This is a genomic window from Citrobacter sp. Cpo040 (assembly GCF_030332915.1).
Classification (GTDB): domain Bacteria; phylum Pseudomonadota; class Gammaproteobacteria; order Enterobacterales; family Enterobacteriaceae; genus Citrobacter; species Citrobacter portucalensis.
The window spans coordinates 1-57671 of record NZ_JAOWGX010000025.1 but is presented as its reverse complement, the minus strand read 5'-3'; the positions used below and the strand labels follow the sequence as shown (position 1 = coordinate 57671).

49 protein-coding genes and 1 pseudogene (1 of these 50 running past the window's edge) are annotated in these 57671 nt (G+C 53.2%); 35 read left to right on the top strand and 15 right to left on the bottom strand.

Annotated elements, in window-relative coordinates; genetic code table 11:
* From OGX86_RS00575 to ubiA, 4 genes are all read left to right on the top strand, one after another.
* Positions 1 to 204: the end of a maltoporin gene (locus OGX86_RS00575; RefSeq protein ID WP_038636248.1), read on the top strand. 1152 nt of this gene lie to the left of the window's left edge; only the last 204 of its 1356 coding nucleotides appear in the window; the start codon falls outside the window, past its left edge; the stop codon is at positions 202 to 204.
* Between the two features lie 113 nt (positions 205 to 317).
* Positions 318 to 1265, top strand: a complete 948-nt coding sequence (gene malM / locus OGX86_RS00570) for a maltose operon protein MalM (protein ID WP_008786918.1) — start codon at positions 318 to 320, stop codon at positions 1263 to 1265.
* Positions 1266 to 1445: 180 nt separating this feature from the next.
* Positions 1446 to 1943 carry a chorismate lyase gene (ubiC, locus tag OGX86_RS00565; protein WP_032942095.1) on the top strand — a complete coding sequence of 166 codons (498 nt, stop codon included), beginning with the start codon at positions 1446 to 1448 and terminating at the stop codon, positions 1941 to 1943.
* 13 nt (positions 1944 to 1956) lie between these two features.
* On the top strand, positions 1957 to 2829 hold the full coding sequence (gene ubiA, locus OGX86_RS00560) for a 4-hydroxybenzoate octaprenyltransferase (protein WP_048227490.1): 873 nt from the start codon (positions 1957 to 1959) through the stop codon (positions 2827 to 2829).
* 60 nt (positions 2830 to 2889) lie between these two features.
* On the opposite strand, the gene plsB is transcribed toward ubiA, so the two are convergent.
* Entirely contained in the window at positions 2890 to 5310 is a 2421-nt protein-coding gene (gene plsB, locus OGX86_RS00555; protein ID WP_003826592.1) for a glycerol-3-phosphate 1-O-acyltransferase PlsB, read from the bottom strand.
* A gap of 170 nt (positions 5311 to 5480) precedes the next feature.
* Here plsB and OGX86_RS00550 point away from each other — a divergent pair, with 170 nt between their 5' ends.
* From OGX86_RS00550 to OGX86_RS00535, 4 genes are all read left to right on the top strand, one after another.
* Positions 5481 to 5849, top strand: coding sequence for a diacylglycerol kinase (locus tag OGX86_RS00550; RefSeq protein ID WP_003826594.1), 369 nt, complete (start codon positions 5481 to 5483; stop codon positions 5847 to 5849).
* A gap of 109 nt (positions 5850 to 5958) precedes the next feature.
* Entirely contained in the window at positions 5959 to 6567 is a 609-nt protein-coding gene (lexA, locus tag OGX86_RS00545; RefSeq protein ID WP_003826596.1) for a transcriptional repressor LexA, read from the top strand.
* Between the two features lie 131 nt (positions 6568 to 6698).
* On the top strand, positions 6699 to 8018 hold the full coding sequence (gene dinF / locus OGX86_RS00540) for an MATE family efflux transporter DinF (protein ID WP_079935026.1): 1320 nt from the start codon (positions 6699 to 6701) through the stop codon (positions 8016 to 8018).
* Positions 8019 to 8154: 136 nt separating this feature from the next.
* Positions 8155 to 8364: a CsbD family protein gene (locus tag OGX86_RS00535; RefSeq protein WP_003031706.1), complete on the top strand. Its 210-nt coding sequence runs from the start codon at positions 8155 to 8157 to the stop codon at positions 8362 to 8364.
* A gap of 48 nt (positions 8365 to 8412) precedes the next feature.
* Here OGX86_RS00535 and zur read toward each other — a convergent pair whose 3' ends face one another.
* A complete protein-coding gene (gene zur / locus OGX86_RS00530; protein WP_003031709.1) occupies positions 8413 to 8931 on the bottom strand; it encodes a zinc uptake transcriptional repressor Zur in 519 nt (172 codons plus the stop codon).
* A gap of 115 nt (positions 8932 to 9046) precedes the next feature.
* Here zur and OGX86_RS00525 point away from each other — a divergent pair, with 115 nt between their 5' ends.
* From OGX86_RS00525 to pspG, 3 genes are all read left to right on the top strand, one after another.
* Entirely contained in the window at positions 9047 to 9535 is a 489-nt protein-coding gene (locus tag OGX86_RS00525; protein ID WP_003031710.1) for a cupin domain-containing protein, read from the top strand.
* 107 nt (positions 9536 to 9642) lie between these two features.
* The gene (gene dusA, locus OGX86_RS00520) at positions 9643 to 10641 is read left to right on the top strand and encodes a tRNA dihydrouridine(20/20a) synthase DusA (protein ID WP_048227488.1); all 999 of its coding nucleotides are present in this window, start codon (positions 9643 to 9645) and stop codon (positions 10639 to 10641) included.
* A gap of 133 nt (positions 10642 to 10774) precedes the next feature.
* On the top strand, positions 10775 to 11017 hold the full coding sequence (pspG, locus tag OGX86_RS00515) for an envelope stress response protein PspG (protein ID WP_048227487.1): 243 nt from the start codon (positions 10775 to 10777) through the stop codon (positions 11015 to 11017).
* A 179-nt stretch (positions 11018 to 11196) separates the two neighbouring features.
* Here pspG and OGX86_RS00510 read toward each other — a convergent pair whose 3' ends face one another.
* A complete protein-coding gene (locus OGX86_RS00510) occupies positions 11197 to 12180 on the bottom strand; it encodes a quinone oxidoreductase (protein WP_008786924.1) in 984 nt (327 codons plus the stop codon).
* A gap of 64 nt (positions 12181 to 12244) precedes the next feature.
* On the opposite strand from OGX86_RS00510, the gene dnaB reads away from it, so the two are divergent.
* The 5 genes from dnaB to OGX86_RS00485 all read left to right on the top strand — a co-directional run bounded on the left by dnaB (position 12245) and on the right by OGX86_RS00485 (position 17658).
* On the top strand, positions 12245 to 13660 hold the full coding sequence (gene dnaB / locus OGX86_RS00505) for a replicative DNA helicase (protein ID WP_003826610.1): 1416 nt from the start codon (positions 12245 to 12247) through the stop codon (positions 13658 to 13660).
* Positions 13661 to 13874: 214 nt separating this feature from the next.
* On the top strand, positions 13875 to 14954 hold the full coding sequence (gene alr / locus OGX86_RS00500) for an alanine racemase (RefSeq protein ID WP_003826612.1): 1080 nt from the start codon (positions 13875 to 13877) through the stop codon (positions 14952 to 14954).
* Positions 14955 to 15082: 128 nt separating this feature from the next.
* A complete protein-coding gene (gene tyrB / locus OGX86_RS00495; RefSeq protein ID WP_048227486.1) occupies positions 15083 to 16276 on the top strand; it encodes an aromatic amino acid transaminase in 1194 nt (397 codons plus the stop codon).
* A gap of 184 nt (positions 16277 to 16460) precedes the next feature.
* The gene (gene aphA, locus OGX86_RS00490; protein ID WP_003826615.1) at positions 16461 to 17174 is read left to right on the top strand and encodes an acid phosphatase AphA; all 714 of its coding nucleotides are present in this window, start codon (positions 16461 to 16463) and stop codon (positions 17172 to 17174) included.
* 127 nt (positions 17175 to 17301) lie between these two features.
* Positions 17302 to 17658, top strand: a complete 357-nt coding sequence (locus OGX86_RS00485; protein ID WP_008786927.1) for an MmcQ/YjbR family DNA-binding protein — start codon at positions 17302 to 17304, stop codon at positions 17656 to 17658.
* Between the two features lie 974 nt (positions 17659 to 18632).
* Here the strand turns inward: OGX86_RS00485 and uvrA are convergent.
* Positions 18633 to 21455 (bottom strand): excinuclease ABC subunit UvrA, encoded by a 2823-nt coding sequence (gene uvrA, locus OGX86_RS00480; protein ID WP_284106386.1) that lies wholly within the window; start codon positions 21453 to 21455, stop codon positions 18633 to 18635.
* Positions 21456 to 21706: 251 nt separating this feature from the next.
* Here uvrA and ssb1 point away from each other — a divergent pair, with 251 nt between their 5' ends.
* Positions 21707 to 22231 (top strand): single-stranded DNA-binding protein SSB1, encoded by a 525-nt coding sequence (gene ssb1, locus OGX86_RS00475; protein WP_003826621.1) that lies wholly within the window; start codon positions 21707 to 21709, stop codon positions 22229 to 22231.
* 66 nt (positions 22232 to 22297) lie between these two features.
* Here ssb1 and OGX86_RS00470 read toward each other — a convergent pair whose 3' ends face one another.
* Entirely contained in the window at positions 22298 to 22579 is a 282-nt protein-coding gene (locus OGX86_RS00470; RefSeq protein ID WP_003826625.1) for a YjcB family protein, read from the bottom strand.
* A gap of 552 nt (positions 22580 to 23131) precedes the next feature.
* Here OGX86_RS00470 and pdeC point away from each other — a divergent pair.
* On the top strand, positions 23132 to 24718 hold the full coding sequence (gene pdeC / locus OGX86_RS00465; protein ID WP_048215121.1) for a cyclic di-3',5'-guanosine monophosphate phosphodiesterase PdeC: 1587 nt from the start codon (positions 23132 to 23134) through the stop codon (positions 24716 to 24718).
* A 2-nt stretch (positions 24719 to 24720) separates the two neighbouring features.
* On the opposite strand, the gene soxS is transcribed toward pdeC, so the two are convergent.
* On the bottom strand, positions 24721 to 25044 hold the full coding sequence (gene soxS, locus OGX86_RS00460) for a superoxide response transcriptional regulator SoxS (RefSeq protein WP_003031731.1): 324 nt from the start codon (positions 25042 to 25044) through the stop codon (positions 24721 to 24723).
* Between the two features lie 86 nt (positions 25045 to 25130).
* On the opposite strand from soxS, the gene soxR reads away from it, so the two are divergent.
* The 4 genes from soxR to OGX86_RS00440 all read left to right on the top strand — a co-directional run bounded on the left by soxR (position 25131) and on the right by OGX86_RS00440 (position 30331).
* A complete protein-coding gene (soxR, locus tag OGX86_RS00455) occupies positions 25131 to 25589 on the top strand; it encodes a redox-sensitive transcriptional activator SoxR (protein ID WP_003826630.1) in 459 nt (152 codons plus the stop codon).
* A 608-nt stretch (positions 25590 to 26197) separates the two neighbouring features.
* Positions 26198 to 27547 (top strand): guanine/hypoxanthine transporter GhxP, encoded by a 1350-nt coding sequence (gene ghxP, locus OGX86_RS00450; RefSeq protein ID WP_003826632.1) that lies wholly within the window; start codon positions 26198 to 26200, stop codon positions 27545 to 27547.
* 157 nt (positions 27548 to 27704) lie between these two features.
* Positions 27705 to 29351, top strand: a complete 1647-nt coding sequence (locus OGX86_RS00445) for a Na+/H+ antiporter (protein ID WP_003826634.1) — start codon at positions 27705 to 27707, stop codon at positions 29349 to 29351.
* Positions 29352 to 29839: 488 nt separating this feature from the next.
* The gene (locus OGX86_RS00440; protein WP_149607435.1) at positions 29840 to 30331 is read left to right on the top strand and encodes an REP-associated tyrosine transposase; all 492 of its coding nucleotides are present in this window, start codon (positions 29840 to 29842) and stop codon (positions 30329 to 30331) included.
* Positions 30332 to 30406: 75 nt separating this feature from the next.
* Here OGX86_RS00440 and OGX86_RS00435 read toward each other — a convergent pair whose 3' ends face one another.
* Positions 30407 to 31297 carry a LysR family transcriptional regulator gene (locus OGX86_RS00435; protein WP_032942105.1) on the bottom strand — a complete coding sequence of 297 codons (891 nt, stop codon included), beginning with the start codon at positions 31295 to 31297 and terminating at the stop codon, positions 30407 to 30409.
* A gap of 101 nt (positions 31298 to 31398) precedes the next feature.
* On the opposite strand from OGX86_RS00435, the gene OGX86_RS00430 reads away from it, so the two are divergent.
* Entirely contained in the window at positions 31399 to 31809 is a 411-nt protein-coding gene (locus tag OGX86_RS00430; RefSeq protein ID WP_003826638.1) for a CidA/LrgA family protein, read from the top strand.
* Complete coding sequence (locus tag OGX86_RS00425; protein WP_003031745.1) at positions 31802 to 32491, top strand: LrgB family protein; 690 nt, start codon at positions 31802 to 31804, stop codon at positions 32489 to 32491. Before OGX86_RS00430 ends, OGX86_RS00425 begins: the two co-directional genes overlap by 8 nt.
* 45 nt (positions 32492 to 32536) lie before the next feature.
* Here the strand turns inward: OGX86_RS00425 and actP are convergent, their stop codons facing one another.
* From actP to acs, 3 genes are all read right to left on the bottom strand, one after another.
* Entirely contained in the window at positions 32537 to 34186 is a 1650-nt protein-coding gene (gene actP / locus OGX86_RS00420) for a cation/acetate symporter ActP (protein WP_008786931.1), read from the bottom strand.
* A complete protein-coding gene (locus OGX86_RS00415) occupies positions 34183 to 34497 on the bottom strand; it encodes a DUF485 domain-containing protein (protein WP_003031750.1) in 315 nt (104 codons plus the stop codon). Before OGX86_RS00415 ends, actP begins: the two co-directional genes overlap by 4 nt.
* A gap of 242 nt (positions 34498 to 34739) precedes the next feature.
* On the bottom strand, positions 34740 to 36698 hold the full coding sequence (gene acs / locus OGX86_RS00410) for an acetate--CoA ligase (protein ID WP_003826645.1): 1959 nt from the start codon (positions 36696 to 36698) through the stop codon (positions 34740 to 34742).
* A 434-nt stretch (positions 36699 to 37132) separates the two neighbouring features.
* Here acs and nrfA point away from each other — a divergent pair, with 434 nt between their 5' ends.
* The 7 genes and pseudogenes from nrfA (at position 37133) to gltP (ending at position 45302) form a co-directional block, all read left to right on the top strand.
* A complete protein-coding gene (gene nrfA / locus OGX86_RS00405; RefSeq protein WP_128316992.1) occupies positions 37133 to 38569 on the top strand; it encodes an ammonia-forming nitrite reductase cytochrome c552 subunit in 1437 nt (478 codons plus the stop codon).
* Positions 38570 to 38613: 44 nt separating this feature from the next.
* Positions 38614 to 39180 (top strand): cytochrome c nitrite reductase pentaheme subunit, encoded by a 567-nt coding sequence (nrfB, locus tag OGX86_RS00400; RefSeq protein WP_003826649.1) that lies wholly within the window; start codon positions 38614 to 38616, stop codon positions 39178 to 39180.
* Entirely contained in the window at positions 39177 to 39848 is a 672-nt protein-coding gene (nrfC, locus tag OGX86_RS00395) for a cytochrome c nitrite reductase Fe-S protein (RefSeq protein ID WP_003031761.1), read from the top strand. The genes nrfB and nrfC overlap by 4 nt, the downstream gene beginning before the upstream one ends.
* On the top strand, positions 39845 to 40801 hold the full coding sequence (gene nrfD, locus OGX86_RS00390) for a cytochrome c nitrite reductase subunit NrfD (RefSeq protein ID WP_032942109.1): 957 nt from the start codon (positions 39845 to 39847) through the stop codon (positions 40799 to 40801). Before nrfC ends, nrfD begins: the two co-directional genes overlap by 4 nt.
* An 8-nt stretch (positions 40802 to 40809) precedes the next feature.
* Positions 40810 to 43039, top strand: a pseudogene (gene nrfF / locus OGX86_RS00385) (heme lyase NrfEFG subunit NrfF).
* Positions 43036 to 43647, top strand: coding sequence for a heme lyase NrfEFG subunit NrfG (gene nrfG, locus OGX86_RS00380; RefSeq protein WP_286639016.1), 612 nt, complete (start codon positions 43036 to 43038; stop codon positions 43645 to 43647). Before nrfF ends, nrfG begins: the two are co-directional and overlap by 4 nt.
* 344 nt (positions 43648 to 43991) lie before the next feature.
* Positions 43992 to 45302, top strand: coding sequence for a glutamate/aspartate:proton symporter GltP (gltP, locus tag OGX86_RS00375; protein ID WP_020996087.1), 1311 nt, complete (start codon positions 43992 to 43994; stop codon positions 45300 to 45302).
* A gap of 78 nt (positions 45303 to 45380) precedes the next feature.
* On the opposite strand, the gene yjcO is transcribed toward gltP, so the two are convergent.
* A complete protein-coding gene (gene yjcO / locus OGX86_RS00370) occupies positions 45381 to 46064 on the bottom strand; it encodes a Sel1 family TPR-like repeat protein YjcO (protein WP_048215118.1) in 684 nt (227 codons plus the stop codon).
* A gap of 91 nt (positions 46065 to 46155) precedes the next feature.
* Positions 46156 to 48303, bottom strand: coding sequence for a formate dehydrogenase subunit alpha (gene fdhF, locus OGX86_RS00365; protein ID WP_286639011.1), 2148 nt, complete (start codon positions 48301 to 48303; stop codon positions 46156 to 46158).
* A 288-nt stretch (positions 48304 to 48591) separates the two neighbouring features.
* Between fdhF and OGX86_RS00360 the strand changes: the two genes are divergently transcribed.
* Complete coding sequence (locus tag OGX86_RS00360) at positions 48592 to 49323, top strand: response regulator transcription factor (protein ID WP_032942111.1); 732 nt, start codon at positions 48592 to 48594, stop codon at positions 49321 to 49323.
* A gap of 87 nt (positions 49324 to 49410) precedes the next feature.
* Here OGX86_RS00360 and OGX86_RS00355 read toward each other — a convergent pair whose 3' ends face one another.
* From OGX86_RS00355 to OGX86_RS00345, 3 genes are read right to left on the bottom strand one after another with little or no spacing between them, the layout of a single operon-like run.
* Entirely contained in the window at positions 49411 to 50415 is a 1005-nt protein-coding gene (locus OGX86_RS00355; protein WP_100247236.1) for a carbohydrate kinase family protein, read from the bottom strand.
* On the bottom strand, positions 50412 to 51272 hold the full coding sequence (locus OGX86_RS00350; RefSeq protein ID WP_008786944.1) for a ketose 1,6-bisphosphate aldolase: 861 nt from the start codon (positions 51270 to 51272) through the stop codon (positions 50412 to 50414). The genes OGX86_RS00355 and OGX86_RS00350 overlap by 4 nt, the downstream gene beginning before the upstream one ends.
* A 14-nt stretch (positions 51273 to 51286) precedes the next feature.
* Positions 51287 to 51970 (bottom strand): D-lyxose/D-mannose isomerase, encoded by a 684-nt coding sequence (locus OGX86_RS00345; protein ID WP_032942114.1) that lies wholly within the window; start codon positions 51968 to 51970, stop codon positions 51287 to 51289.
* A 550-nt stretch (positions 51971 to 52520) separates the two neighbouring features.
* Between OGX86_RS00345 and OGX86_RS00340 the strand changes: the two genes are divergently transcribed.
* The 3 genes from OGX86_RS00340 to OGX86_RS00330 all read left to right on the top strand — a co-directional run.
* Positions 52521 to 55061 (top strand): type VI secretion system Vgr family protein, encoded by a 2541-nt coding sequence (locus OGX86_RS00340; protein WP_149607431.1) that lies wholly within the window; start codon positions 52521 to 52523, stop codon positions 55059 to 55061.
* Positions 55054 to 57150: a T6SS effector phospholipase Tle3 domain-containing protein gene (locus OGX86_RS00335; RefSeq protein ID WP_353655311.1), complete on the top strand. Its 2097-nt coding sequence runs from the start codon at positions 55054 to 55056 to the stop codon at positions 57148 to 57150. Before OGX86_RS00340 ends, OGX86_RS00335 begins: the two co-directional genes overlap by 8 nt.
* A 9-nt stretch (positions 57151 to 57159) precedes the next feature.
* On the top strand, positions 57160 to 57671 hold a 512-nt coding region (locus OGX86_RS00330), incomplete at its 3' end, for a T6SS immunity protein Tli3 family protein (protein WP_286639007.1).

The window sequence follows — 57671 nt, the reverse complement described above, 5'->3', positions numbered from 1 at the left end:
TGGCAGGCTGGCGACAGCATCTGGTCCCGCCCGGCAATTCGTGTCTTCGCAACCTATGCCAAGTGGGATGAGGAGTGGGGCTACGTCAAAAATGGTAACGACGTAACCAAATATGCAGCTGCAACGAACTCTGGTATCAGCACCACCAGCCGTGGTGACAGCGATGAGTGGTCCTTCGGTGCTCAGATGGAAATCTGGTGGTAATTCAGCACTAACCTGACGTAAAGACCGAAAGAGGGGCGTAAGCCCCTCTTGATTACGGTTTAGCGCGCTATTGCCTGGCCACCGCTGAACCCATGCTATCTGAGGTGATAACAATGAAAATGAAGAAAAGTCTCGTTGCCCTTTGTTTATCTGCAGGGTTATTTGCCAGCGCGCCTGGCATCAGCCTGGCCGATGTAAATATTGTTCCGCAGAACACTACCGCGGCCCCAACCATTCCCACTGCGGCGCTGCAACAGTTAACCTGGACGCCAGTTGATCAATCCAAAACTCAGTCCACACAACTTGCCAATGCAGGTCAGCGTTTAGATGTTGCTGGTATTACTGGCCCGGTCGCGGCCTATAGCGTACCGGCGAACATTGGCGAACTGACCCTGACGCTGTCCAGTGAAGTCAACAAACAAACCAGCGTATTTGCGCCAAACGTCTTAATTCTTGACCAAAACATGACGCCATCTGCGTTCTTTCCCAGCAGCTATTTCACCTACCAGGAGCCCGGCGTGATGAGTGCCGATCGTCTGGAAGGCGTAATGCGTCTGACGCCAGCGCTGGGCCAGCAAAAACTGTATGTTCTGGTCTTTACCACAGATAAAGATCTCCAGCAGACCACGACCCTGCTCGACCCGGCGAAAGCTTATGCCAAGGGCGTCGGTAACGCTGTTCCCGATATTCCGGACCCGATCGCCCGCCACACCACCGATGGTCTGCTGAAACTGAAAGTCAAAACCAGCTCCTCCTCCAGCGTGCTGGTCGGGCCGCTGTTCGGTTCTTCCGGCCCTGGCCCTGTCACTGTCGGCAATACCGCAGCGCCTGCAGTGGCCTACGCGGCTCCGGCAGCAGCCGTTGCCGCTCCAGCGCCGCAGCCGGTGAAGAAAAGTGAGCCGATGCTGAACGACACGGAAAGCTATTTTAATCAGGCGATTAAGGATGCAGTTGCAAAAGGCGATGTTGATAAAGCGCTGAAGCTGCTTGATGAAGCGGAACGTCTGGGATCCAAATCTGCCCGATCCACCTTTATCAGCAGTGTAAAAGGCAAGGGGTAAACATCTCCCCACATTGTTGATTTTGCAACAACTGGTGCGTCTCCTGGCGCACCTTTTTTTATCCTTCGGTGCGAATTGTTACACTTATGTTGCCCTACCGATCACTTAATCGTGTTTGCTCACCCCGTAATGCCTTTTCTGCGATACAATGCCTTTAGGTTATAAATCGGAGAGTAAGGCATGCCACACCCTGCGTTAACGCAACTGCGTGCGCTGCGTTATTTTGATGCGATCCCGGCGCTGGACGCCCAACTGCTCGACTGGTTGTTACTGGAAGATTCCATGACCAAACGTTTTGAGCAGCAGGGCAAAGAAGTCACCGTCACGTTGATTCGCGAAGCGTTCGTTGGGCAAAATGAGGTGGCTGAAGAACTGACTCTGCTGCCCAAAGAGTCCCGCTATTGGTTACGCGAAATCCTGTTATGCGCGGATGGTGAACCCTGGCTTGCCGGGCGTACCGTGGTGCCTGAATCAACCTTGTGCGGCCCTGAACTGGCCTTACAGAACCTGGGGAAAACCCCGCTCGGACGCTACCTGTTTACGTCATCGACATTGACCCGAGATTTTATTGAGATTGGCCGCGATGCAGCGCTGTGGGGGCGTCGTTCCCGCCTGCGGCTGAGCGGTAAGCCACTGATGCTTACCGAGCTTTTTCTGCCTGCGTCGCCGTTGTACTGAGAGGAAGATAAAGATGGAGTGGAGTCTGACGCAGAATAAGCTGCTGGCGTTTCACCGCTTGATGCGTACGGATAAGCCAATCGGCGCCTTACTGCTGCTCTGGCCTACGCTGTGGGCTCTGTGGGTGGCGACCCCAGGCATGCCGCAACTGTGGATCCTAGCAGTTTTTGTCGCTGGCGTTTGGTTAATGCGCGCCGCCGGATGCGTGGTGAATGATTATGCCGACAGGAAATTTGACGGGCACGTCAAACGCACCGCGAATCGACCGCTGCCGAGTGGGGCTGTCACCGAGAAAGAAGCCCGAACGCTGTTTGTGGTACTGGTGCTGCTGGCCTTCCTGCTGGTTTTGACCCTCAACACGATGACCATTTTGTTGTCCGTTGCGGCATTAGCATTAGCGTGGGTTTACCCGTTTATGAAGCGCTATACGCATCTGCCGCAGGTGGTGCTGGGGGCGGCGTTTGGCTGGTCGATCCCGATGGCGTTCGCCGCCGTGAGTGAATCCGTACCGCTGAGTTGCTGGCTGATGTTCCTTGCGAATATTCTCTGGGCGGTGGCCTATGATACGCAGTACGCCATGGTTGACCGGGATGATGACCTGAAGATCGGCATTAAATCGACCGCGATCCTGTTTGGTAAGAACGACAAGCTGATTATCGGTGTTTTGCAGGTTGGCGTGCTGGTGTTGATGGCGCTGGTGGGTTGGCTAAACGGGTTAGGGCTGGGTTATTACTGGTCTCTGCTGGTGGCGGGCGCGCTGTTTGTCTATCAGCAGAAACTGATCGTCAATCGCGAACGTGATGCCTGTTTTAAAGCGTTTATGAATAATAATTACGTCGGTCTGGTGTTGTTCTTAGGACTGGCGATGAGCTACTGGCATTTTTGAGTTTGGTCTAGTCTGCAAAATAAAAAACCGGTCAGTTCATTCCGACCGGTTTTTTTATGCTTACTCGCCTTGTGTAGCGCTCTCGATGGTCAGACGCACATCTGACGTGACCAGTTCGGCCAGCATCTGATAGATCTTCATCGTCTCTTCCGGTTCGGCATCTCCGGTATCGCTGATGAATCCCTCGTCACGCAGCGTCAGCACCAGAGAGCTGAACACGGCTTTATCGAAGAATTCCGGCGCGTTAATGCCGTGCAGCACTGAGAGGCGTTGCGCCACGGTGCGGCTTTCTTTCTCCAGCGTGCCACGGTTGATCGACGGATTGGCGCTCAGCAACCAGAAGGTAATGGCGTAGCGTTGCAACGTCTCGCGAGCGCCTGCCGCCAGCAGCTGTAGCGTACGGGAGCGGGCCGGATTGATATGCAGTTCGTCATCGGTCAGGGTGATAAGTCCCTGGCGCTGCATTTCGCTGGCCAGTTCGTCAATCACTCCGGCAAGTTCATCACGCTCCCAGCGTAAGAACAGCTCCGCTTTCAGCATCGGATACAGCGCATCAATATGCTGCTGTAGCGCGGCGCGTGAAATACGACGATGCTGAGTCACGATGGCTGCCATCAACGAAGGCAGAACCAGCATATGCGCAATGTTGTTGCGGTAGTAGGTCATCAATACCGCCTGCTCGCGCGGCAAAATGATGATGTCGCCGATGGTGTCTTTCTCGACCTCAAACTTGTTCATCTGCAAGGCGTGATCGATCAATTCACTGGCGCTCTGCGCGGGGACTGTAGCATCTGCCGCGTACGGCACATTGCGTAGCAGGCTGAGATAGCAGTCAAGCTGCTCGGTCAGCTGTTCACGGGTCAGAGAGCGCTGGCGGGAAGCCAGTAACGCAGTACAGCACAGGTTCATGGCGTTGGCCGCGCCTGCGTTGTTAATGCGCACCATCAAATCGGCGGCAATGTTATTCACCGTCGGCGTCAGCCAGGCCGGGCGGATAGACTCGATAGGGTCGATAGATTCACGCCACTCCGGCACATGCTGGTTGAGGTAAGTCATCAATGGCATTGGTTCACCAAAGTTGACGTAGCCCTGACCCAGGTTACGCAGCTTGCTTAAGCCACGCAGCATTTGCGGCAGGCTTTCTTTCTCTTTCGTCGCGCCACGCAGCTCTTTTGCGTAGGTGCCCACTTCCATTACGTGCTCATAGCCGATGTAAATAGGAACGAGGGTAATCGGACGTGTACCGCCGCGCAGCATCGCCTGAATAGTCATCGACAGCGTGCCGGTTTTCGGGTCGAGCAGACGACCGGTACGTGAACGGCCCCCTTCGACAAAGTACTCAACCGAGTAACCGCGGCTGAACAGCTCGCCCAGGTATTCACGGAATACGGTGGAATAGAGCTTGTTGCCCTTGAAGGTACGACGAATAAAGAACGCGCCCAGACGGCGGAAAATCGGACCCGCTGGCCAGAAGTTCAGGTTGATACCGGCTGCGATGTGCGGCGGCACCAGACCCTGGTGGTACAGAACGTACGACAGCAGCATATAGTCCATATGGCTGCGGTGGCACGGAACGTACACGATTTCATGCCCATCGTGCGCCAACTGGCGTACACGTTCAGCATTGTGAACGTTAATCCCCTGATACAGACGGTTCCAGGTAAAGCCCAGAATACGGTCCGTCAGACGGATCATCTCGTAGGAGAAGTTGGCGGCAATCTCTTCCATCAGCGCAATGGCATTTTGCTGCGCTTTTTCGTGGGAGATTTTTTTACTGCGCGCTTCATCTTCTACCGCACGAGCGATCGCTTTTGAGGCCAGCAGCTTATTAAACAGGTCCTGGCGGGCAGGGAGGCGCGGGCCGACAGCGGCCAGGCGCTGGCGAGCAAAGTGCATACGCGCCACGCGTGCCAGCTTCTGAGCGATGATCTTATCCGTACCGTGTTCATCCGCCATACGGCGCAGAGAGACCGACGGGGAGAAGCGGACAAAACTGTCGCGACCCAGCCAGGACACCGCAAAGAATTTCTGTACACCGTTCAGCATGCGCAGCGGCGGATTGACTTCGCCTTTTTCACGCCCCGGCGCACGGCCAAACATCACCGAAACCGGCACCATCTGCACATCCAGATCTGGATTGCTGCGATGCAAGTCGAGATAGTTGTGGAACAGCTTGATGGACTCTTCTTTCGGCGTGTAATAGGTGAATACACGCGGACCGCCGTGAATAAACACGTAGCGCGGTAACAGCGTTCCGTCTATCTCTAGTGGTTCCAGGGGATCGGGGAGGTCGTGCACCAGACATTGGGCACGCAGCGTCAGCAAGTCAGCTTTCGAATTGTACGGTAGGACGTACATAATGGGACGCGAAGTATCGAGTCCCAATTCCGGAGCAGGTTCTGCTGGAATAGACTTGCTTTTTACCAGGACGCTTAATGGTAAATTCAGTAATTTGTAGTAAATTCGTGGCCAGCCGGACATAAACGATGTAAAGCCTCTGGTTAATAATGCAAATGCGCTGCAAGGATATCAGAAAGTTTAGTGAATTTCTGTGGTATCCGGTCATACTTCGCGCTGCTTTGCCACACCCTGAACAAACGGGGTAACGTTACAATGACATTGACGCTAATAATGTAAAAAGGTTCTTTTTGATGGCCAATAATACCACTGGATTCACCCGAATTATCAAAGCTGCAGGTTATTCCTGGAAAGGTTTTCGCGCCGCATGGATTAATGAGGCGGCATTCCGTCAGGAAAGTGTTGCTGTCCTGCTGGGCGTCGCCATCGCCTGCTGGCTGGATGTTGATGCAATTACCCGCGTGTTGTTGATTGGTTCTGTGATGCTGGTGATGATCGTTGAAATCCTCAACAGTGCGATTGAAGCGGTGGTTGATCGTATTGGTTCTGAGTACCACGAACTTTCCGGTCGGGCGAAAGATATGGGGTCGGCTGCGGTATTGCTGTCTATTTTTGTCGCTCTAATCACCTGGGGCATCCTGTTGTGGTCGCATTTGCGATAAGGCTTCCACAACTGCATAAATCTCCTGTTTTTTGTGCAGTTTGCGGTTCCAAAATCGCCTTTAGCTGTATATACTCACAGCATAACTGTATATACACCCAGGGGGCGGAATGAAAGCGTTAACGGCCAGGCAACAAGAGGTGTTTGATCTCATTAGAGATCACATCAGCCAGACAGGTATGCCACCGACGCGTGCGGAGATCGCGCAGCGTTTGGGGTTCCGTTCCCCAAACGCAGCTGAAGAACACCTGAAAGCGCTGGCGCGTAAAGGTGTGCTGGAAATTGTATCCGGCGCATCGCGCGGTATTCGACTGTTGCAGGAAGAAGAAGAAGGGTTACCGCTTGTGGGGCGCGTGGCAGCCGGTGAGCCACTTCTGGCGCAGCAGCACATCGAAGGCCACTATCAAGTCGATCCTTCACTGTTCAAACCGAACGCCGATTTTCTTCTGCGCGTTAGCGGTATGTCGATGAAAGATATCGGGATTATGGACGGTGATTTACTCGCTGTGCATAAAACCCAGGACGTGCGTAACGGCCAGGTTGTTGTTGCCCGTATTGATGACGAAGTTACGGTTAAGCGCCTGAAAAAGCAGGGAAACAAGGTTGAACTCCTGCCAGAAAACAGCGAATTCAAACCTATCGTTGTCGACCTGCGCGAACAAAACTTCACTATTGAAGGGCTGGCAGTAGGCGTCATCCGTAACGGTGAATGGCTGTAATTTTCTGTTGAATCCCTGTAGGCCGGATAAGACGATGACGTCGCCATCCGGCAACGTGCCCGGTAGCGCTGCGCTTGCCGGGCCTGCATCACATTATCCAGTACGTCTAACTTCTTCTCAGGCCCTCCTGTATGCCTTTCTTTACCTCTTCTGATAAAGCACTCTGGCACCTCGCCTTACCCATGATCTTTTCCAATATCACCGTTCCCCTGCTGGGACTGGTGGATACCGCGGTGATTGGTCATCTGGATAGTCCGGTCTATCTTGGCGGTGTTGCGGTTGGTGCTACGGCAACCAGTTTTCTTTTTATGCTGCTGCTTTTTTTGCGCATGAGCACCACCGGTCTTACCGCCCAGGCATTTGGTGCGAAAAATCCGCAGGCGCTGGCGCGCGCACTGGTGCAGCCGCTCATGCTGGCGCTGGGAGCAGGGTTGCTTATCGCACTTTTTCGTACGCCGATTATCGATCTGGCTCTGCACATTGTTGGCGGAAGTGAAGCGGTACTGGAGCAGGCCCGACGTTTCCTCGAAATTCGCTGGTTAAGCGCACCCGCCTCGCTGGCGAATCTGGTGCTGCTCGGCTGGCTGCTTGGCGTTCAGTATGCGCGTGCGCCGGTTATCTTGTTGATTGTCGGTAATATTCTCAACATTGTGCTCGATATATGGCTGGTGATGGGCCTGCATATGAACGTGCAAGGTGCGGCACTGGCAACGGTGATTGCTGAATATGCCACCTTGCTGATCGGCCTGATGATGGTGCGCAAAGTCCTGCATATGCGCGGAATTTCGCTGGCAATGCTGAAGCAGGCGTGGCGTGGCAACTTCCGCCGTTTGCTGGCGCTTAACCGTGACATCATGTTGCGCTCGCTACTGCTGCAGCTCTGTTTTGGCGCAATCACGGTGCTGGGTGCGCGTCTGGGAGGCGATATCATTGCGGTTAATGCCGTTCTGATGACCCTGTTAACCTTTACCGCCTACGCGCTGGATGGATTTGCCTATGCCGTGGAAGCGCATTCGGGCCAGGCCTATGGGGCGCGAGACGGTAGCCAGTTGCTGGACGTCTGGCGGGCGGCCTGCCGACAGTCCGGTATTGTGGCTATTTTGTTTTCGCTGGTTTATGCCCTGTTTGGCGAGCAGATTGTTGCGCTGCTGACCTCGCTGCCGCAGATCCAACAGCTGGCCGATCGCTATCTTTTCTGGCAGGTGGTGTTACCGCTGGTGGGTGTCTGGTGTTATCTGCTCGACGGAATGTTTATTGGCGCGACGCGCGCGGCAGAAATGCGCAACAGTATGGCCGTTGCTGCCACAGGATTCGCATTAACGCTGCTGACTTTGCCGTGGCTGGGAAACCATGGCTTGTGGTTGGCGTTAACCGTTTTCCTGGCGTTGCGCGGGCTTTCACTGGCCTTTATCTGGCGACGTCACTGGCGTAATGGAACCTGGTTTGCCTGAGCGGGATGGTTAAAAATTCCGAATAGTAAATAAAACCCAGAATCACTGACTACACTTATTCTCACGTCCAGCAAAAACAGCATGTGTCTGGACATGGCACTCTCGCTATTCACAACCTAACGATGAGGACTTGATGATGAATAAAGACGAAGTCGGCGGCAACTGGAAGCAGTTTAAAGGTAAAGTGAAAGAGCAATGGGGCAAACTGACCGATGATGATATGACGGTCATTGAAGGTAAACGTGACCAACTGGTCGGTAAAGTCCAGGAGCGTTACGGTTACGCGAAAGATCAGGCGGAGAAAGAAGTTAACGATTGGGAAAAACGTAATGATTACCGCTGGTAATTAACCCTTCCCTCCTGAGAGTACAAGGATGTACGCTCTCCCGCTTACCTAGCGCCCAACTTTCTTCTTCACCTGAATCGTATGGTCATGCTGGCACTCGCCAGGATGGCGGCAAGATTCAACTTCCACACAGGCCGGACACAGCCCGTGGGCTTCAATAACGTTATGCCGCAGTGCAAAGCCCATTTTTGCCGCCAGCGTATGCATAATGTCTTCCACGCCTTCCGCACACTCTTCTTTTACCACTCCACAGCGGTCGCAAATGAACATTGCGGAACTGTGGGTTGGCTGATCGAACAGATGACAAAGCACATAGCTGTTGGTGGATTCCACCTTGTGCACGAAACCTTGTTCCAGCAGAAAATCGAGCGCACGATATACGGTAGGTGGTTTAGCCTGTGGCTCAGTTTCCCGCAACAGGTCGAGCAGGTCATAGGCGCTGATCGCACCTTCCTGCAGGCTCATCAGGCGCAGTACTTCGAGGCGTTGTGGCGTAAGCCGCACGTTGCGTTGCGCGCAGAGTTTTTCAGCTTGAGCCAATAACTCTTGCGTAGTGGTTTTGTCCATTTGGCGCCTCGATTTGCGTGGAAGGTTAATCCCTTACTTTAACATGTTCTGCTTAAAACGCCGAGATCCACCGTGGTGTGCTATACCTGACGCATCGCAATACTGGAAAATAACCATGAAAAGACCCGATTGTATTCGCCACTGGCGTGAGGTTGAGGGGGCTGATGACTCCACTTATCCTGACAGCGATGAGCTATTTGCTATTGGCGCGCCGCTTGCCCGCAAGTTGGGGTTAGGACGACTCGGCATTCATCATGAACGCCTGCCGCCGGGTCGGCGCACGTCGTACCCGCACGCTGAAAGCGATGAAGAAGAATTTATCTACGTGCTGGAAGGTTATCCTGAGGCCTGGATTAACGGGTATTTATGGAAGCTGGAACCGGGCGACAGCGTCGGTTTCCCGGCAGGTACAGGCGTGTGCCATACCTTTATCAATAACACCAGTGAAGAGGTGCGCCTGTTAGTCGTGGGTGAGGCGAACAAAAAATACAACCGCATTTATTATCCGCTTAACCCGGTCTACGCCGCTACACGTGAGGATCGCTGGGTCGACCATCCGCCACAGTTTTTTGGATCTCACGACGGAAAACCGGGGCGTAAATAGCTTTTGTTTAGGGTCAGGGGGAGTGAGCCGCGAGGATGTGGCTCACTATCGTAACGGTCTATGCTATAGTAGCGCCCCTTTTTTAACCGGATGCTTGAATATTCGCCATGCTGCCTGAATCTCAGTCTACCGCTTTTCCCGCTCATCGTTTTTCTATCGCGCCGATGCTCGACTGGACGGACAGACACTGCCGCTACTTTTTGCGCTTACTGTCCAGCCAGACGCTGCTCTATACGGAGATGGTAACCACTGGGGCAATCATTCATGGTAAAGGCGATTATCTGGCGTATAGCGAAGAAGAACATCCGGTCGCATTGCAACTGGGCGGGAGCGATCCTGCGGCGCTGGCGCAGTGTGCTAAGCTCGCTGAACAGCGGGGCTACGACGAAATTAACCTCAACGTGGGTTGTCCTTCCGACCGCGTACAGAATGGTATGTTTGGTGCCTGCCTGATGGGGAATGCGCAACTGGTCGCCGATTGTGTCAAAGCGATGCGCGACGTGGTGTCGATTCCGGTTACGGTGAAAACTCGTATCGGCATTGATGACCAGGACAGCTACGAATTCCTCTGCGATTTCATCAACACGGTATCTGGCAAAGGCGAATGTGAGATGTTTATCATTCACGCCCGCAAGGCCTGGCTGTCAGGGTTAAGCCCGAAAGAAAACCGCGAAATTCCACCGCTGGATTATGACCGTGTTTATCAGTTAAAGCGCGATTTTCCGCATCTGACGATGTCGATCAACGGCGGCATTAAATCGTTGGAAGAAGCGAAAATTCATCTGCAACATATGGATGGCGTGATGGTGGGGCGTGAGGCGTATCAAAACCCAGGCATTCTGGCGTCCGTTGACCGCGAGATTTTTGCAGCTACCACCAAAGATTCCGATCCAGTCGCCGTGGTGCGTGCCATGTACCCGTATATTGAGCGTGAACTGAGTAAGGGAACCTATTTGGGACATGTGACACGCCATATGTTGGGGCTGTTTCAGGGTATTCCCGGTGCGCGCCAGTGGCGTCGTTACCTGAGCGAGAATGCACATAAAGCCGGGGCAGATATTAACGTTCTGGAACATGCGCTGAAGCTGGTGGCAGACAAGGGTTAAGTTTTCACCAAAAGTTAGTTAATTTCACCACGCCCTGCGCTTTGTCGCGGGGCGTTTTCTTTATAAATCAACGCATTATTTTTGGCATGTTTCTTGTAAAGCAATGGAGAGAATTTCATTTCGGGAGAGAGCCATGCTGGAACTACTTTTTGTGATTGGATTTTTTATCATGCTGATGGTCACCGGCGTATCTTTGCTGGGCGTTCTGGCCGCATTGGTCGTAGCCACCGCCGTGATGTTTCTGGGCGGACTATTTGCCTTGATGATTAAACTGTTGCCCTGGCTGCTACTGGCTGTTGCCGTGGTGTGGGTGATCAAGACGATAAAAGCGCCAAAAGTCCCACAGTATCAGCGCAATAACCGCCGGTTTTACTAAGGTATTGAGCGGTACGTCACAACCTGCAACATTGCCTTTAGAACCAAATAGGAATTGATTATCAAATCTGTCACTATTGCTAGGTTAACGAATTCATCGAGCTGTACCCTACATACAGCCGAACTAAAAAAAGAAAGGGCTTCCTGCGGGAAGCCCTAATTCTTTCTTTCCCCGTCATCTTAAGGAATTAGCAAACTCGATCCCTGCGTGGCACGGCTTTCCAGTACTTCATGAGCACGCTGTGCATCGTGCAGTGCGAACGTTTGACCAGGCGCGACATCCACTTTGATCACTCCGCTGGCAATCAGCGAGAAAAGCTCATTGCTGGCTTCGGTTAATTCGCGGTGGTTGGTGATGTAACCCTGTAGAGAAGGACGGGTCACGTAGAGCGAACCTTTCTGGTTCAGAATGCCTAAGTTCACGCCAGTAACCGGCCCGGAAGCATTACCAAAGCTGACCATTAGTCCCCGGCGCTGCAAACAATCCAGCGAGGCTTCCCATGTATCTTTCCCCACCGAGTCATACACCACCCGCACTTTTTTACCGCCAGTTACCTCTTTCACTCGCTCAACAATGCTCTCTTCACGATAGTTGATGACCTGCCATGCGCCAGCCTGCAGCGCAATTTGCGCTTTTTGCGCACTGCCGACGGTACCAATCAGCTTCGCACCCAATGCTTTTGCCCACTGGCAGGCAATCATACCGACGCCCCCCGCAGCCGCATGGAACAAAAACGGCTCATCAGGTTGAATTTCATAGGTTTTACGTAACAGATAAAAAACGGTTAGCCCTTTAAGAAACGAGGCGGCAGCTTGTTCAAACGAGATAGCGTTAGGCAGGATGGCGGCTTTATCGGCCGGAACGTTATGCACTGAACTGTAAGCGCCAAGAGCAGACTGGGCGTACACCACGCGATCGCCAGCTTTAATGTGTGTTACTTTGCTGCCAACTTTGCTGACTACGCCGGCGGCTTCGGTACCCAGCCCGCTGGGCAGAGATGGCGGCGGATAAAGACCACTGCGGATGTAGGTGTCGATATAGTTGATCCCAATCGCTTTGTTCTCGACCTGGATTTCGTTTTCCGCCGGGTCTACGGGCGTAAACTCCACCGCCTTGAGTACATCAGGGCCACCATGCTTGTGAAATTCAATACGTGTTGCCATGCTTCCTCCAAAAGAAATGTGGTAATCTTTCGACCCAATCATTATCTCGGTAACTCCATTCACTATGGCAGGAAATAAACCCTTCAACAAACAACAGACTGATGCTCGTGAGCGCGATCCCCAGGTCGCCGGGCTGAAAGTACCGCCGCACTCGATTGAAGCGGAACAGTCGGTGTTGGGCGGTTTAATGCTGGATAACGAACGCTGGGACGATGTCGCCGAGCGTGTGGTGGCGGAAGATTTTTATACCCGTCCGCACCGGCATATCTTCACGGAAATGCATCGCCTGCAGGAGATGGGAAAACCCATCGATCTGATCACGCTGGCAGAGTCGCTGGAAGTTCAGGGACAACTGGACAGCGTCGGCGGTTTTGCTTACCTGGCTGAGTTGTCTAAAAACACGCCAAGTGCGGCGAACATTAGCGCTTATGCGGATATCGTCCGCGAACGCGCCGTTGTTCGTGACATGATTTCAGTTGCGAACGAAATCGCGGAAGCCGGATTCGATCCGCAAGGACGTTCCAGTGAAGACCTGCTGGATCTCGCGGAGTCTCGCGTCTTTAAAATCGCTGAAAGCCGCGCCAACAAAGACGAAGGCCCGAAAAACATTACCGATGTGCTCGACGCCACCGTCGCGCGTATCGAGCAGCTGTTCCAGCAACCGCACGACGGCGTCACCGGGGTGAACACCGGTTATGACGACCTCAATAAAAAGACTGCTGGTTTGCAGCCGTCAGACTTAATTATTGTCGCCGCGCGTCCGTCGATGGGTAAAACGACATTTGCAATGAACCTCGTCGAAAATGCGGCGATGCTGCAGGATAAGCCGGTTCTTATCTTTAGTCTTGAAATGCCCTCAGAACAGATCATGATGCGTTCCCTGGCCTCGCTCTCACGCGTAGACCAAACTAAAATCCGTACCGGTCAACTGGATGATGAGGACTGGGCGCGAATTTCCGGAACAATGGGTATTTTGCTGGAGAAACGAAACATCTATATTGATGACTCTTCCGGCCTGACGCCAACGGAAGTGCGTTCGCGTGCCCGTCGTATCGCCCGTGAACACGGCGGTATCGGACTTATCATGATCGACTACCTGCAGCTGATGCGCGTGCCGTCGCTTTCCGACAACCGTACGCTGGAAATTGCTGAAATTTCCCGCTCGCTGAAAGCGTTAGCGAAAGAACTGCATGTACCGGTGGTGGCGCTGTCGCAGCTTAACCGCTCTCTGGAACAACGTGCCGACAAGCGTCCGGTCAACTCGGATCTGCGTGAGTCTGGCTCCATCGAGCAGGATGCCGACTTAATCATGTTTATCTATCGTGATGAGGTTTATCACGAAAACAGCGACCTGAAAGGGATCGCAGAAATCATTATTGGTAAGCAACGTAACGGCCCGATCGGTACGGTGCGCCTGACGTTTAACGGTCAGTGGTCGCGCTTCGATAACTATGCGGGCCCACAATACGACGACGAATAAATCTCCGTCATCCTTCATGCTGCAGATGCGTTGACTACGCCCGTTCACCCCAGTCACTTAGTTTACTAAGCTCCCGGGGATTCTCTGGCTTGTCGCGTGACTTGGACTGCGTCCTCGCCCCTTCGGGGCCAGCGCAGGCGCTGTTCAAAAACGCCAAAGCGTTTTTGTCCTGCAACACGAATGATTTAGGAAATTCTTTTATTAAGGAATACAAATGCAAGCGGCAACTGTAGTCATTAACCGCCGCGCTCTGCGACACAACCTGCAACGTCTGCGTGAACTGGCTCCAGCCAGCAAACTGGTTGCGGTCGTGAAAGCGAACGCCTACGGCCATGGTCTGTTAGAGACCGCGCGAACGCTCCCCGATGCGGACGCTTTTGGTGTCGCTCGTCTTGAAGAAGCCCTGCGCTTGCGAGCGGGAGGGATCACGCAGCCCATCCTGCTGCTGGAGGGATTTTTTGATGCCTCCGATCTGCCGACTATTTCCGCGCAGCGCCTGCATACTGCCGTCCACAACCAGGAGCAGCTCGAAGCTCTGGAAGCCGCTAAACTGGCTGAACCCGTTACCGTCTGGATGAAGCTCGATACCGGTATGCATCGCCTGGGCGTACGCCCTGAGCAGGCCGAGGCGTTTTATCAGCGCTTAACACAGTGTGAAAACGTGCGCCAGCCGGTCAATATCGTCAGCCACTTTGCTCGTGCGGATGAGCCTGAGTGTGGCGCGACCGAAAAACAACTCGATATCTTCAACAGTTTTTGTGAAGGCAAACCGGGGCAGCGTTCGATTGCCGCGTCGGGTGGTATTTTGCTGTGGCCGCAGTCTCACTTCGACTGGGCGCGTCCGGGGCTGATTCTGTATGGCGTATCGCCACTGGAAAATCACTCCATCGGCGCTGATTTTGGCTGCCAGCCGGTAATGTCGCTGACCTCAAGTCTGATTGCGGTGCGTGAGCACAAAGCGGGCGAGCCGGTTGGTTATGGAGGAACCTGGCTGAGCGAGCGCGACACGCGTCTTGGCGTGGTAGCGATGGGCTATGGCGATGGTTATCCGCGCGCAGCGCCTTCGGGGACGCCGGTACTGGTCAACGGCCGTGAAGTGCCGATCGTCGGTCGCGTCGCGATGGATATGATTTGCGTCGATTTAGGCCCCGAAGCGCAGGATAAAGCCGGCGATTCGGTGATTCTGTGGGGCGAGGGCTTGCCCGTTGAACGCATTGCTGAAATGACGAAAGTAAGTGCTTACGAACTTATTACGCGCCTGACCTCAAGGGTAGCGATGAAGTATATCGATTAGCAGCATGATGTGCCGGACAGGTGGTTACGCCGCCTTCCGGCAATATTCCTCTCAACATCCTCTCGATCTTCTCCCACTTCCGGTTTATTGTGTTCTTAACCCCTGCCTGTAAACCCGGAGAACCACACGTGTTTCAAAAAGTTGACGCCTACGCCGGCGACCCGATTTTATCGCTCATGGAGCGCTTCAAAGAAGATTCACGTAGCGACAAAGTGAATCTTAGCATCGGCCTGTATTACAACGAAGACGGCATTATTCCTCAGCTTAAAGCTGTGGCGGAAGCGGAAGCCCGCCTCAATGCCAAACCGCATGGCGCTTCGCTGTATCTGCCGATGGAAGGTCTGAACACGTATCGCCATACTATTGCGCCGCTGCTGTTTGGCGCAGAACATCCGGTTCTCCAGCAGCAGCGCGTCGCAACCATTCAGACGCTGGGCGGCTCCGGTGCGTTAAAGGTTGGCGCAGACTTCCTGAAACGTTATTTCCCTGATTCTGGCGTGTGGGTCAGCGATCCGACCTGGGAAAACCATATCGCGATTTTTGAAGGTGCCGGATTCGAAGTAAGCACTTACCCATGGTATGACGACACGACCAACGGCGTGCGTTTCAACGACCTGCTGGCAACGCTGAATACCCTACCGGCGCGCAGCATCGTGCTGCTACATCCGTGCTGCCATAACCCGACAGGGGCGGATTTAAGGCCTACGCAGTGGGATAGCGTTATTGAGATCCTGAAAGCACGCGATCTGATCCCGTTCCTGGATATTGCTTACCAGGGCTTTGGTGGTGGAATGGAAGACGACGCCTATGCGATTCGCGCCATTGCCAGCGCCGGATTGCCCGCTCTTGTCAGCAACTCATTCTCGAAGATTTTCTCCTTGTACGGCGAGCGTGTCGGCGGACTGTCAGTGGTATGTGAAGACGCTGATACCGCCAGCCGCGTGCTGGGGCAGCTAAAAGCGACGGTGCGTCGAAACTACTCCAGCCCGCCAAACTTTGGTGCGCAGGTAGTTGCCGCGGTACTGGGTGATGACGCGCTGAAAGCCAATTGGCTGGCGGAAGTTGAAGAGATGCGTACCCGCATTCTGGCGATGCGCCAGGAGTTGGTTAACGTATTGAATACGGAGATCCCAGGCCGTAACTTTGACTACCTGCTGCAACAGCGCGGGATGTTCAGCTATACCGGGCTTAGCGCAGCCCAGGTTGATCGTCTGCGCGATGAGTTCGGTGTATACCTGATCGCCAGCGGTCGCATGTGCGTGGCCGGGTTGAATCACGGTAACGTGCAGCGCGTGGCGAAGGCATTTGCCGCCGTCATGTAACCGACTTTGCAGGCCTGATAAGCGTCGCGCCATCAGGCCTGTTTTCCAATGTGATCGTGCTCCTTTTCCAGGACAAAACCAGAGAAAATCCTTCCTTTCCCTCCCCCTAAGGGGTAAGGTCAGATAGTTTTTTGACCAGTTGTTAATAAAAAAATGATAACTAACTGACTACTTAGGGAAAAATATGCGCAAGTTTACGTTGGCACTGAGTGCCGTTTGTTTATTGTTCACGCTAAATCAGCCAGCCCAGGCACTCGTTTCTTCTCCCTCTCAGCTCAATCCAGGCACTAACGTTGCAAAGCTCGCTGAGCAGGCTCCCATTCACTGGGTCTCCGTGGCACAAATTGAAAACAGCCTGACCGGACGTCCGCCGATGGCCGTCGGGTTTGATATCGATGACACTGTCCTCTTTTCCAGCCCAGGCTTCTGGCGCGGTAAAAAAACGTATTCTCCGGACAGTGAGGATTACCTGAAGAATCCGGCCTTCTGGGAAAAAATGAACAATGGCTGGGACGAGTTCAGTATTCCAAAAGAAGTCGCGCGCCAACTGATTGATATGCACGTGCGTCGCGGTGACAGCATCTTTTTCGTGACCGGGCGTAGCCAGACGAAGACTGAAACGGTGTCGAAAACGTTGTCTGATAACTTTCACATCCCAGCTGGAAATATGAATCCGGTCATTTTTGCCGGCGACAAGCCGGGTCAGAACACCAAAACGCAGTGGCTGCAGGATAAAAATATCCGCATGTTCTACGGTGACTCCGATAATGACATCACTGCCGCTCGCGACGTGGGTATTCGCGGTATTCGCATTTTGCGCGCCTCTAACTCCACTTATAAGCCGCTGCCACAGGCCGGTGCGTTTGGTGAAGAGGTGATCGTCAACTCGGAATATTGAGGACGCTGGCTGCGGATTGCTGTTTTTTTAAACAAATTTACATTGCTGGCTTTTACCTTTTGCGGACTTGCTGCACACTGAATAAAAGATGTTCTCATGAGGCAATATGCTGGTAAGGGGAATAAAGATGACGAATTCGGAGTTGCTGCAATACTGCATGGCAAAAACGGGCGCGGAGCAGAGCGTTCACAGTGACTGGAAGGCCACGCAAATCAAAGTCGAAGATGTGCTTTTTGCCATGGTAAAAGAGGTGGAAGAACGCCCGGCGGTGTCTCTGAAAACCAGCCCTGAACTGGCAGAACTGTTGCGCCAGCAGCATAGCGATGTTCGGCCAAGCAGGCATCTCAATAAGGCGCACTGGAGTACGGTGTATCTGGACGGCTCGCTGCCGGATTCACAGATTTATTATCTGGTCGACGCCTCTTATCAGCAGGCTGTGAACACGTTGCCGGAAGATAAACGCCGGATACTGACGCAGCCCTGATCCGTTTCGCCGGATGCGGCGCAAGCGCCTTATCCGGCCTACAGGCTTTATGCCCGGTCTGTAGTTTCGTAGGCCTGATAAGCGCAGCGCCATCAGGCACAACCGTAGCCGGATGCGGTGTAAGCGCCTTATCCGGCCTACAAGCTTTATACCTGGTCTGTAGTTTCGTAGGCCTGATAAGCGCAGCGCCATCAGGCACAACCGTAGCCGGATGCGGTGTAAGCGCCTTATCCGGCCTACAGGCTTTATGCGTATTCTGTAGTTTCGTAGGCCTGATAAGCGCAGCGCCATCAGGCACAACCGTAGCCGGATGCGGTGTAAGCGCCTTATCCGGCCTACAAGCTTTAAACTGGTCTGTAGTTTCGTAGGCCTGATAAGCGCAGCGCCATCAGGCATAACCGTTGCCGGATGCGGCGCAAGCGCCTTATCCGGCCTACAGGCTTTATACCTGGTCTGTAGTTTCGTAGGCCTGATAAGCGCAGCGCCATCAGGCACAACGGTTGCCGGATGCGGCGCAAGCGCCTTATCCGGCCTACAGGTTTTATGCATATTCTGTAGTTTCGTAGGCCTGAAAAGCGCAGCGCCATCAGGCACAACCGTAGCCGGATGCGGCGCAAGCGCCTTATCCGGCCTACGGGCTTTATGCATATTCTGTAGTTTCGTAGGCCTGATAAGCGTAGCGCCATCAGGCATAACCGTTGCCGGATGCGGCGCAAGCGCCTTATCCGGCCTACAAGTTTTATGCCTGGTCTGTAGTTTCGTAGGCCAGATAAGCGCAGCGCCATCAGGCACAACGGTTGCCGGATGCGGCGCAAGCGCCTTATCCGGCCTACAGGCTTTATGCCCGGTCTGTAGTTTCGTAGGCCTGATAAGCGTCGCGCCATCAGGCACAACCGTAGCCGGATGCGGCGCAAGCGCCTTATCCGGCCTACAAGCTTTATGCATATTCTGTAGGCCAGACAAGTGTTGCGTAATTACAACAGCGGTTTGAGGAAGCGGGCCGTGTGTGAGGCTTCACACTCAGCGACCGTTTCTGGTGTGCCGGAGACAAGGATTTCGCCGCCGCCGCTGCCGCCTTCCGGACCGAGATCGACAATCCAGTCTGCGGTCTTAATCACGTCCAGATTGTGCTCAATCACTACGATGGTGTTGCCCTGATCCCGGAGTTGATGCAGCACGTCCAACAGTTGCTGAATATCCGCAAAATGCAGACCGGTGGTCGGCTCATCGAGAATATACAGCGTTTGCCCGGTACCGCGTTTGGACAGTTCGCGCGCCAGCTTCACGCGCTGTGCTTCACCGCCCGAGAGCGTGGTAGCGGACTGGCCCAGTCGAATGTACGTCAGGCCAACGTCCATCAGCGTTTGCAGCTTACGCGCCAGCGCCGGAACGGCATCGAAGAACTCACGTGCTTCTTCAATCGTCATATCCAGCACTTCGTGGATAGTCTTGCCTTTGTACTTAATTTCTAACGTTTCGCGGTTATAGCGCTTGCCTTTGCACTGATCGCACGGCACGTAGATATCCGGCAGGAAGTGCATTTCGACTTTGATCACGCCGTCGCCCTGACAGGCTTCACAGCGTCCGCCACGGACGTTAAAGCTGAAACGCCCCGGCGTGTAACCGCGTGCGCGTGACTCCGGTACACCGGCAAACAGTTCGCGCACTGGCGTAAATACGCCGGTGTAGGTTGCCGGGTTAGAGCGCGGCGTACGGCCAATCGGGCTTTGGTCAATGTCGATCACTTTGTCGAAATGCTCCAGGCCCTGAACGTCGCGATACGGCGCAGGTTCAGCCAGCGTCGCACCGTTCAGCGCCGTCTGTGCAATCGGGAACAGTGTGTCGTTAATCAGTGTCGATTTACCCGAACCGGAAACACCGGTAATGCAGGTAAATAAACCTACCGGCAGCGTCAGGGTGACATCTTTCAGGTTGTTACCGCGTGCGCCGGTGAGCTTCAGCACTTTCTCTGGGTCAGCCGCAACGCGCTGTTTAGGCACTTCAATCTTGCGTTTACCGCTCATGTACTGGCCGGTCAGCGACTCAGGCACTGCCATGATGTCGTCGAGTCTCCCTTCGGCAACGACCTGACCGCCGTGAACACCCGCGCCCGGGCCGATATCGATAACGTGGTCAGCGGCGCGAATCGCGTCTTCATCGTGCTCGACCACAATAACGGTATTACCCAGATTACGCAGGTGGATAAGCGTACCCAGCAGACGTTCGTTATCGCGCTGGTGCAGGCCAATAGACGGCTCATCCAGTACGTACATTACACCGACCAGACCCGCGCCGATCTGGCTTGCCAGGCGAATACGCTGGGCCTCACCGCCGGAGAGTGTTTCCGCCGACCGCGATAGCGTCAGGTAGTTGAGGCCGACGTTGACCAGGAACTTCAGACGATCGCCAATCTCTTTAAGAATTTTCTCGGCAATCTTCGCCCGCTGACCTGCGAGCTTCAGATTGTTGAAGAAATCCATTGCATGACCGATGCTCATGTCAGAAATCGCAGGCAGCGGCGTATTTTCAACAAATACGTGACGGGCTTCCCGGCGTAAACGCGTCCCTTCACAGCTGGCGCAAGGACGGTTACTGATGAACTTGGCTAATTCTTCACGTACTGCGCTGGATTCCGTCTCTTTATAGCGGCGCTCCATATTGTGCAATACGCCTTCGAACGGATGGCGACGTACGGACGTATCACCACGATCGTTCATGTATTTAAATTCGATATTCTCTTTACCGGAACCGTAAAGTACCACTTTATGCACAGCAGGGTTCAGGCTGGCCCACGGGGCTTCAACGTCGAACTTATAGTGTTCCGCCAGAGACTTAAGCATCTGGAAGTAATAGAAGTTACGGCGATCCCAACCGCGGATAGCACCACCGGCCAGCGACAGTTCCGGGTTTTGGATCACCCGATCAGGATCGAAATATTGCTGCACGCCGAGACCGTCACAGGTTGGACACGCGCCCGCCGGGTTGTTAAACGAGAACAGCCGCGGTTCCAGTTCGCGCATGCTATAGCCGCAGATAGGGCAGGCGAAGTTGGCGGAGAATAACAGCTCCTCCGCTTTCGGGTCGTCCATATCGGCAACGACCGCCGTACCGCCGGACAGTTCCAGCGCGGTTTCAAAGGATTCCGCCAGTCGTTGGGTGAGATCGTCACGGACTTTAAAGCGGTCAATCACCACTTCAATGGTGTGTTTCTTTTGCAGCTCAAGCTTGGGCGGATCGGAAAGGTCACACACTTCACCGTCGATACGGGCGCGGATATAGCCCTGGCCTGCCAGGTTTTCCAGCGTTTTGGTGTGCTCGCCTTTACGCTCTTTAATCACCGGTGCCAGCAGCATCAGACGCTTACCTTCCGGCTGCGACAGGACGTTATCCACCATCTGGCTTACGGTCTGCGCTGCCAGGGGGACGTCGTGATCCGGACAGCGCGGCTCGCCAACGCGGGCAAACAGCAGACGCAGATAGTCGTGAATTTCGGTAATTGTACCTACCGTGGATCGCGGGTTATGGGACGTCGATTTTTGTTCAATTGAGATGGCAGGAGAGAGCCCCTCAATGTGGTCGACGTCCGGTTTTTCCATCAGCGACAGAAATTGACGCGCGTACGCGGAAAGGGATTCAACGTAACGACGCTGCCCTTCGGCATATAAGGTGTCGAAAGCGAGCGAAGATTTGCCTGAGCCCGAAAGCCCGGTGACGACAATCAGCTTGTCGCGCGGGATGACGAGGTTGATGTTTTTGAGATTATGGGTGCGGGCGCCCCGAACTTCGATCTTATCCATTCATCTTTCCCGGATTAAACGCTTTTTTGCCTGGCTGCATGGTGCTACCGGCGATCACAAACGGTTAATTATGACACAACCTGACCTGAATGGATATACAGTATTGGAATGCAAAACGCAGACGTCTGTGCAACAATGTCTGGCTGGGGTTGTTTACTGGAATCAACTTCGCAACGTAGTAAAAGCGCTATTGGAAATGCTACAATCCCGCGCTTACACTTATTCAGTAACGTTTTTCAGGAGACACGATCATGGCCAGCAGAGGCGTAAACAAGGTGATTCTCGTCGGTAATCTGGGCCAGGACCCGGAAGTACGCTATATGCCGAATGGTGGCGCAGTTGCCAACATTACGCTGGCTACTTCCGAATCCTGGCGTGATAAAGCGACCGGTGAAATGAAAGAGCAGACTGAATGGCACCGTGTTGTGCTGTTCGGCAAACTGGCGGAAGTGGCCAGCGAATATCTGCGTAAAGGTTCTCAGGTCTATATCGAAGGTCAGCTGCGTACCCGCAAATGGACCGATCAGTCCGGCGTAGAAAAGTACACCACAGAAGTTGTGGTTAACGTTGGCGGCACCATGCAAATGCTGGGTGGTCGTCAGGGTGGTGGTGCTCCGGCAGGTGGCGGTCAGCAGCAGGGCGGTTGGGGTCAACCTCAGCAGCCGCAGGGTGGCAACCAGTTCAGCGGCGGCGCACAGTCTCGCCCGCAACAGTCAGCGCCGGCAGCACCGTCTAATGAGCCGCCGATGGATTTCGACGACGATATTCCGTTCTAATCCCACTGCGCTATGCTGAAAATAATGGCTACCTCAAGACTGGGGTAGCCATATGCAATTTTGTTATCAGTTCAACACCATCGGCCAATCTGGCGGTGTGTGGCTCATCACGTCAACCATTACGGTTTCAATGTTCTTCCAGATAGCGGACATATCCACCAGGGTTATGCCGAGCAATCCAGTCGCAAACCAGCAGGCAAAAACCAGCCCCAAACCGCTGCTAATGACGGCCAGGCCAATATAATCTGATTTACGAAAACGGATATTGAGCGTACTGGCTAAAAACATCAGCACCGCGCTGAGTAGTTGCCACCGCAGAAGAACCACGCCAGTTGTTATTGTCGCCATGAAAAACGTCCTCAGAAAGTCTGGATGCCCAGGACAGCGCGGGGGGGTTCACCGAGGGTGTGATACTCTGGCTATCGACGGGCAATAACATGAATGAAACATTGTTTCTGTTACATGATTTTTGTGAACTATATCACATCTGGTCGTTTGTTCACCAGTATTGGCCGTTATTTTTGCAGGCTTATAACCACTCTAAATCTGTGGTTTTGTTTAATGAAGAGTTGATAATAAATAACCATCTTTTAAACATACATTTAATCTACTTGTTATATTTATCCTAAATTAAACGTTAAAAAAATTTAATGAATTTCTTAAATGCAGCCAGGATAACGCTCATAAAAAATTACTCCGTGGGGATAATAACGTTATGAAATAAGCATAACTTTAAGTTTGCCTTACGGAAAAATAATATCATCATCAACTATTATCAGACTTTTACATAGAGAAGTCTGTTGCTAATACTGATAGATTCATGCAACTTAATCAGTCGGTGTTTATAGCATCCTGCCTTGATGGGTTCTGGCATATACGAAACAGGGAAATAGGGCTGACATGAATCACAGTGCGCGACGCAAGATGCTGAAGTTCCTGGGAACATTCATGGTGGTATTGTTCCCCGTGGTGCTGGCGATATGGTTTGCGCACATCCGGGCGATGACCGAAACCCATAGCCAACTCCGCTCTTTTGCTCAACTGGTGTTAAATAAAACAGAATTGGTGATCCTACAAGCTGATTTGGCGCGTGATATGGCCCAGTTGTATCAGGGTAAGATGTGTACCCCGGCACATCAGAAAAGTATGCTAAATATTATTCGCGGTCGTTTATATATCAGTGAGCTAATTTATGCGCAGGGCGATCATTTTTTGTGCTCTACGTCTATGACGCCGCCTGTTACTTATATTATGCCGACACCTGACTATAAACGTACGCCGGATATCGCCATCTATTACTACCGCGATACCCCTTTTTTCGCTGGCTACAGAATGACGTACATGCAACGCGGGAACTACGTCGCAGTCATCAATCCATTGTCCTACAGCGAAGTCATGTCAGATGATCCGGATCTCTCCTGGGGCGTGTATGACACAGTAACAGATACGTTTTTCTCTGCCAGCGAAGCGGCAAATATTGCGCAGTTCGCGCCGCTCATACGCGGTGAAGCCTCGACCTTTCAACAAGACGATCGCTTCTACACCATCGTGCATTCTGAAAAACGTCCAATTGCGATTATTGTGTCGACCTCAGACAACCGCGTAAGTCAGATTTTCTATCACGAGGCGGTATTAACCATCCCCTTCGGGATTATCTGCAGCATCCTGATATTGCTAATGTGGTGGCGCACGCGCCAGGAATACTTATCCCCTCGGCGTTTGCTAAAACGCGCGATCAAAAAACGTCAGCTTTGCCTGCATTACCAGCCGATTATTGATATTAAGAATGGGCAATGTGTTGGTGCTGAAGCTCTGCTGCGCTGGCCGGGCTGTAAAGGTGAGGTGATGAGCCCGACGGAGTTTATTCCGCTGGCTGAAAAAGAGGGAATGATTGAGCGGATCACGGATTATGTCGTTGAAGAGGTGTTCAACGATTTGGGGTATTTTCTTTCGGCGCATCCTCAGCTTTCTATATCGATTAACCTTTCCGCTTCTGACTTTCATTCATCCCGATTGATTGCTCTGATTAACGACAAAAATCGTGAGTACTCCGTGGCGGCCCAGCAAATTAAAGTCGAAGTGACCGAGCGTGGGTTCATAGATGTACATAAAATGACCCCCGTAATCCAGGCGTTCCGCAAAGCGGGTTATGAAGTGGCATTTGATGATTTTGGCACGGGATATTCCAATCTGCATAATTTGTCAGCGCTGAATGTCGATATCCTGAAGATCGACAAATCGTTTATTAGCACGTTGTCCACTAACAGCACCAGTCACTTGATTGCCGAACATATTATTGAGATGGCACAAAGCTTACACCTGAAGACGATTGCGGAAGGGGTGGAAACGAAGGAGCAAATCGAATGGCTGCTTGAACGCGGCGTACAGTATTGTCAGGGCTGGTATTTTGCGAAGGCGCTGCCGCCGCAGGAGTTCATGCACTGGATACAACGGTCGCCCGCCATACTGACGCAGAGCGGGCAATAATCTTACAGACGATGGCGGTAGTCGCTGGGAGTACGATCAAATTCGCGGCGAAACACACGCGAGAAGGTTTGTTGCGACACATAACCAAGATCCATCGCGATATCAAAAATAGGTCGCTCAGTTGTCCGCAGTTCAACGGCGGCCAGCAAAAGCCGACGCTGGCGGATGTAGTCACCCAAGGTCTGGCGCGTCACCGTGCGGAACATTCTTTGTAAATACCACTTCGAGTAACCTGATTTTTTCGCCACCGCCTCAATGTTCAGCGGTTGATCGATATGTTCATCAATCCATTCAATAAGGGTCTGAATAATCTGCTGATGGGACATAGGGCTGCCTCTTTCTCAGTATTCGATTCGTCGTTTTGTCTGTGGGCGAGTATAATTCCTCAAGTTAACTTGAGGTAAAGCGATTTATGGAAAAGAAATTACCCCGGATAAAAGCGCTGCTCACACCAGGTGAAGTCGCCAAACGTAGCGGCGTGGCGGTATCGACCCTGCATTTCTATGAAAGCAAAGGGTTAATCAGTAGCATGCGCAACAGCGGCAATCAGCGCCGATACAAACGTGATGTGTTGCGTTACGTCGCGATAATCAAGATTGCTCAACGCATCGGGATCCCGCTGGCCACGATCGGTGACGCGTTAGGGGTATTACCTGAGGGGCATTCGCTTAGTGCCAAAGAGTGGAAGCAGCTCTCTTCGCAATGGCGTGAAGAACTGGACCGACGCATCCATACTTTGGTGGCGCTACGCGATGAGCTGGATGGGTGTATTGGTTGCGGATGCTTGTCACGTAGCGATTGCCCGTTGCGTAACCCTGGCGATCAGCTTGGCGAGCAGGGGACCGGAGCGCGCCTGCTGGAAGATGATTAATTAGTTTAAAATATGTGACGGGTATGAAGGATATAAAACTAAAGCGCCACAGAGGGCGCTTTAGTTTGGTTCCGGTCTTTGTCTTTCACTCTATCCCGCTGGTTCACGGGAGGGTTTCCCCCGACATCAACACCCCTCAGTCGAGCACATTAGGGGAGGTTCCGGCCTGTGTTGATAATGTAAGTGTAAGCCACCTCCCTCCATTTGCCAGTGAAATGGTGATTTTTTAGCCAAAAAATTTTACGCATCTGCACCTGTTTTCTTGCGCGAGTTGCGCGAAATAAACACGTCGATGTTGTAATAACTCCGCGAAATTTGTTGCCAAATTGCGCATTGACGATAACGTTTGCGCATCGACTGGTTATTTCTTGCGCGTTATAAGAAGAAATGAGTAAAAAGCGGCAAAGTTCAGTTGAAAACCAGCGTATGATCGCTGGATAATCGTTTGCTTTTTTTTACCACCCGTTTTTTATGCGCGGAGCTAAACGTTTGCTTTTTTGCGACACCCCTATTGACGCAAACCTGGCACATGGAGAAAACGTTTAGCAGGCAGTGGATTGTCCAGCACGCATAATGACGAAAAAATAAACTCTCAGGGGATGTTTTCTATGTCTACGCCTTCAGCGCGTACCGGCGGTTCACTCGACGCCTGGTTTAAAATTTCGCTCCGCGGCAGTACCGTTCGTCAGGAAGTCGTTGCCGGATTAACGACCTTCCTGGCCATGGTCTACTCCGTTATCGTGGTTCCGGGGATGCTGGGTAAAGCCGGGTTCCCACCTGCTGCTGTATTTGTGGCGACCTGTCTGGTCGCGGGCGTCGGTTCTATTGTGATGGGCCTGTGGGCAAACCTGCCGCTGGCAATTGGTTGCGCCATTTCTCTGACCGCATTTACCGCATTCAGCCTGGTGCTGGGCCAACATATTAGCGTGCCCGTTGCGCTGGGTGCGGTGTTCCTGATGGGTGTCCTGTTTACCATCATTTCCGCGACCGGTATCCGTAGCTGGATCCTGCGCAATCTGCCGCAGGGCGTTGCGCATGGTACGGGGATTGGTATCGGCCTGTTCCTGCTGCTGATTGCGGCAAACGGTGTCGGTCTGGTAATTAAGAACCCGCTGGACGGCCTGCCGGTTGCGCTGGGTGACTTCGATACCTTCCCGGTCATTATGTCGTTGATTGGTCTGGCGGTGATTATTGGCCTCGAAAAACTGAAAGTACCGGGTGGCATTCTGCTGACCATTATCGGTATTTCCGTGGTTGGTCTGATTTTCGACCCGGCCGTGCATTTCTCCGGCATTTTTGCCATGCCGTCTCTGAGTGATGAAAACGGCAATTCGCTGATCGGCAGCCTGGATATCATGGGGGCACTGAACCCGATTGTCCTGCCGAGCGTGTTGGCGCTGGTCATGACCGCTGTCTTCGATGCAACCGGAACCATCCGCGCGGTAGCCGGACAGGCGAATCTGCTGGATAAAGACGGACAGATTATCGACGGTGGCAAGGCGCTGACCACTGACTCCCTGAGCAGTGTGTTCTCTGGTCTGGTGGGTGCAGCTCCGGCGGCGGTTTACATTGAATCCGCAGCGGGTACGGCGGCAGGCGGTAAAACTGGCCTGACAGCGATCACCGTTGGCGTGTTGTTCCTTCTGATTCTGTTCCTCTCTCCGCTCTCTTATCTTGTACCTGTGTACGCAACGGCACCTGCGCTGATGTATGTGGGTCTGTTGATGCTGAGCAATGTTGCGAAAATCGATTTCGCTGACTTTGTCGACGCAATGGCAGGACTGGTTACGGCCGTATTTATCGTGCTGACCTGTAACATCGTTACCGGCATCATGATTGGCTTTGCGACCCTGGTAATTGGCCGCATCGTTTCTGGTGAATGGCGCAAACTGAACATCGGCACCGTGGTGATCGCCATCGCGCTGGTGGCCTTCTACGCCGGCGGTTGGGCTATCTGATTCTGATTTCCTGAAGATCCTAAAAACGGGTGGCTTTGGCCGCCCGTTTTCATTTTCAGAACACACTCGTTGTCTTTTGCGTTACTCTCAATTAGATAGAATTGAGGCACGACGCCTCTCATTAGCAATCATAAGAAACATCGCAAACAGGGAACGCATGGAAATCTTTTTCACCATACTTATCATGACCCTTGTGGTCTCGCTGTCGGGGGTATTTACTCGCGTATTGCCCTTCCAACTTCCTTTACCCCTTATGCAGATCGCCATCGGCGCCTTGCTGGCGTGGCCGACGTTTGGTTTGCATGTGGAATTCGATCCTGAGCTGTTCCTGGTTCTGTTCATCCCGCCGCTGCTCTTTGCCGATGGCTGGAAGACGCCAACGCGTGAGTTTCTCGAGCACGGGCGAGAGATTTTCGGCCTGGCGCTGGCGCTGGTGCTGGTCACGGTGGTCGGCATTGGCTTTATGATTTACTGGCTGGTGCCGGGGATCCCTCTCATCCCAGCCTTTGCGCTGGCTGCTGTGCTATCGCCAACCGATGCCGTCGCACTTTCCGGCATTGTGGGAGAGGGACGTATACCGAAGAAAATCATGGGTATCCTGCAGGGCGAAGCGTTGATGAACGACGCCTCCGGTCTGGTCTCTCTGAAGTTTGCCGTCGCCGTGGCGATGGGGACGATGGTGTTTACCGTTGGTGGCGCAACGCTTGAGTTCTTCAAAGTGGCGATTGGCGGCATCCTGGCTGGTTTTGTCGTCAGTTGGCTGTACGGCCGCTCCCTGCGCTTCCTCAGCCGCTGGGGCGGTGACGAGCCGGCAACGCAAATCGTCCTGCTGTTCCTGCTACCGTTTGCGTCTTACCTAATTGCGGAACATATCGGCGTTTCCGGTATCCTCGCGGCGGTCGCTGCCGGGATGACGATCACCCGTTCCGGGGTGATGCGCCGCGCGCCGCTGGCGATGCGTTTACGTGCTAACAGTACCTGGGCGATGCTGGAGTTTGTATTTAACGGCATGGTCTTCTTGCTGTTAGGGCTACAGTTACCGGGAATTCTGGAGTCTTCTTTGGCGGCGGCCGAGGCCGATCCGAATGTTGAAATCTGGATGCTGTTTACCGATGTCGTGCTGATTTACGTGGCGCTAATGCTGGTACGTTTTGGCTGGCTGTGGACCATGAAAAAGTTCAGTCTGCGCTTCCTGAAGAAAAAACCGATGGAGTTTGGATCCTGGACGACGCGTGAAATCATGATCGCCTCTTTTGCCGGTGTACGCGGGGCAATTACCCTCGCCGGTGTGCTCTCCATTCCACTGTTGTTACCGGATGGTAGCGGCTTCCCGGCGCGATATGAGCTGATCTTCCTTGCCGCAGGCGTGATCCTGTTTTCGCTATTTGTCGGCGTGGTGATGCTGCCGATTCTGCTACAACATCTGGAAGTGGCAGACCACTCGCAGCAGCAGAAAGAGGAACGTATTGCCCGCGCCGCCACGGCAGAAGTGGCGATTGTCGCGATCCAGAAAATGGAGGAGCGACTGGCCGCAGACACCGAAGAGAACATCGATAACCAGTTGCTCACCGAGGTGAGTTCACGCGTGATTGGTAACCTGCGCCGACGCGCCGACGGGCGCAACGATGTGGAAAGCTCGATGCAGGAAGAAAACCTCGAGCGACGTTTCCGCCTGGCAGCGCTGCGTTCAGAACGCGCGGAGCTTTATCACCTGCGCGCCACGCGTGAAATCAGCAATGAAACGCTGCAAAAACTACTGCACGACCTGGATTTGCTGGAAGCGCTGTTGATTGAGAATCAGTAAACGATAGCGCCTGATGCGCTACGCTTATCAGGCCTACAAAACCGGCAACAGCGATGTAGGCCGGATAAGGCGCTAGCCGCATCCGGCGAAGGGTGTGCCTGATGCGCTACGCTTATCAGGCCTACAAGACCGGCAACAGCGATGTAGGCCGGATAAGGCGCTAGCCGCATCCGGCGAAGGGTGTGCCTGATGCGCTACGCTTATCAGGCCTACAAGACCGGCAACAGCGATGTAGGCGGCCGGATAAGGCGCTAGCCGCATCCGGCGAAGGGGTGCCTGATGCGCTACGCTTATCAGGCCTACAAGACCGGCAACAGCGATGTAGGCCGGATAAGGCGCTAGCCGCATCCGGCGAAAGGTGGGCCAAATGCCGCGCAACTGGCTGCAAGAAATTATTCATCGTGTAATTTGCGAGCGGCTTTCCTGAACGAAACCATCCCTCTTGTCGATTCCCTCTTTTCTCCATACGGTTGAGGAAAGGGGGAAACATGTCCAACTATCGACGAAATTACATCAATGGGGGAACCTGGTTTTTTACGGTAAATCTGCAGGACCGTCGAAGCCATCTTCTGACTGCCAACATTCACGCGCTTCGGTGTGCAATCGCTGCGGTCAAAAAGGTTAGGCCTTTTCGCATCAATGCGTGGGTCGTTTTACCCGAGCATATGCATTGTATATGGACGTTACCTGGCAATGATGCGGATTATTCCTCTCGCTGGCGGGAAATTAAGAAGCATTTCACCCACTCATTGTCTTCCCGACATATCTGGCAATCTCGCTTTTGGGAGCACACCATCCGTGATGAACATGATTATCGCCAGCATGTTGATTATATTTACATTAACCCGGTGAAGCACGGTTGGGTAAAGCAGGTACAGGCTTGGCCTTTTTCAACATTTCATCGTGATGTGAGGCACGGTTTGTACCCGCAAGATTGGGCAGGTGAAATCATGGATTTTAATGCGGGTGAACGTGCCTGATGCGCTACGCTTATCAGGCCTACAACACCGGCATACCGATGTAGGCCGGATAAGGCGTTAGCCGCATCCGGCATTTTACGACGCTTGCGGTAGCCAAAACCCTTCACAGCATTTGAGCCACGCCTGGGCGCTGTGCGACAGATACACGCCTTCGCGCCAAATCATGCCCAACTGCCAGCGTAAGTCACTCTCCAGAGGGATCCAGCGCAACGTTTGCTTATCCAGCCGCTGGCAAATCGGCTCCGGTAAAATGGCAATCCCGACCCCGGCTTGTACCATTGCCGCCAGAAAATCCCACTGCCCGCTGCGCACTGCGATGCGGGGTTTGACGTTGTGTTGGCTAAACAGCTCAAGCAATTGGCGGCTCAACGCGAAATCTTCGTTGTAGATAAGCAGCGGATGTTCCGCCAGCGCCTCGGGGGAAATGGATTCGCACGTTGTCCACTGACCGGAGCGGGGGACCAGCACGCAGAGCGGATGACTAAAAAGCGGTAAGGTCGCCAGACCGCTCTCTTCCTCAACTGGCAACGCAGTCATCGCGACATCCAGGTCACCGTTCATTACCGCCTGCTGAACGGTTAAGCCGCCAAATTCAGAGACCTTCAGCTCAACGCCGGGATAGCGCTGGCGAAACAGGCCGATCGGCCCAGCCATTAACATCCCCACCATGGGCGGGATACCGAGGCGCAGCACGCCCTTGTTGAGGTGATTTATGTCACTGAGTTCCGCTTCAAGCTGGCGAAACTCGGCAAGGATCGCCAGGCCGCGTTCGAAAACGACCTGCCCGGTATCGGTTAACAGCAGTCGCCGACCATCGCGGATTAACAGCGTGCAGTTAAGCTCGTCTTCAAGGTTCTTCAACATCTTGCTGATGGTGGGCTGGGTGACAAAAAGCTTCTCCGCTGCGCGGGTAAAGCTCTGCTGACGAACCACTTCAACAAAATATCGCAGCGTTCTGATATCCATGATTATTCCTTAAGACTATGCCTGCAATGAGTTTAATTCATTTCAGTCCTGGAAGGGGGCTCTCTATACTGGCGCTCTCTATTTTTTAAGGACATACCCTCATGGCTGTGGCGATAAGCCGCGTGACGCCTGCCGTTATTCATCGACTCCAGATTCCTGTTCAGGTTCTGTTGTACGCAGGTCTTTTTGTATTTGCTCAATATCTTGTCTCCTGGCTGCATCTGCCGCTTCCCGCCAACCTGGTCGGGATGGTGCTGATGCTGGCGTTAATTGTCTGTCGGGTTATCCCGCTGAACTGGATTCGCGCAGGTGCTCGCTGGTTACTGGCTGAAATGCTGCTGTTTTTTGTTCCGGCGGTGGTCGCCGTTGTGAACTACACGCAGCTGTTGCTGGTTGATGGCTGGCGTATATTTGCCGTGATTGCGATCAGTACGCTGATGGTGCTCGGCGCAACGGCGTGGGTGGTGGATAAAGTGTATCGCTATGAAATGCGCAGGCTAAACCGTGAGTAATTTCCAGTTAAGCGTGTTGTGTCTGGTGATTACGCTGGGTATCTACTTTGCCAATAAGCGCCTGTATCGCCGTTTTCGTAAATTACCCCTAATGCCATTAGTTCTCACCCCGGCCCTGCTGGTGCTGATGCTGGTCTTCGGCCATATCTCCTGGCAAAACTATATCGGTGAATCGCACTGGTTGCTGTGGTTGTTAGGCCCAGCGACCATCGCGTTTGCCGTTCCGGTGTATGACAACCTTGCCGTGATTAAGCGTCACTGGATGTCGCTGACGGCGGGCGTGGTAACGGCAACGCTGGTGGCCGTCACCAGTTCCGTATGGCTGGCGCGCCTGTTTATGTTGCCTGATGAGATCCAACGCAGTCTGGCGGTGCGCTCCGTCACCACACCGTTTGCGCTGGCGGCGGCAGAACCGTTGGGCGGGCAGCCGGACCTGGTGGCATTGTTCGTGGTGGTGACCGGCGTATTTGGTATGGCGGTCGGCGATGTGCTGTTTTTACGGCTTTCCATTCGTGAAGGGATGGCGAAAGGCGCAGGATTTGGCGCAGCATCGCACGGCGCAGGCACGGCACGCTCTTATGAACTCGGTCAGCAGGAAGGGGTCGTTGCCAGCCTGGTGATGATGCTTTCCGGCGTGGTAATGGTGCTGGTGGCACCGCTGGTGGCGAGGCTGATGTTCTGAGAAAGGATGTAATCCTCCGGCCCGAAAGCCGGAGGAGAAGGGAAGTTAGTGCGCGCGACCTTGTTCTACGCCGTACCCGGTCTGGGAACGGATGAACTGAGCACGGAACTGCTCGCGTTCGCGGTTGCCTTCTTCTGAGTTGTCGGTGGCAGAGAAGAACCAGATCCCGAGGAATGCTACGCTGATGGAGAACAGCGCCGGATACTCATACGGGAAAATGGCTTTTTCGTGACCGAGGATCTGGACCCAAATCGTTGGACCAAGAATCATCAGCACCACTGCCGTCAGCAGGCCTAACCAGCCACCCAACATTGCGCCACGCGTGGTCAGTTTCGACCAGTACATAGAGAGCAGAATGATGGGGAAGTTACAGCTCGCCGCGATGGCGAAAGCCAGGCCGACCATGAATGCGATGTTCTGGTTTTCGAACAGCACGCCGAGCACGATGGCAATCACGCCCAGCACCAGCACGGTGATTTTCGAAACCCGCAGCTCTTCACGTTCGGTGGCGCCTTTGCGGAACACGTTGGCGTACAGGTCGTGAGACACTGCCGATGCGCCCGCCAGCGTCAGACCGGCAACCACCGCCAGAATGGTGGCAAACGCCACGGCTGAGATGAAGCCGAGGAACAGGTTACCGCCCACCGCATTCGCCAGGTGAACCGCCGCCATGTTATTACCGCCAATCAGCGCGCCCGCAGCATCTTTGTACGCCGGATTAGCACCTACCAGCATGATTGCGCCAAAGCCGATGATAAAGGTCAGGATATAGAAATAACCCATAAAACCGGTGGCGTAGAACACACTCTTACGTGCTTCACGGGCATCGCTAACCGTGAAGAAGCGCATCAGGATGTGCGGCAAGCCCGCCGTACCAAACATCAGGCCGAGACCTAACGACAGTGCGGAGATTGGGTCTTTTACCAACCCGCCCGGGCTCATAATGGCTGAACCTTTCGGGTGTACCGCCATCGCTTCGGTGAACAGATTATTGAAGCTAAAGCCGACGTGCTTCATCACCATAAAGGCCATAAAGCTGGCACCGAACAGCAACAGTACGGCTTTGATGATCTGTACCCAGGTGGTCGCCAACATGCCGCCAAACAAAACGTACATCATCATCAGCACGCCAACCAGTACGACAGCGATGTGATAGTTCAGACCAAACAGCAGCTCAATCAGCTTACCTGCACCAACCATCTGCGCGATCAGATACAGCGCAACCACCACCAGGGAACCACAGGCAGACAGAATACGGATTGGCCCTTGCTTCAGACGATAAGACGCAACGTCTGCAAAGGTGTAACGACCCAGGTTACGCAAACGCTCAGCAATCAGGAACAGGATAATTGGCCAGCCGACCAGGAAGCCGAGTGAATAGATCAGCCCGTCATAACCGGAGGTAAAGACCAGCGCGGAAATCCCGAGGAACGATGCCGCTGACATATAGTCGCCCGCAATCGCCAGCCCGTTCTGGAAACCGGTGATGTTACCGCCAGCGGTGTAGTAATCATTACGTGAACGTACGCGCTTAGACGCCCAGTAGGTAATGCCGAGCGTAAAGATGACGAAAATCAGGAACATAATAATCGCCTGCCAGTTGGTTGGCTGGCGTTGGACTGCACCGCTAATAGCATCCGCCGCGTTTGCGGCGAAGGGCAGCGTGGCGGCAAGCGCCGTCAGGACTCTCTTCATGATGCTTTAACCTCGTGCAAAACCGCATTGTTCAGGCGATCGAATTCACCGTTTGCCCGCCAGATGTAGATCCCGGTCAGGATGAAGGAGATAAGGATCACACCGACCCCAATCGGAATACCGCGGGTGACGCTGGTTCCCGCGTGTAGCGGAGTACCCAGCCAGCCCGGCGCAAAGGCAATCAATAATATAAAGCTGATATAAACTGCCAGCATGATGATGGACAGAATGGTGGCAAACCGTTGCCGTTTTTCTACTAACTCCCTGAAACGCGCACTGTCTTCTATCCGCTGATAAATTTGGTCATTCATCACAGAGCTCTCCAGAGGTCCCCCTGCGTCTTTCGTGCTACAGGTTCGTTGGCCGCACTCGCCCACCCCAGTCACATAGTGAACTATGCTCTTGGGGATGTGCTCGCTTGCCGCCTTCCTGTAACACGAAATCCTTTGGGGGAGGTTTTTTATATTTCCCTCCCGGTGAAGAGAGGGTAGGGTCAGATTTGTAGGCCGGATAAGACGCTTTCGCGTCGCCATCCGGCATTTTCAGGACTTTGTTATGATGGCATCGCGATGGCCTGCTTCTCTTCGAGCAGTTTCTCCACGACGCCAGGATCGGCGAGGGTCGAGGTATCGCCCAGATTGCTGGTATCGCCCGCCGCGATTTTGCGCAGGATGCGGCGCATGATTTTGCCGGAGCGGGTTTTCGGCAGTGAGTCGGTCCAGTGCAGCACGTCTGGCGTTGCCAACGGACCAATTTCTTTACGCACCCAGTTGCGAACCTCGGCGTACAACTCAGGTGACGGCTCTTCACCGTGATTCAGCGTGACGTAGGCGTAGATCGCCTGGCCTTTAATATTATGCGGAATTCCCACCACCGCGGCTTCGGCAATCTTCGGATGCGACACCAGCGCCGATTCGATTTCAGCCGTTCCCAGACGGTGGCCAGAGACGTTCAGCACATCGTCCACACGTCCGGTAATCCAGTAATAGCCATCTTCGTCACGGCGCGCGCCGTCGCCGCTGAAGTACATATTCTTGAAGGTAGAGAAGTAGGTTTGCTCAAAGCGTTCGTGATCGCCAAACAGCGTTCTCGCCTGGCCTGGCCACGAGTCGGTAATCACCAGGTTGCCTTCGGTCGCGCCTTCCAGCGGATTACCTTCGTTATCGACAATCGCAGGCTGCACGCCAAAGAACGGACGGGTTGCGGAACCGGCTTTCAGCTCGGTAGCGCCCGGCAGTGGGGTGATCATGAATCCCCCGGTTTCGGTCTGCCACCAGGTATCGACGACCGGACATTTTTCGTTGCCGATCTTCTTCCAGTACCACTCCCACGCTTCCGGGTTGATCGGCTCGCCAACGGAACCCAGGATACGCAGCGACGAACGGTCAGTACCTTCAATCGCTTTGTCGCCTTCTGCCATCAGTGCGCGAATGGCGGTCGGTGCGGTATACAGAATATTGACCTGGTGCTTGTCCACAACCTGTGACATACGCGCAGGCGTTGGCCAGTTTGGTACGCCTTCGAACATCAGCGTGGTTGCGCCGCAGGCCAGCGGGCCGTACAGCAGGTAGCTGTGTCCGGTTACCCAACCCACGTCAGCGGTGCACCAATAGATATCGCCTTGATGGTAATCAAACACGTACTTAAAGGTGGTTGCAGCGTAGACCAGATACCCGCCGGTAGTGTGCAGCACGCCTTTCGGCTTGCCGGTTGAACCGGAGGTATACAGGATAAACAGCGGATCTTCCGCGTTCATCTCTTCCGGTTGGTGTTCTGAGCTGGCTTTCTCGATAAGATCGGACCACCACAGGTCACGGCCTTCCTGCCACTCCGTTTTACCACCGGTACGTTTGAGGACGACCACATGTTCAACGGTCTTCACGTTCGGGTTTTTCAGCGCATCATCGACGTTCTTTTTCAACGGGATAGCGCGTCCGGCGCGTACGCCTTCATCGGCGGTGATCACCAGGCGTGAATTAGAGTCGATGATACGTCCGGCGACGGCTTCCGGTGAGAAACCACCGAAGATGACAGAATGCACGGCCCCAATGCGGGCACAGGCCAGCATGGCAACCGCAGCCTCTGGCACCATCGGCATATAAATGGCCACCACGTCACCTTTTTTAATGCCTAAATCCAGTAGCGTATTGGCGAAACGGCAGACATCGCGATGCAACTCGCGATAGGTAATGTTTTTGCTTTGGGTAGCGTCATCGCCCTCCCAGATAATGGCGGTACGATCGCCGTTTGCCTGCAGATGGCGGTCAAGGCAGTTTGCGGCTAGGTTCAGGGTGCCGTCTTCGTACCATTTAATAGACACGTTGCCTGGTGCGAAGGAGGTGTTCTTCACCTGGCTGTACGGCTTGATCCAATCAAGAATCTTTCCCTGCTCGCCCCAAAATGTGTCGGGTTCGTTAACGGATTGCTGGTATTTCTCTGCGTACTGCTCCGGATTTATCAGGCAACGATCCGCAATGTTTGCGGGAATAGCGTGTTTATGTATTTGGCTCATGGCTTTTGTTCTCCTTGTAGGATGTTAATAATATGTCTCATAAACGTTAAATGTAGGGGCTTTGAGAGTTTTGTTTAGTATTTGCGCGGCAGATCACGCAATAAACGAATTGTGCAAATTAGCGACAAACTGAATTTTGAAGGGAACTAGCAAAAATTGATTAAATCTCGCGATAACATGCAGTTATCTAAAGGATTGTTGAAAAGGTGATCTGTCTCTGAATTAGACAAAAGAGTGAGAGATTAGAGGGGTGTTATAACTCTAAAGTGGTATTTTACATACACTTACAATTGATTAAAGACAACATTTTAAGTGTGGTTTCTTGTTACAAATAGGGTGGAGCAATGTCATGACAGTATTCGTGTGGTTGCTGTTGTGGAAAACAATAAAAGAACCGCCATTGCAGATAATGGCGTCATCTGGATGAGACCCCTATGGCAAGGATAAAATCACGCGTACGCCGTTTCTTCAGCCTGTTATTACCTTTATTATTTATTTCTGCTGTTCACGCTGAACAAACTTCTGTACCTGCAAAAACCGTCACCGTTGAAGCGAAGAATGAAACCTTCGCACCTCAGCATCCCGATCAATATCTCTCCTGGAAAGCCACGTCTGAGCAATCAGCCCGTGAAGATGCACTGGCAGAAGATCCGCGTCTGGTGATCCTGTGGGCGGGATACCCATTCTCGCGCGATTACAACAAACCGCGGGGACACGCGTATGCCGTGACCGATGTCCGTGAAACCTTACGTACCGGCGCACCAAAAACGGCAGAAGATGGTCCGTTGCCGATGGCCTGCTGGAGCTGTAAAAGCCCGGACGTAGCGCGTCTTATCCAGAAAGACGGTGAAGATGGCTACTTCCACGGTAAATGGGCGCGCGGCGGTCCGGAAATTGTTAACAACCTCGGTTGTGCGGATTGCCATAATACCGCGTCACCAGACTTCGCCAAAGGCAAGCCAGAACTGACCCTGTCGCGTCCTTATGCAGAACGCGCGATGGAAGCCATCGGTAAACCGTTTGAGAAAGCCGGTCGCTTTGACCAGCAATCCATGGTCTGCGGCCAGTGCCACGTGGAATACTACTTCGACGGTAAGAACAAAGCCGTTAAGTTCCCGTGGGACGACGGCATGAAAGTCGAGAACATGGAGAAATACTACGACAACATTGCTTTCTCTGACTGGACCAACTCCCTGTCTAAAACGCCGATGCTGAAAGCGCAGCACCCGGAGTATGAAACCTGGAGCGCGGGCATTCACGGCAAGAACAACGTGACCTGTATCGACTGCCACATGCCGAAAGTGCAAAACGCGGAAGGCAAGATCTACACCGACCATAAGATTGGTAACCCGTTCGATAACTTCTCTCAGACCTGCGCGAACTGCCACACCCAGGACAAAGCGTCCCTGCAAAAAGTGGTCGCCGAGCGTAAACAGGCCATTCATGACCTGAAAATCAAAGTTGAAGATCAGCTGGTTCGTGCGCACTTCGAAGCGAAAGCCGCATGGGATGCGGGCGCGACTGAAGCGGAAATGAAGCCGATTCTGGAAGATATCCGCCACGCACAATGGCGCTGGGACCTGTCTATCGCCTCACACGGCATTCATATGCACGCCCCGGAAGAAGGTCTGCGGATGCTGGGTAGCGCAATGGATAAAGCCGCCGATGCGCGTACCAAACTGGTCCGTCTGCTGGCGACCAAAGGCATCACGCATGAAATTCCGTTGCCGGATATCTCGACCAAAGAGAAAGCCCAGGCGGCGATTGGTCTGAACATGCAGCAAATCAATGCTGAGAAGCAGGACTTCATCAAAACGGTGATTCCGCAGTGGGAAGATCAGGCGCGTAAAAACGGTCTGTTAAGCCAATAACCCCATTTCGCCCCGCAAGGGGCGGATAACTCAACGGAGTGAATATGAGCGTATTACGTTCGTTATTAACTGCTGGGGTGCTGGCGTCAGGCTTGTTATGGAGCCTGAGTGGAATCACTGCCACGCCAACGCCGCAGGAGTCGGATCAACGCTGGACGGTTACCCAACAGCGTAATCCGGATGCTGCCTGTCTGGACTGTCACAAGCCGGATACCGAAGGCATGCATGGTAAGCATGCGGAAGTCATCAACCCGAATAACAAACTGCCGGTCACCTGCACTAACTGTCACGGCCAGCCATCACCGAACCACCGTGAAGGGGTGAAAGATGTGATGCGCTTTAATGAGCCGATGTACAACGTGGAGCAGCAGAACAGCGTCTGTATGTCCTGTCACCTGCCTGAGCAGCTGCAAAAAGCGTTCTGGCCGCACGATGTCCATGTAACCAAAGTGGCGTGTGCCAGCTGTCACTCACTGCATCCGAAGCAAGACACGATGCAAACGCTGAGCGATAAAGGACGGATCAAGATTTGCGTCGATTGCCACAGCGATCAGCGTAACAATCCGAACTTTAACCCGGCGTCGATTCCGTTGCTTAAGGAGCATCCATGAGTTGCTCTCGTCGCCAGTTTATCACCGGCGTCGGCGCGCTGGTGGCAGTGAGCGGGACGGCGGGGCGCGTTGTGGCGAAGACGCTGAACATCAACGGCGTGCGTTACGGTATGGTACATGATGAGTCATTATGCATCGGCTGTACGGCCTGTATGGATGCTTGTCGCGAAGTCAACAACGTGCCGGAAGGCGTATCGCGTCTGACGATTATTCGCAGTGAGCCGCAAGGAACGTTTCCTGATGTGAAGTATCGCTTCTTCCGTCATTCGTGCCAGCACTGCGACCACGCTCCCTGCGTTGACGTCTGCCCGACGGGGGCATCGTATCGCGATGCCGCCAGCGGCATTGTGGATGTGAACCCGGACCTTTGCGTTGGCTGCCAGTACTGCATTGCCGCGTGTCCTTATCGCGTGCGCTTTATCCATCCGGTGAGCAAAACGGCGGATAAATGCGATTTCTGCCGGAAAACCAACCTGAAAGCGGGCAAACAGCCCGCCTGCGTTGAGTCATGTCCGACGAAGGCGCTGACGTTTGGTAATCTGGACGATCCCAACAGCGATATCTCCCGTTTGTTGCAGCAGAAAACGACCTACCGTTACAAGCTGGCGTTGGGTACAAAACCGAAGGTCTACCGCGTTCCCTTTAAATTTGGGGAGGTGAGCCAATGACATCCGCTTCTGCATTTCATTTTGAATCACTGGTGTGGGACTGGCCCATTGCCATCTATCTGTTCCTGATAGGTATCTCTGCCGGACTGGTCACGCTGGCGATTCTGCTGCGTCGCTTCCATCCGGAGGCGGGCGGTTCGGACAGCACGCTGCTGCGCACTACGCTGGTGTTAGGGCCGGGGGCGATTATCCTCGGTCTGTTGATTCTGGTGTTCCACCTGACGCGGCCATGGACTTTCTGGAAACTGATGTTCCACTACAGCTTCACTTCGGTGATGTCGATGGGGGTCATGCTGTTCCAGTTGTACATGGTGGTGTTAGTGCTGTGGCTGGCAAAAATCTTTGAAAAAGAAGTGATTGCCCTGCAACAGCGCTGGCTGCCGCGGTTAGGTATCGTGCAGAAAGTATTGACGCTGATTGCGCCGTTCCATCGTGCGCTTGAGACGTTAATGCTGGTGCTGGCGGTCCTGCTCGGGGCGTACACCGGCTTTCTTCTGTCGGCGCTGAAATCTTACCCGTTCCTGAATAACCCGATCCTGCCGGTGCTGTTCCTGTTCTCTGGGATCTCCTCCGGCGCCGCGGTGGCGCTGATCGCCATGGCGTTACGCCATCGTAGCAACCCGCACAGCACCGAAGCGCACTTTGTGCATCGTATGGAAGTCCCGGTGGTATGGCTGGAGATCTTCCTGCTGGCGGCGTTCTTTGTTGGTCTGGCGCTGGGCGATGACGGCAAAATGCGCGCGCTGGCGGCGGCACTGGGCGGTGGATTCTGGACCTGGTGGTTCTGGCTTGGCGTGGCTGGGCTTGGGCTGATACTGCCGATGCTGCTAAAACCCTGGGCCAACCGCAGTTCGACGTTTCATGGCGTGCTGGCAGTGTGCGGCGCCAGCCTGACCGGCGTACTGCTGCTGCGTTTTTTTATACTCTATGCGGGTCAGCTAACCGTTGCGTAAGGTGATATCTGGACGTTCTCCTTCCTGAAGCCGGTTTTCTGGCGCTGTTATTAAGCCTTGGGGTCAACGTGTTGACCCCGCTTGCCGTGCTGGTGGGTGTCCGCCAGCGCTGGCAAGGGGTGATGCGGCTTGCAACGGTGGGCGTGTGGGCGCAATTTACCCTGCTACTGCTGGCTTTTGCCATTCTGGTATTCTGCTTTTTGACCAGCGACTTTTCGGTGGTCTACGTTGCTCAGCACAGCTACAGCCTGCTGCCGTGGGGATTAAAACTGGCGGCGGTGTGGGGCGGTCATGAAGGATCGCTGCTGCTGTGGGTGCTGTTTCTTTCCGGCTGGAGCGCGCTGTTCGCTTTACGCTATCGGCGTGATACCGACGCGCTGTTTCCGCTGACGCTCAGCGTCCTTTCAATGATAACGGCCCTGCTGCTGCTGTTTGTGGTGGTATGGTCCGATCCGTTCGTGCGCATCTTCCCGCCTGCCATTGAAGGGCGCGACCTTAACCCGATGCTGCAACATCTCGGGTTAATCCTCCATCCACCTCTGCTGTATCTGGGTTACGGTGGTTTGATGGTGGCGGCAGGCGTGGCGCTGGCCTCGCTGCTACGTGGTGACTTTAATGCGCAGAGCGCCTGGGTGTGCTGGCGCTGGGCGCTGCCCGGCTGGTGCGCGCTGACGCTGGGAATTATCCTCGGCTCCTGGTGGGCCTATTGCGAGCTGGGCTGGGGCGGCTGGTGGTTCTGGGACCCGGTTGAAAATGCCTCCTTATTACCCTGGCTTTCCGCCAGCGCGCTGCTGCATAGCCTGTATATCACGCGCCAGCGCGGAATCTTCCGCCACTGGTCGCTGCTACTGGCGATCGTCACGCTGATTTTATCGCTGCTTGGGACGCTGATTGTACGTTCCGGCATTCTCGTTTCGGTGCATGCTTTCGCGTTGGATAACGTCCGCGCCGCGCCACTGTTTGCGCTGTTTACCGTGTTGAGTCTGGCGTCGCTCGGGCTGTACGCCTGGCGGGGCCAGCAAGTCCGGCAGAATGCGCGTTTTGGCGGTTGGTCACGCGAGATGCTGATTCTGGTTGCGCTGCTGCTCTTTAATGCGGTGCTGCTGATTGTGTTGATTGGCACGCTCTACCCGATGATTTACGGGCTGTTCGGCTGGGGACGGCTCTCCGTAGGCGCACCGTACTTTAACCGCGCTACGCTGCCCTTTGGCCTGCTGATGCTGCTGGTTATCGTGCTGGCAACGGTCAGAAGCCGCAACGTGTCTTTCCGCATCCAGCTTCCGGCACTGCTGGCGCATGCCGGGGTGCTGGTGTTTGCGGCGGGGATCGTCTTTTCCAGCGGTAGCCGTCAGGAGATAAGCCTGAACCTGAGCCCTGGGCAGCAGGTTGAACTGGCGGGTTACATTTTCCGTTTTGAGCGTCTCGACCTGGAAGCCAAAGGTAACTACACCAGTGAAAAAGCGCAGATCACTCTGTGGCACAATGAGAAACGTATTGGCAGCCTGCAACCTGAAAGGCGCTTCTATGCCGCGCGCCGTCAACAGATGATGGAGCCGGGGATCCGCTGGAATCTGATGCATGACTGGTACGCGGTAATGGGTGAAAAAACCGGACCTGACCGCTATGCCATGCGTTTGTACGTGCAGACCGGCGTGCGCTGGATTTGGGGTGGGGGACTGTTAATGGTCTTTGGCGCGATGCTGAGCGGATGGCGAGGGAGAAAGCGCGATGCGTAAATTAATTACAACGTTGCCGGATGGCGGCGTAAACGCCTTATCCGGCCTACAGGGGGCGCGAACCGTAGGCCGGATAAGCGCAGCGCCATCCGGCAAAAAGTTTTTACTCTTAACGCTCGTCCTGTTTTTCATCACTTTCGCCACCCATGCCCAGGTGGTGGACACATGGACGTTTGCCAACCCGCAGCAGCAGGAACAAGCGCTTTCTATTGCCAGCCAGCTTCGCTGCCCACAGTGTCAAAACCAAAACTTGCTGGAATCCAATGCACCGGTAGCGGTTAGTATGCGCCATCAGGTTTATAGCATGGTGGCGGAAGGGAAAAGCGAAGCCGAGATAACGACATGGATGACCGAGCGTTATGGTGACTTCGTGCGCTACAACCCGCCGCTGAATGAGCAAACGCTGCTGCTGTGGGCGTTGCCGTGCCTGCTGTTATTGCTGGTAGGTGTGGTGGTCTGGCGAGTGAGAAGACGTCAGCATACGGAGGAAGGTGAACAATGAACCAGTCCGAACCGCTGTTACGCCCAATGCCTGTGAAGCGGCTGACCGCTGCGGCGGTGCTGATGGTTGTGGCCTGCATTGGAGGCTACTTGTTGACGCCAAAATGGCAGGCGGTTCGTCAGGAGCAAACGAGACTGGCAGACCCTTTACATGCTTTCTCCGATGAAAATGTTCAGGAAAAACAGTTGCTTTTGCTGCAATTGCAGATTCGCGCTAATCCCCAGGACGGCGTGAAATGGGCGCAACTCGGGGAGTACTATCTTTGGCAAAACGCGTATCATAATGCGCTGCTGGCCTACGAACAGGCGCTGCGTGTCGGCGGTGAAAATGCTGAGATCTATTCAGCGATGGCAACGGTATTGTATTACCAGGCCGGACAACATATGACGCCGCCCACTCGCGAGATGATTGATAAGGCTCTGGCGCTGGACCCGGCAGAGGTCACCGCGCTGATGCTGTTAGCCTCAGATGCGTTTATGCAGGCAGACTACGCCCAGGCTATTTCAGTGTGGCAAAAGGTTATGGATTTAAATTCGCCTAGGGTGAACCGGGCACAGCTCGTTGACTCTATTAATATGGCGAAGTTATTGCAGAATCGGCAAAAATAAATTTGTTTTTTTTGTGATTTGTATCATTTGGCCTGTTTAAAAAACAGGCAAACGAACAAATGGGCGAAAAAAACTCACACCATGACTTCTTCATTTTTGAACATATTAAAATTCTTTTATAACAAAAAGTTATTCATCAATACCGCGATAAAATTGCATTTTTATGCATAAAATCAGCCAAAAGCCCTGTTCTTAGAGGGTTGCGCGGAATGCCATGCAGATGATAATGATAATAAGCGTTAAAAAACTCCATAAACGAACGCAACACAATTCATACCCTTTCAGTATGTACTATTCCCACACACCGCATGTGGAATAGCGCTCCATCGAGGAAGTCCGTTGTTATGAAAAATTTGAAAGTCAGCCTGGCATGGCAGATTCTAATCGCCATGGTGCTGGGCATTCTGCTAGGGAGTTACCTGCATTACCATAGTGACAGCCGTGAATGGCTGGTTGTAAACCTGCTGTCACCGGCGGGCGATATCTTTATCCATCTGATCAAAATGATCGTTGTGCCCATTGTCATCTCTACGCTGGTTGTCGGTATTGCCGGAGTCGGTGATGCAAAACAGCTGGGCCGCATTGGCGCCAAAACTATTCTCTATTTCGAAGTGATCACCACCGTGGCGATTATCCTTGGGATCACGCTGGCTAATGTGTTCCAGCCGGGTTCCGGGATTGATATGTCGCAACTGGCGACCGTAGATATTTCGAAATATCAAAGCACGACTGCAGAAGTACAGAGCCACGCGCATGGTTTGATGGGGACAATTTTGTCACTGGTGCCGACCAATATCGTCGCCTCGATGGCAAAAGGCGATATGCTGCCGATTATCTTCTTCTCGGTGCTGTTCGGTTTAGGCTTGTCTTCCCTGCCGGCAACTCACCGCGAACCGCTGGTTACCGTGTTCCGTTCTATTTCCGAAACCATGTTTAAAGTGACCCACATGGTTATGCGCTATGCGCCAGTCGGCGTTTTCGCGCTGATTGCCGTTACCGTCGCGAACTTCGGTTTTGCCTCTCTGTGGCCGCTGGCGAAGCTGGTGCTGTTGGTGCACTTTGCCATCCTGTTCTTCGCGCTGGTGGTGCTGGGGATTGTCGCGCGTATCTGCGGTTTGAGCATCTGGATCCTGATCCGCATTCTGAAAGACGAGTTGATTCTGGCTTACTCTACCGCCAGCTCCGAGAGCGTACTGCCGCGTATTATCGAGAAGATGGAAGCCTATGGCGCGCCAGCTTCAATCACCAGCTTTGTGGTGCCGACCGGCTACTCATTCAACCTTGATGGTTCAACGCTGTACCAGAGTATTGCTGCGATCTTTATTGCACAGCTGTACGGTATCGACCTGTCGCTGTGGCAGGAAATCGTGCTGGTGTTGACGTTGATGGTGACCTCGAAAGGGATTGCGGGCGTGCCGGGCGTATCATTCGTGGTGCTGCTGGCAACGCTGGGCAGCGTGGGGATCCCGCTGGAAGGCCTGGCGTTTATTGCTGGTGTTGACCGTATCCTCGACATGGCGCGTACCGCGCTGAACGTGGTGGGTAACGCACTGGCGGTGCTGGTTATCTCCAAGTGGGAACACAAATTTGACCGCAAAAAAGCGCTGGCCTATGAGCGCGAAGTATTAGGTAAGTTTGATAAGACCGCCTTGTAGGTCAGATAAGGCAACGCCGCCATCCGGCAACCTGCTCCGGGTTGCCTGATGGCGCTACGCTTATCAGGCCTACAACGACTACCCGTTGGTTAACTTTTCAAACTCTTCGCAGCCGGTATCGAATCCTTCCGTACAGCTCAGATTCAGCCAGTGCAGTGCCTTCTGTTTATTCTTCACGATAAAACCCTGCTCACCGTTTAAGAACATCATCCCGGCCCAGTATTCGGAATAGCCGGTGCGGGAAATGGCAGAGCTACGTTTGAAATACCACGTCGCTTTCTCATCGTCTGCAGGAATACCCACGCCGTTGGCGTAAATCAGCCCAAGCAGCATTTGCGCGTCGACGGCGGAGTCGTTTTCCAGGTCCTCGGAGGCGTTTTGCAGCAAGGTAATGGCTTTGGGGTAATCGGTGTGTCCAGCCTGAGTGTTGACCAGAATACGCGCCAGCGTAATTTCCCCGGTTTTACTGCCTGCCTGGGTCGCTTTTTCCGCCAGCGTTTTGGCCTGGGGGTAATCCAGACTGACCGGGTTAGTAATCTTAATCTGTGCCAGCAATGCGTAAGCATCGGCATCACCATTGTCGGCGGCTTTTTGCGCCCAATATTCCGCTTTACCCAAATCGCCTGAGCTAAACCAGGTATCAGCGAGGAAATATTGTGCACGTCGGTCTCCGGACTCGGCGGCTTTCAAAAACTGACTACCGGGCTCTTCGGCATGGACAAAGCATGTCATTAACACCATCAAGGCGAAAAGTCGTTTCATCTTATATTTAGATTTAGTGTAGGGAATGAACAGTATAGAGAGATTATGTGCATAAAAAAACGGCCTCCGAATGGAGGCCGTCAGGGGAAGCTTAACCCATCGCGCTTTCGCGTAGGCTGGCTTTCAGCTTGGTGTACTCATCAATGACATACTGCTCGGCAGCGCGCTGATCGGCAATGCGTTCAACGTTTACAGCACAGTACTTGTACTCCGGCGTTTTGGTAATCGGACTTAAGTTCTCGGTTACCAGTTCATTACATGCACCAATCCACCACTGGTAGGTCATGTAAATCGCGCCTTTGTTTGGACGATCGCTGACTGCCGCACGGGTAATGACCCGGCCTTTACGCGAGTTCACCCACACCAGCTCTTCATCCTGGATGCCCAGGCGTTCTGCGTCGGCGATGTTGATCTGGGCATAGCCCGGTTCATCCGCCAGCGCGGCCAACGCCGCACAGTTACCGGTCATCGAACGGCAAGAGTAGTGGCCGACTTCACGCACTGTAGACAGTACCATCGGGTACTCCTCAGTGAGTTTGTCGATTGGCGCTACCCAGTCGCAGGTGAAGAACTGCGCCAGGCCGTTCGGGGTGTCGAACTTCTCTTTGAAGAGATAAGACGTACCCTGGTCGGCTTCTGAGGTGTCGCGGCAAGGCCACTGGATATAACCCAGTTCGCCCATTTTCTCGTAAGTGGCACCATAGAAATCCGGGCACAGATGACGCAACTCGTCCCAGATTTCCTGGGTGTTGTTGTAGTGCATCGGATAGCCCATACGGGTGGCGATTTCACTGATAATCTGCCAGTCCGTTTTCAGATCCCACTTCGGCTCAACGGCTTTAAAGAAGCGCTGGAAGCCACGGTCAGCTGCGGAGAATACGCCTTCATGCTCACCCCATGACGTAGACGGTAAAATAACGTCTGCGGCAGCGGCAGTTTTGGTCATGAAGATATCCTGCACGATAACCAGTTCCAGATCCTCAAAGCCTTTGCGCACTGCGGAGAGTTCAGCATCGGTTTGTAATGGATCTTCACCCATGATGTACGCCGCGCGGACTTCGCCATGCGCTGCACGGTGCGGCAGTTCGCTGATGCGATAACCGGTATGAGCAGGCAGACTTTCCACGCCCCAGGCTTTAGCGAACTTCTCGCGGTTAGCCGGATCTTTCACATACTGATAGCCCGGATAGGTATCCGGCAGCGCGCCCATGTCACATGCGCCCTGAACGTTGTTCTGCCCACGAACCGGGTTAACGCCCACGCTCGGCTTACCGAGGTTGCCGGTCAGCATTGCGAGGCTGGTCAGTGAACGCACGGTTTCCACGCCCTGATAGAACTGGGTAACACCCATGCCCCACAGGATTGCCGCGCTTTTCGCCGTGGCATACATACGTGCAGCCTGACGAATATCCTGCGCGCTAACGCCCGTGATATCTTCGACAGACTCCGGCGTATAGCCTTCGACGATCTTGCTGTACTCTTCGAATCCTTCCGTACGGGAGGCGACGAACGCCTGGTCGTACAGTTTTTCTTCGATGATGACATGCCCCATGGCGTTGAGCAGCGCGATGTTCGAGCCGTTTTTCAACGCGATGTGCATGTCGGCAATACGCGCGGTTTCAATTTTGCGCGGATCGCAGACGATGATTTTCGCCCCGTTACGTTTAGCATTAATCACGTGATTCGCCACGATCGGGTGGGAATCCGCAGGGTTATACCCGAAGATGAACACTAAATCCGTGTTATCAATTTCATTGATAGCATTACTCATTGCGCCGTTACCGACCGATTGGTGCAGACCTGCAACCGATGGGCCGTGTCAGACGCGAGCGCAGCAGTCAACGTTATTGGTACCAATAACGGCGCGCGCGAATTTTTGCATTACATAGTTGGTTTCGTTACCTGTACCGCGAGATGAACCGGTCGTCTGAATAGCGTCCGGGCCGTACTTCGCTTTGATGGCGCTCAGGCGATCGGCGACGTAATTCAGCGCTTCATCCCAGGAAACAGATTCCAGTTTGCCGCCACGCTGGCGACGGATCATAGGGGTTTTCAGACGAGGGGTCAGGATCTGGGTATCATTGATAAAATCCCAGCCATAGTAGCCCTTCAGACACAGGGTACCCTGGTTGGTTTTCCCCTGCGCCGCTTCAGCCCGGACGATTTTGCCGTTATCGACCACCAGGTTGATTTTGCAACCTGATGCGCAATATGGGCAAACCGTGACGACTTTTTTCATCGGTCTCGCTCCAGTTAATCAAATCGCGCATACGCGCTTGTCGTTTTTGTTATGCATCTTTTATGCCATGTTTTTATCAGGGGCATTAGTCGATATTACGGGCGAATTTTGCGCAAAACCCTGACGAAAAACAGGCTGTCGTCATATTTGACGTGACGAATCTCCAATACGTGACGCCCCGGCAGTGTGACCGAGGTTATGTTTCCCGCACATCCTTGTGCCTTATCGCTGTCACTCTGTGCAGAATCAATCACACTCATTTAAGTTGGCCAGAAATGGGGAAAAACAATGAAGCCAGCCATACTGGTTGTGGATGATGACATCGCTGTCTGCACGCTTTTACAGGATGTGCTGAGCGAACACGTCTTTACGGTGACCGCCTGTCACACCGGGCAGGAGGCGCTGCGCTGCATTGAGACTCAGCCGGATATCGCTCTGGTATTGCTGGACATGATGTTGCCCGATATCAACGGTCTGATGGTGTTGCAGCAGGTGCAGAAGATGAGGCCCGGATTACCGGTGGTGATGCTGACCGGGCTTGGCAGCGAGTCGGATGTGGTTGTCGGGCTGGAAATGGGGGCTGACGACTATATCGGTAAGCCGTTCAATGCGCGGGTGCTGGTGGCTCGGGTAAAGGCGGTGCTCAGACGCGTTGGCGTGTTAACGGCAGAAAGCGGCTGCCCGCAAACCACGGGGCTTTCTTTCAATGGCTGGCATCTCGATACCGCCGGTTGCCAGTTACATAATCCCCAGCAGTTGAAGGTGGAGTTGACGCAGGGGGAATACAGCCTGCTGTTGGCGCTGGCCCAAAATGCCCGGCGGGTGCTGAGCCGGGAACAACTGCTGGAGCTGACGCGCAGCGACAGCGTTGAGGTGTTTGACCGCACTATTGACGTCTTAATCATGCGGCTGCGGCGAAAAATAGAGAACAACCCGCACCAGCCAATGTTGATCAAAACCCTGCGCGGGCTGGGTTATGTGTTTGCCGCCGACGTGCAACATCACGATAAGGCGGCGTGAACGTGTGCAGTTGCCGGATGCGGCGTAAACGCCTTATCCGGCCTACAAAAGCGATAACAACTCCGTAGGCCTGATAAGCGTAGCGCATCAGGCGTCAGCCATTTCTGCTTTCAACTCTGCCAGCGTCTTCGCGCCATCTATCGCATTCGCGCACAGCAAGCTTGCCCGCGCACAGGCGTGTGCCAACCTGACGCTGTCCGTCAGCGACCAGCGCTCATGACAGCCATACAAAAATCCAGCGCAAAACGCATCTCCCGCCCCGACGCTGCCAACGATCTCCTCCTGCGCCAGGTACTGCGACGGGATCCAGACGCCCGGCAGATCCGGCGCTTCACCCCAGGCACCTTCCGGACAGTGGATCACCACCCGCTGGCGTACACCTGCATCCAATAATTCGCGTGCGGCGGTGGCGATGTGCGCAATATGCAGTTCGCCGTTGGGCTGGCGGATCTCCAGCCCGCTGAACTCCCCGGCTTCCAGCTCGTTAATCACCAGATAGTCTAGATGGCGCAGGGCTGGCATCACCAGCGGTTGATAGCGCGGGTCGCCCTTGCGTGAGACCAGATCCAGCGACGTTTCAAAGCCGTTGTCGCGCATTTGCGCCAGCAGCCGTGCGCTACGCGTCCCGAACTCCTCATCCGGCATGTCCAGACTGTCGAGCAGCAGCAGATATCCCAGATGGAAGATTTTCATCGAGGTATCCAGTTGCTCAAACGCAGGCAGATCGAGTAGCCGATTGGCACCGGGCGAGTGGAAAAAGGTGCGCTGACCGCTGGGATCGGTCATCACCTGCGACATCGACGTGGGGGCGAATGTGGTGCGCTGCACGTGTTGGCGATTAACGTGATACTGCTCCAGCATCGCCATGATGTAGTCGCCGTCGCTGTCCTGACCGATTAACCCCACTGCCTGCAACGGCAGCCCAGTGTGCATTTTTGCCAGCGTCAGCAGCACATTAAGCGGCGCACCGCCCGTGGCGCGTTCGCTACGGGTGATTTCCGCCAGCCAGCCACGTTCCGGCCACTGCACAATTTGATGCACGTGATCGACCAGCATGTTGCCTGCGGCGATAACGCCTTTGCGTTCCATCAGACCCGTCCCGCGCTGCCAAAAATGCGCATCTGTTCCGAAACGGTATCGGTAATGGCCTCTTCAATGCCGAGCAGCAGTTCGGCGAATTCGTCGTACAGCGGCTGGCGATTCGCCATCCGTGTTTCTACCGCCGACAGCGCCGCCTGCGACATGCCGGTATAGAAGTTGATTTTGTGAATGCCGAGTTCAATCGCGCGCTTGAAATCGTCGTCGCTGATGCCGGAGCCGCCGTGCAGTACCAGCGGGATTGCCGCCTGCTGGCGAATGGCGTCCAGACGCGGGAAGTCGAGCAGCGGTTCGCCTTTGTATTTGCCGTGGGCATTGCCAATGGCGACCGCCAGCGCGTCAATCCCGGTTCTGTCGACGAAATCACGCGCCATCATTGGGTCGGTAAACAGCGACTCGTCGGCATGACCGTACAGCGCGCCGCCCTCATCACCGCCCACCGCACCCAGTTCGGCTTCCACCGACACGCCGACGGCGTGGCACATCTTTACCACTTCGCGGGTCTGGCGGATATTTTCTTCATACTCCAGCGTGGAGCCATCGAACATCACTGAACTGAACCCTAAGCGTAGTGCCCGAACTACCGACTCAAAGTGCAGGCCGTGGTCAAGGTTTAGCACCACCGGAATGTCATGCCGCGCGGCTTCGAACTTGACCGCCTCGACCAGAGAATCCAGCGAGATATATTTAAAATGTACTTCGGCGATATTGATGATAAACGGCGAACGTTCCTGCTTTGCCGCGGCAAACAGCGCGCGCAGGAAGTGTGAATCCAGAACATTAAATGCCCCTAAGGCATAGTGATGCTCACGGGCATGTGCAAGGCCATCAGCGAGAGATATCAACGGCATAATGCGCTCCTTGGTTAGCGGAACAGGCGATATTCGTTACACAGCACCAGCTGCGCCGGCTCGTCTTCTTCAATGTCGTTATAGCGGGCGATCGGTTGCAAAAAGTGGTTATCGTGGTCGTCGTCATTAACAGAAGAAACCTCGCCGACCAGCACGTCGCCAAAACCTTCTTCCGCCCAGAAGCTGTGATACAGGCCCGGTGGCAGGCAGATGCTTTCACCCGGCGTCAGGCGCAACTGACTGCCTGCCGCATGGGTTTGCCGACAGCCGTCAATCACCACGCTCACGTCGGTCTCCTCCGTTTGTTCCCGGATCCCCGCATTCCACAGTTCCACAATTAAATTGCCGCCGCCGCGATTGATAATGTCTTCGCGTTTGCGCCAGTGAAAATGCATCGGCGTGACCTGCGCATCGCGAACATGCATGATTTTCTCGGCGTAGCATTTCTCGTAAGGCATGCCTTTCGGCGAGCCATTACGCAGAGTGAACAGCGTTAACCCTTGCGCGGCGAAATTGTTTCCGCCAAACGCAGTGACATCCCAACCGAGTTTGAGGTCGAAAACTTCGCTCCAGGCAGCGGCATCAAGCTTGCGCCATTGGGTCGGTGGGAAACTGGCAAAAGGGGGGAGGTGCACGTCGTGCTGAGAGAAAAACTGGCGCGTGTGGCCAAGGATCTCGTTTATTGCGGAGCGTTTCATTGATTCTCCTGTGGCTGATAAGATGACCTTTATGCGGCCCTCTCTCAAAGGGAGAGGGAGAAAACCAAAATCTTTCCTTAGGAACACATGGGCATAATCCAGTTACCTCTCCCCTCACAGCAGAATAGGGAATAGTTATATTTTATTGTGTTTTTTTATGGGAGGGTGTGATTTATTCAATAAAAAAATAAATAAAAAGAATGCTTCTATAAATGTTATTGTAAATCATTGGGTTAATGTTTTGTTTTTTTAGTTCCCTCTCAGTTTTTGGAACCATTTGGATATGACTGCTTGATTGTTGTCTCGCGGTGAAAAAAACGAATGCAGCGTTATATAAATCGTTTTGTTAAAAAACTATTTCATTGAATCTAAAATCGTGCCAGTTAATCGTTTATTTATATGTCGTAATTATATTACGTGTTTGACTAATAATAATTAATTTACTTTCCAGATTTTTTCAGTAAAAAAAACAACCTTTTTTTATTATTGTTGATATGCTGACTGGACTTTATTTCTTATGTATTACTTTCTTTTTGCAAGGGATGCGATAATGAAAAAGGGTTCGGGTTTCTATAATCTTGAAGGTATAGTTTCAGAGGAGAGTATCAATAAGTATTTATTCTCCGTAAGGGGCGAGAGTAAGTTAGGGTTGCTGGATGTTGAAACAATTGAAGGTCATGAAAAGTTAAGTAAACCATACAGTTATAAAATTACATTCACATCAAAACAAAAAAGCATCCCTCCTGACTCACTTCTTAACATTGAAGGCTCGCTGAAAATAAGAGCACCTAATCATAGCTGGAATAAATATATTCAAGGTTCTGAGATGTGGCTATATGAACGGCAAATTGAAGGCGTCATTACGTCATTTTCGCTTATTAGTACATCAGCGGATGAATCACTGTATGAAATCAGGCTGGAGCATAAGCTGGCATTACTCTCACGACGCAAGCGTTCGGCTATTTACCTGAACATAAATGTGCCGAAACTGGTCACGCAGATCCTCAAAGAACATGCTTTTGCCGATTATGAAATCGACTTTGATAATCTTGTTTGTATCTATCCCAACCGGGAAATGATCGTCCAGTGGGAGGAGTCGGATTTAGCGTTTATCAGCCGCATCCTGTCAGAAGTTGGGATCTGGTTCAGGATCGCAAATCATCATGCTGTTTCGCACATTATGGTGGTTATCTTCAGTGATTCACAATGCCAGTACATTTTTGATCAAAAGATTATGCACTCATCCCACGCTGGGCTGACATCAAATGATTATTCGATCGATAAGCTGGTATCAAAGCACAATGTTGTCTCGGCAGACGTTAGGGCGAAGAACTTTGATTACAGGCTGGCAAACTCGCTGATGCTAAATGCTGACGCCGATGTGTCTGCGGAAAGGGCTACGACATATGGCACAGAGTATCGCTATGCGGATATCCATCATCAGCCGGGATCGCAATTTGCCGAGGTGCAGCCAGGTGAATCCAGCTGGTTCTATGCCAAACTGCATCACGAAATTATTCTTAATAATCAGTCCATTTTAAACGGTGTGACCACCAGTCCGTCGATCGTGCCGGGGATGGTGCTGGAAATCGACGGTACCATTCCACATGCTTTCGACTCTGGATTTGTGGTAACGGCAATGCGGGTGACGGGGAGGCGAGATGCAGCGCTCCAGTCCCGGCTTATCGGTATTCCCTACAACCAGAACGTTTGTTTTCGACCTCAGCCGCTACCCCGGCCACGTATTGCGGGTACTGTTCCCGCGATCGTTTCATCATCAATAGACAATGACAAATATGCTCATATCGATGTGCAGGGTCGATATTGGGTGAAGTTTGATTTTGACCTCGACCAGCACAGGCAAGGTTATGAAAGCATGCCCGTTCGTCTGGCGCGGGTTTATGCCGGCGATACTTATGGTCATCACTTTCCGCTCATCCAGGGCACAGAGGTTGCCATTGCGTTTGAAGGCGGCGATCCGGAAAGACCTTTCATTGCGCATGCCCTGCATCATGCTCCAAAGCCAGACCCCGTCACCAGCCGCAACAATACCCGCAACGTCATCCGCACTGCGGGTCTTAATAAGCTGCGGATGGAGGATCGGCGCGGGCAGGAACACGTCAAACTGAGTACCGAGTACGGTAAAACGCAGTTGAATATGGGCCATCTTGTTGATGCTGGTGGTAAACCGCGCGGCGAAGGCGCAGAACTGCGCACCGATGACCGGGCGGTCCTGAGGGCGGCAAAGGGGATATTACTCACGACCGAGGCGCAGCCAAAAGCCCAGGGCAAGCAGCTTGATATGAGCGCAGTGGTTCAGCAGCTTCAGGACGCGCTTACGCTGGCAACGTCACTTCAGCAAAGCGCGCTGACGGCGCAGGCGTTAAATGTCGAATTGGGGCCGCAGCAGCAGCTTAACGCTGCGCTTGAACAGCTTACCCGTTCGGGACTGGTGGCCTACGCCGATCACGGTATGGCCCTGCTGACACCACAAACGATGGCATTATCAGCAGACAAAGATTTGTCGCTAAACGCCGCCAGCAACGGCAGTTTTAACGTCTTTAAAAAACTCTCAATGGCCGTTGGACAGGGCCTGTCACTTTTCAGCAGAGCTATCGGAATCAAAATCATCGCCGCAAAAGATGATATTTCCGTCCAGGCGCAGCGCGGCGAAATGGGCCTGCTTTCTGATAAGCATTTTCATATTCAGAGTATGAACGGCAACGTAACCATCAGCGCCAGGAAGAATATCCAGCTTTTGTGCGGTGGTGGCGGTATCAGAATAAATGAAGACGGCTCTGTAAAAATATTCTCTCCCGCAAAAGTGCAGTTGAAAGGCACCTCTCTTGACTGGAGCGGACCGGAGTCGGCGAAAGATAAAACCCCTGTCTTTCAGGAGGAGCAGTTTCATCGCCGCATTAAATTACATGGCTCTGGCAACCCGGACGATGTTCTGAAGAATACAAAATTCAGACTGACTAAGGCATCAGGCGAAACCATTGAAGGCGTCACTGACGATGAAGGAATGACGCCGTTATTGGATATGACTGAAATGGACGAAATGAAAATGGAGATTTTGCCAAATGAGTAACAGTCCCTTTAATCCACGGGTGGTGGCGACAGGTGTACAGGGCGTGCCTAAATCAACGGGCGGAAAAATGGCTGTCTGCGACGTGCCCGTTAAGTATTCCATGCCCTGTATTGTGATCCTTGTGCACGGCGTCAACGATGTGGGGGAGGCCTATCAGAATCAGGAGCAGGGTATTATCGCTGGCCTGAATGAACGTATGGGCCGCACGGATATGTATCCGCATGAATGGCAGCAGTACAAAATGGATATGGGCGATGGCGAGCAGCAGAATGTAAAAATGCCCGGACGCAGCCCGGTAATTCCATTTTATTGGGGATATAAACCTGTCGATCATGCGACGTATATAGAAGACCAGCGGCGTTATCGCGAAGAACGGGCAAAATCAGGAGACGCCGCAAAACTGCCTTACAACGCCTATCAGGAAGATGACAACACAAAGCTGGAAAAGCTGGGGCATATTCCCCAAACCACCTTGAAATATCAGAATGATAATTTCGGCAACGTGCTGGACGATGTGTACGCCAAAGGCGGTGGTACCTTTGCCAATGCGACAACCACTATTCCGGATATGCTAGGCCCTGGCTCCGGCGGCCTGGCGAACGGTGCGGCAGGATTTGCATCACTGTATATGAATGCCGGGGATTTTACGCACCCTATTTATGATAACCCGCACCGTATTTATCAGTTTTTTGCCGCGCAGCGGCTGGCTGATTTAATCCTGATGATTCGAAGAGAACCGGCAACAAAATTCGATCCCATTAATATTGTTGCGCACTCCCAGGGGACGATAATTACCATGCTGGCCAATATGCTGGTCAAAGCAACAGGTGCCGATCCCGCCGATTGTGTGATTCTGAATCACTCCCCCTACGCACTGGAAAAAACGGCTGCTGAAGGTATGACGCCCGGACACCACCAGACGGATCGCGCCCGACAGCAGACGTTTAAAAATTTCTGCCAGTTGATGGCGACCAACGCCAGATATGGCAAGGGGGAATATCACACGCAAACCGAGATCGATGAATTAGAAGGCGCGCTGTGCCTGAGTAAAACCAATTCTCAATGGCGCAAGAATAAACTTTATACCCGTAATAACTTTGGCAAGGTATATAACTATTTTTGCCCCAATGACAGTGTAGTTTCATTACTTAACGTTCAGGGGTTGGGCTGGCGGGGAGTCCCCCATAACATTGCCAGCGGCATAGATAATCTGCGCCAGAGGGTTTTCTGTGAAAATGGTCCGGAAATAGGCGGCAGCCCACTGAGCGTGCCTTTTGAAATGCCGGCGTTAAAAAAAGGTTGTTTTGATCAGGATACGCTGGCGACCAGACAATATACATTTGCGGATGTTGTTGTGAATGGTGAGCAGCTCCCCGTCACCTTCAGACACCAGTTACAGGGTGCGGGAAGTAAGTATAAATATTCGATAGCGCCGGGTTCACCCGATCAGGACATCTCATTTTCTGCAAAAGCCACGGTTATTGCGCGCACTGAGACAGATTTCAAAAATCTCAGCGGCGCAGGTTTCGATTATTTACAGCCGGGCCAGGAATTAACGCCCACTGAACTTGCGATGTTCTCCAGAAAATATGGTAAGCCATATACCAAAGGCGTTGTTCTGGGTGGGGGATACAATAAAACCGTGCAGCTAATCTATGAAAAAACGCCGGATGAGCTGCAAAAAGAATGGCTGCAATCAGAGCAGGTTGGTTACAGCCAGCATTCCTCTATTGTTATGTCGAAAGATGCCCCCGTAAAAGCGATGGCCTTCGATCTGGCGGTGGGGATATGCGGGGCATTCGATCACCGCTGCGGAGAATTCTGGACCGAGCTACTCCTGCGCGGAGACTGGCGTATGAAGCGTAATGGTTTTCAGGAAGCTATTGATTATTATAGTACTGGAAAGTTGAACGAAGACCATACTAAAAATTTCATGAATAGGCCAGATGATATTTTACCAACAGGAGCGTTTGGCGTGGTTAACGAATATTGCCATTCAACAACGGTTAAACCTGCCAGACATAATGAAATATATAATACCGAGACACCCAATCTGCAATGGGATATGCCCAAACCACTTAACGTTTAAGGATAAATTATGAATAAGGGAAGTGCGTTAAAAATAATAATCGGAACTATTTCGCTATGTGCTATCGCTGCCTGTACAAAAAGAACACCCTCACAGATTATTTATCGCTATGATGATAACCGATATCTGGAATTAAAAGGCTATAATTGTGAGGGAGCGCTTTGGTATCATGATATCAGGCGGAATATACATAAAGAATTAGTAAATGGCATTTATTCAACGTATCGGATATTTTCCGGAGTATATATTCATTCGTCAGATAAGTATATTCTGATACCGCGATGGGAGCCAGGTGCATACACAATATCTAAAGACTATGGACAAACGTGGCAGGTCGCAACGTATATGTCCCCATCTCAGGGGCAAGAGAAAAATTCTGATGGGAATATGGTAGATAGACCTGAAGGAAAAGAAATAAAAAGAGTGGTGGTAGTTAATAATCAGGCATTTATTACCACGGCGAAGGGGCATTTATATCTGAGCTCATACCCTTTTGACGACCCGCGTCTGGCGCCGGGTGG

Bases quoted from the DNA above. Each gene is read 5' to 3' on its own strand.
- malM (WP_008786918.1), top strand. From the start codon at position 318: ATGAAAATGAAGAAAAGTCTCGTTGCCCTTTGTTTATCTGCAGGGTTA.
- ubiC (WP_032942095.1), top strand. From the start codon at position 1,446: ATGCCACACCCTGCGTTAACGCAACTGCGTGCGCTGCGTTATTTTGAT.
- ubiA (WP_048227490.1), top strand. From the start codon at position 1,957: ATGGAGTGGAGTCTGACGCAGAATAAGCTGCTGGCGTTTCACCGCTTG.
- plsB (WP_003826592.1), bottom strand. From the start codon at position 5,310: ATGTCCGGCTGGCCACGAATTTACTACAAATTACTGAATTTACCATTA.
- OGX86_RS00550 (WP_003826594.1), top strand. From the start codon at position 5,481: ATGGCCAATAATACCACTGGATTCACCCGAATTATCAAAGCTGCAGGT.
- lexA (WP_003826596.1), top strand. From the start codon at position 5,959: ATGAAAGCGTTAACGGCCAGGCAACAAGAGGTGTTTGATCTCATTAGA.
- dinF (WP_079935026.1), top strand. From the start codon at position 6,699: ATGCCTTTCTTTACCTCTTCTGATAAAGCACTCTGGCACCTCGCCTTA.
- OGX86_RS00535 (WP_003031706.1), top strand. From the start codon at position 8,155: ATGAATAAAGACGAAGTCGGCGGCAACTGGAAGCAGTTTAAAGGTAAA.
- zur (WP_003031709.1), bottom strand. From the start codon at position 8,931: ATGGACAAAACCACTACGCAAGAGTTATTGGCTCAAGCTGAAAAACTC.
- OGX86_RS00525 (WP_003031710.1), top strand. From the start codon at position 9,047: ATGAAAAGACCCGATTGTATTCGCCACTGGCGTGAGGTTGAGGGGGCT.
- dusA (WP_048227488.1), top strand. From the start codon at position 9,643: ATGCTGCCTGAATCTCAGTCTACCGCTTTTCCCGCTCATCGTTTTTCT.
- pspG (WP_048227487.1), top strand. From the start codon at position 10,775: ATGCTGGAACTACTTTTTGTGATTGGATTTTTTATCATGCTGATGGTC.
- OGX86_RS00510 (WP_008786924.1), bottom strand. From the start codon at position 12,180: ATGGCAACACGTATTGAATTTCACAAGCATGGTGGCCCTGATGTACTC.
- dnaB (WP_003826610.1), top strand. From the start codon at position 12,245: ATGGCAGGAAATAAACCCTTCAACAAACAACAGACTGATGCTCGTGAG.
- alr (WP_003826612.1), top strand. From the start codon at position 13,875: ATGCAAGCGGCAACTGTAGTCATTAACCGCCGCGCTCTGCGACACAAC.
- aphA (WP_003826615.1), top strand. From the start codon at position 16,461: ATGCGCAAGTTTACGTTGGCACTGAGTGCCGTTTGTTTATTGTTCACG.
- OGX86_RS00485 (WP_008786927.1), top strand. From the start codon at position 17,302: ATGACGAATTCGGAGTTGCTGCAATACTGCATGGCAAAAACGGGCGCG.
- uvrA (WP_284106386.1), bottom strand. From the start codon at position 21,455: ATGGATAAGATCGAAGTTCGGGGCGCCCGCACCCATAATCTCAAAAAC.
- ssb1 (WP_003826621.1), top strand. From the start codon at position 21,707: ATGGCCAGCAGAGGCGTAAACAAGGTGATTCTCGTCGGTAATCTGGGC.
- OGX86_RS00470 (WP_003826625.1), bottom strand. From the start codon at position 22,579: ATGGCGACAATAACAACTGGCGTGGTTCTTCTGCGGTGGCAACTACTC.
- pdeC (WP_048215121.1), top strand. From the start codon at position 23,132: ATGAATCACAGTGCGCGACGCAAGATGCTGAAGTTCCTGGGAACATTC.
- soxS (WP_003031731.1), bottom strand. From the start codon at position 25,044: ATGTCCCATCAGCAGATTATTCAGACCCTTATTGAATGGATTGATGAA.
- soxR (WP_003826630.1), top strand. From the start codon at position 25,131: ATGGAAAAGAAATTACCCCGGATAAAAGCGCTGCTCACACCAGGTGAA.
- ghxP (WP_003826632.1), top strand. From the start codon at position 26,198: ATGTCTACGCCTTCAGCGCGTACCGGCGGTTCACTCGACGCCTGGTTT.
- OGX86_RS00445 (WP_003826634.1), top strand. From the start codon at position 27,705: ATGGAAATCTTTTTCACCATACTTATCATGACCCTTGTGGTCTCGCTG.
- OGX86_RS00440 (WP_149607435.1), top strand. From the start codon at position 29,840: ATGTCCAACTATCGACGAAATTACATCAATGGGGGAACCTGGTTTTTT.
- OGX86_RS00435 (WP_032942105.1), bottom strand. From the start codon at position 31,297: ATGGATATCAGAACGCTGCGATATTTTGTTGAAGTGGTTCGTCAGCAG.
- OGX86_RS00430 (WP_003826638.1), top strand. From the start codon at position 31,399: ATGGCTGTGGCGATAAGCCGCGTGACGCCTGCCGTTATTCATCGACTC.
- actP (WP_008786931.1), bottom strand. From the start codon at position 34,186: ATGAAGAGAGTCCTGACGGCGCTTGCCGCCACGCTGCCCTTCGCCGCA.
- OGX86_RS00415 (WP_003031750.1), bottom strand. From the start codon at position 34,497: ATGAATGACCAAATTTATCAGCGGATAGAAGACAGTGCGCGTTTCAGG.
- acs (WP_003826645.1), bottom strand. From the start codon at position 36,698: ATGAGCCAAATACATAAACACGCTATTCCCGCAAACATTGCGGATCGT.
- nrfA (WP_128316992.1), top strand. From the start codon at position 37,133: ATGGCAAGGATAAAATCACGCGTACGCCGTTTCTTCAGCCTGTTATTA.
- nrfB (WP_003826649.1), top strand. From the start codon at position 38,614: ATGAGCGTATTACGTTCGTTATTAACTGCTGGGGTGCTGGCGTCAGGC.
- nrfC (WP_003031761.1), top strand. From the start codon at position 39,177: ATGAGTTGCTCTCGTCGCCAGTTTATCACCGGCGTCGGCGCGCTGGTG.
- nrfD (WP_032942109.1), top strand. From the start codon at position 39,845: ATGACATCCGCTTCTGCATTTCATTTTGAATCACTGGTGTGGGACTGG.
- nrfG (WP_286639016.1), top strand. From the start codon at position 43,036: ATGAACCAGTCCGAACCGCTGTTACGCCCAATGCCTGTGAAGCGGCTG.
- gltP (WP_020996087.1), top strand. From the start codon at position 43,992: ATGAAAAATTTGAAAGTCAGCCTGGCATGGCAGATTCTAATCGCCATG.
- yjcO (WP_048215118.1), bottom strand. From the start codon at position 46,064: ATGAAACGACTTTTCGCCTTGATGGTGTTAATGACATGCTTTGTCCAT.
- OGX86_RS00360 (WP_032942111.1), top strand. From the start codon at position 48,592: ATGAAGCCAGCCATACTGGTTGTGGATGATGACATCGCTGTCTGCACG.
- OGX86_RS00350 (WP_008786944.1), bottom strand. From the start codon at position 51,272: ATGCCGTTGATATCTCTCGCTGATGGCCTTGCACATGCCCGTGAGCAT.
- OGX86_RS00345 (WP_032942114.1), bottom strand. From the start codon at position 51,970: ATGAAACGCTCCGCAATAAACGAGATCCTTGGCCACACGCGCCAGTTT.
- OGX86_RS00340 (WP_149607431.1), top strand. From the start codon at position 52,521: ATGAAAAAGGGTTCGGGTTTCTATAATCTTGAAGGTATAGTTTCAGAG.
- OGX86_RS00335 (WP_353655311.1), top strand. From the start codon at position 55,054: ATGAGTAACAGTCCCTTTAATCCACGGGTGGTGGCGACAGGTGTACAG.